Raw genomic sequence first — 57671 nt, 5'->3', positions numbered from 1 at the left:
TCTCCGCTGGCCTGGCTGTTGCTTGCGGGTGCGGTGATGCCCTGGGCATGGGCCCGTCGTCGGCGCCAGCGCTGGCAGTTGATCGCGAGCGTTTCGCTGGCGGTCGTTGCGCTCGCGGCCATGACGCCGCTGGTGGCCAATCTGCTCGGAAAGCCGCTGCAACGTCCGATCGCCGCGCCGCTTACGTGCCGAGCCGCGCCGCCGTCGATCGCCGTCGTGTTGGGGGGCGGTACCGACGGGCGCCCGCGGAGCCATGCCGATTTCTCCGTGCTCAACCTGGCCTCCCGGCGACGAATGGATCGCGCAGTAGCCTGGTGGCATGCGCGCGAAGGGCGCGCGCTGGTGCTGGAGGGCGGTGGGCCGCAGGGAGGCATCGCTGTCGCCGAACTGATGGCAGCGTACGCGCGAATGCAGGATGTCCCGGTGGCGGCCCTGCGCGTGGAAAACCGATCCGACGATACCTGGGGCAATGCTCGTCATGCCGCAGGGATGACGCCGCCGCTGCCCCGACGCATCGTCCTGGTGACCTCGCTGATCCACATGCCGCGCGCTCGCGCGGCCTTTGCCAGCGCAGGCTTCGAAGTGTGTCCGCTGGGTGCGGATGCGCGCAGCCTGCCGTCGCGCCTGCCGTGGGCGCTCGTTCCGCGAACCAGTGCGCTCGTCAATACGGAGCTTGCCCTGCACGAATGGGTGGGGCTCGCGTATTACCGCTGGCGCGATCGTCGCGATGGGCTCGTGAATCGCTGAGGCTCGCGTCCTGGCCTGGGCTGCGGCCCATCCTCCGACGCACGAATCGTCAGGCATCGTGGAAAAAAAAAGAGCCCCGGATATCCGGGGCTCTTCGTTGGGGCGGTTAGGACTATTACTTGTAGACCGAGAAGGTCGTGGTCGCCGTCTTGGTCAGGCTGCCGGAGGTGGCCACCGCCGACAGCTTGTAGGTGCCGATCGAGCTGGGACCCACGCCGGAGGTGAAGGACACGCGGGCATAGCCGTTGGCGTCGGTGGTGGCGCTCAGGATCACGTGGTTGACGCCGTTCGGCTTGAGCGCGTCGAACGCGACCTTCGCACCCGAGACCGCCACGCCGTTCTTGAGGACACGGGCAGTGATGGACACGACTTCGCCGGCCTTGTAGGAGGCCTTGCTCGTGCTGACGGTTTCCGTCAGGCCGATGGCGGCGGGAGCGGCGACGGAGTAGGTGGCCGACGCATTGCCGGTATGGACCGAGCCGTTGGCGCTGCTGACGCCCAGGCCGATGCCGTAGCTGCCGGCGGCAGCCGTGGTGGTCGACATCACGGCAAGGGTCGCAGAGCCGCTGGCGCCAGGAGAAAGCGCGATCGCGGTCGTCGACAACTCGCCCGTCCAGCCGGTCGGAACACTACGAGCGAGAGCGAACGAGGTGTTGGCGCAGGCGCTGCTGTCGTTGTTCTTCAGGCTCACCGTGTACTTGTTCTCCGTGCCGGCGGCGACGGCGGCGGTCGGGCCCGTCATGGTCACGGTCGGCGCTGCGCGGGTGCAGGTCGGAGTCGGCGGCGGAGGCGTGGAGCCGGCCTGGATTTCGTAGGCGCCCACGTCGTTGGCGGCGCCCGAGGGGCGCGGCTGCAGGACGAAGTCGGTGGACATGCCGCTGATCATCGGGGCCTTGTCGGTCACCGGGCTACCGGCGAGCGGTTCGGCATCGAAGGCGGCCAGGGTCATGTTGGTCAGCTTCGGGTCCTGGGTGCAGGTGGTTCCCGTCTGGCAGGTACGCACCTTCCAGGCCATGTTGCCGGAGAAGGACTTGGCCGCCGGAGCGCTGCCGCCGCTGAACAGCGTCGCGGTGGAGCTGTTGGCGTAGTACGGGAAGCCGACCACCAGGTTGTTCTGGATGTTGATCTTGTCGGTGGAAGCGCCTTCGCCATAGGCGATCTGCGCATCGCCTTCGCCGGCGATGGTGTTGTGGCGCACGGTCGCGGTGTCGTTGCCGGTCAGGATCAGCAGCAGCGTGCTGCCGTAGGCGCGGCACAGATCGCCCTCGGCCATGTAGTACTTGCCGTGGAAATAGGTGCAGTTGCCGACCAGGACCGAGTTCTCGATCAGCGAGTTGCCCTTGATCTTGACCTGGTTGCCGGCGTTGGCGACCGAGTAGATGCGGCGCAGCGTCACGTTGGTCGTGTCCGCACCGTCCATGTAGCGCAGGTCGAGGCCGTCGGAGGTGTTGTGATGGATGAAGGCGTCTTCGATCAGCCATTGGCCGCCGGTGTCGACCGTGCCGAAACCGTCGCCGTAGCCGCCGGTGGTCTGCGCCCAGCACGCCCACGGCTCGCCGGTCGCGACGCGCTCGCCGCAGCCGTTCCAGCCGATTTCGATGTCGCGCATGATCATCTGGCCGGAGTTCGAACCGGTGCCGACGTTGCCGTCCCAACCGGCGCTGCCGTTCTTGTTCATCTTGACGCGTTCGAGGGTCCAGTTGGACAGGCCGCCGGCGTTGAAGCCGCGCGCCGCCATGCCGTGCACGTTCACGTCATGCATCCACACGTTGTTCGAAGCGGTGGCGTACACGCCCACGCGGGCCCAGGCCATCGCGCTGGTGCAGGTCGCCGCGGCATTGGAATGGTTGTAGACGCAATCGCTGTTGTCGGTGATTTCGAGATTGCCGACTTCGACGTTCGAGCTGCCGTCGAGGTTGAGCACGCGATGGGTGCCGGCGACGCCGACCAGCTTGGTGCCGGCCTTGCCGAGGATGCGGGTGCGCGAGGTCGCGCTCGGGCCGCTCGGGATCTTCTGCATGTAACCGCCGCTGCCGATCTGGAAGCTGCCGGCGCCGATCATCAGGGTGTCGCCGCCTGCAATGCGCGCGCTACCCGAAGAAGGCATGGCGATGTTGGGGTTCTTCCAGGCGCAGGCCTGGGAGGTTCCGCTACCGGGATAGGCTGCATCGGCGCGGCCGGTGCATTGGGCGGCATCGCCACCGTCGGTGCGGACATAGAAGGTTGCGGCTTGGGCGGATCCGATAGCGGCGAAGCCAAGCGACGGAAGCAGGAGCGAAAGGAAGGCTCTGGGCAGCTTGCGGCTGCGAAGGGTGGAAGGGGACATTTAGAAGTGCGACTCCGGTTTGTGATTGGTGATGTGGTGGCACCTCCTATGTGGCCGGGGGCGGATGCTAGGGACGGGGGAGGGGGTGTTTTGTGCGCTACGTCACAGTTCACAAGATCTTCACGGGTCACATGTCGACCAAGAGCGTCTTTTGTGACGCGCAACCTGACAAATCTGGTCATATTCAGCTGGGGTTCGAAGACATAAAGGCTGAACAGGGGAATTGCGGCCGTATTTGCGGCGTGGCGCAGCCTCGCCCGGCCGCTGAGTCCTTAAGCGCGTAATGGAGGGGTTGCGGAAGCGTCCATTCCGATAGACCCGGAATAGAGCGTGCCAAGCGACAGGTATGCCTTCACCCGTAGGCGACTCGGCTGACTGCGTCTGTGACAATTGCGTCGCAATATAAGATGAGACGAGAGCCTGAATCTGGTCTCGTCAGACCTCTGCGCATCCGGTGAGGACGGAAGGATACGCGCGGGGCGGCTCAGGCGACGCAGGCCGGTATGGGTCGCGGCCGGCGTGGTGTCGCCGCTCTCGGGCGGCGAAAAGGCGGCCCGGCGGTTAGCCGAGTTTTCCGTCGTAATCCGTCCTGTTGACGTAACCCGCCGAGCCTTCCTGGGAAATGATCCTGCCCGGTACGCCGACCACCACCGAGTCGTCGGGGATGTCCATCGTGACCACGCAGTTGGCGCCGATCGCCACGTTGTTGCCGATGCGGACGCTGCCGGCGATCACCGCTCCGGGGCCGATGTAGATGTTGTCCCCCAGGACCGGATAGCCCCGATTCCTGCCGCGGTTCGCCCGCCCGATCGTCACGCCCTGGGAGATGTTGCAGTTCCGGCCGATCGTGGCTTTCTGGCTGACGACGATGCCGCCGAAGTGGCCGATGTAGAACCCGCAGCCGATGGAGGTGCCGGCAGGGATGGAGATTCCCAGCTTGTAGACCAGATGCCCGAGCACCAGGCGCGCGAATGGATACAGCGTGTACCTGAGCAAGGGACGGCCCTTCGTGTATGCACAGGTGCGCATCCAGAAGTTGTAACGGTACGACTCGCCGTGGAAGACGTAACGAAGCAGCGAAGCACGCTTCGCGTTTCCGGTGATCCGGTACAGATCGGAAAGCACCAGGAATCTGTACTGCGCAAAGGTCATGGGCCTTCCCGCCTGCGAGCGTTGCGAGGACGCGTCGCCGATCCTTGATGCATCGTCCGATGGCCGCACGCTGTCGCCCATCAGTCGCTCGCCTTCATGAGCGAAACCACGGCCTTGAATTTTCCGTTCGCGGATCGTGGTATCGATTCGACGGCTTCGACGATCACGGCGACTTCTCCAAGGCGCTGGCGAACGCGCCTCTCTATGTCGGCGGCATCGGTTGGGCCGAAAGCCGCGGCCGGCACGACCTTCACGCGGATGCGGTCGAGCGCTTCCTGGATGATCTGCCCTTCGACGACGTTGTCCTGGCCGATAAAGATGCCGTGGAACCGGACCATCTGGCGTCCGTCCGGTCCGACCACCACATCTTCGATCCGCCCGACCACCTCCTTCAGTACCGGCATCGAGCGTCCGCAAGCGCACGGCTGCGGATCCCACGAGGCGAGGTCGCCGACCCGATACCTGATGAAGGGCTGGTACTGCCGCACGAATCCGGTGGCCACCACTTCTCCGGCCTCGCCGGGATCGCAGGCGCGGCCGTCCGGGCGCAGGATCTCGACGACGCCCGCATCCGGACTCAGGTGCAGGCGCTGGTGCGCGCATTCGCTGGCGAAGACGGCGTTCTCGACCGTGCCGTACTCCTCGAACACCCGGCATCCGTATGCCCGCTCCATGACCGAGCGCATGCTCGGCGTTAGCTTTTCGCTGGTCGTCACCACGGCTTTCAAGGCAGGAACGCTGAGGTTGCGATCCAGGATGTGGCGCGCGAGCAGGTAGTACGACATGGCGTACCCCGTCAGCCACTGCGTCCCGTGGCGCCACAGCGCTTCCACGTACTGATCGGCGTTCTCGCGGCTCAAATGGAAGGCCGAAAAGTAGATCTGGTTTTCCACCCGGTTGTAGCGATGGAAAGGGCCGCTGCTGTTCGCATCGGGAACGACGATGCGCCCGGAGAAGGTCGCGCGGCCCTCGCTGAAGGACGTGCCCGCCCAGTTCGCCGATCGCGCTTCGCGTAGCGCCCTGGCGTCGCGCGCTTCCCTGGCCGTCCATAGCGTCGATATCGGCGTGCCTGTCGAGCCGCTGGTGAGGAAGCGGTAACGCAGCAGCGGGCGAACGTCGTCGCGGGCAAAATCCTGCGGATCGCTACGGATCGGATCCTTCGACAGCAGCGGAAGCTCCGACAGGCGTCCCGCACGTGCCGCGGCTTTTTCCTTATCGCTCCAGGTCCGTCGATAGTAGGGAATGTGGTCCGCGGCATTGCCGAGCAGGATCTTCAGTTTTTCAGCTTGATAGGCGTTGAACCTGTCGAGCGGCCAAGAGTCGCGATCGCGGTAGCCATGGACCAGATCGCCGTATCCCGGTCCCGAGCGCAGCCAATGCCGATAGAGGCCGAACGCCGATGCGGCGACGTCCTGGCCCCGTTGCGGGAGATGCGCGTAGATCTTGTCCGTCAGGCCCATAGTGGATTCCGTGCCGCTAGCGGATCGGCGTCTTGCCGCACGGCACCGCGCCGGCTTTGCCGCTTGCGGGGCTGCCGGCGAGCGGTTGGGCATCGAAGGCGGCCAGCGTCATGTTGGCGAGGTGGGGGTTCTGGTCGCAAACCGTGTCGCCGGGACAGTCGCGCACGTGCCAGGCGATGTTGCCGGCGTAGCTGGTGATGGCCCAGGTCCTGCCGCCGCTGAACGCGGTCAAGTTGTCGGGCCGCAGGTAGTACGGCGATCCGATCACGAGATTGTTTCTGACCTGGATGCGGTCGGTCGGGTTGCCCTCGCTGTGGCCGATCTGTACCGCGCCTTCGCCGCTGATGGTGTTGTGGCGGACGATCGCCGTGTCGTGGCCGGTCATCACCAGTTGCAGGGTGCTGCCGTCGGCCCGGCACAGGTCGCGATCCGTCATGAAGAACTTGTGCCTGAAGTAGCTGCAGTTGCCGACCAGAACCGAGTTCTCGATCAGGGAGTTGCCCTTCACCTTGACCTGATTGCCCGCGTTCGCCACGGCGTGGATGCGACGCAGGGTCACCCGGGTCGCGTCGGCCCCGTCCATGTAGCGCAGGTCGAGTCCGTCGGAGGTGTTGTGGTGGACGAAGGCGTCCTGAATCAGCCACTGCCCGCCGGTATCGGTGGTGCCCAGGCCGTCGCCGTAGCCCCCGGTCTGCTGTGCCCAGCACGCCCACGGCGCGCCGGTGGCCACGCGTTCGCCGCAGCCGTTCCAGGCGATTTCGACCTCGCGCAGGACGATCCTGCCGGAGTTGGAGCCGCCGTCGCCGATGTTGCCGTCCCAGCCCGCGGTTCCGTTCCGGTTGAGCTTGACGCGCTCGACCGTCCAGTCGCGGAGACCGCCTGCGTTGATGCCGCGCGCCGCGAGTCCATGGATGTCGAGGTCGTGCAGCCACACGTTGCTCGAGGCACGGGCGTACAGCCCAACGCGGGCCCAGGGCATGGAGCCGGCGCAGGCCGCAGCGGGGTCGGGATGCTTGTAGACGCAGTCGCTGTTGTCGGTGACTTCGAGATTGCCGATTTCCACGTTGGAGCTGCCGTCCAGATTGAGTACGCGATGCGTGCCCGCGATGCCGACCAGTTTCGGAGTCGCGCCGGGTTTGCCCAACAGGCGTGTCGGATTCGCGCGGCTGGGCCCGCTGGGTATGGATTGCATAGGCCCGCCGTCGCCGATTTCGTAAGTACCGGCGCCGATCATCAGGGTGTCGCCACCGGCGATGCGCGCAGGGCCGGAGGCGGGCAGGGCGATGGCCGGATTGTTCCAGGCGCAGCCATCTGCGGCGCCGCTGCCGGAGTAGGCGGCGTCGACGCGGCCGTTGCACTGCCTGGCATCGCCGCCGTCGGCGCGAACGTAGTAGGTCGTTCCGCCTGCCGATGCCGTGGCCGCTACCGGAAGATCGGACTTGCCGGAATGGCCCGATGGACACAGTTCCGTTGCGGGTTCGGTTTCGTCCGCGCACGCGGCCAGCGACGCGAGCGCGAACGCCGCGAGCGCGAGTCGTGGCGTTCGGCGATGCGTGCTCCCGGTGCGACTGCAATGGTGGCGGCAGATGCTGATGCTGTTCCCCTGTCCACGCTCGAACATCAACGCAACAAACGCCGGGATCTCGCAACTCCGGCAAGGCGCGGCAGCGCCCGAGCCGCGAGCGGGAAGCGTTGACCGGCAGGAATCGGCGCCGGGATGGGCGCGCCGGAGGCCGCGGCCTCCCGGCCCGCGTAGGCCTTGAGGATGCCGTAGCGTTCCATCAGTCCGCAAAGGATCCAGAAGTTGGCCATGACGACGCTGTCGAAGAAGGGACTGCCATACATGTTGCCGAGCGCCATCGACAGGACCGCGAACGTGAAGCCGAGCTCCAAGGTGCGCGCCTGCGATGGCGCTACCGCCGCGGCGGAACGGCGCAGCGAAGCCGCCAGCCGCCATAGCCGCCAGAACACCCAAAGCAGTGCCAGCAGGCCGAGCGGCCCGCACTCGGCCAAGGTCAGCAGGAAACCGTTGTGCGCGTCCTTGCCGGCGTAGGTGGTGTAGTCGCCGATATGCTCGCTGAAGCGTCCCAGGCCGACGCCGGCGGGATGGTCGCGCAACATGTCGATCGTGCCGTTCCAGATCGAGAAGCGGCTGGTGGTGCTGACGTCGAAGGTCACCGAGCCGGTGCCGGAGACCTGCTGGGTCTGCTGGACGCGGTCGACGACGCTCCCGGGCAGCAAGGTCGCCGAGGTCGCCACGAGCAGCAGCGCGGCGAGCATCGCCGCGGGAATGCTGCGCGATACCAGCAGGATCATGATCGAGAACAGGCCGATCAGGTAGGACTGGCGCGAGTAGGTGAGCAGAATGGCCATGGCCAGGATCACACTGCCCGCGAACGCCGCCCAACGCACCCACCGGCGCTGCCGGTACTGCAAGGTCGGTGCGAACAGCATCGGCAGGAACATCGCAAAGAACACGCCCGCGCGATTGGCCATCTTGATCTGGCCGAACGGGCCGGTGGCGCGTTGGGTTTCGGAAAATTCGCCCAGGTTGAACGACAGCCCCTGCAGGACGGCTTCCAGGCCCGCTCCCACGGCGACCAGCAACACCAGCAGGATGAGCTGCCTGGTCTGCTTCATGTCCAGGCCGCACTTGCGGTAGGCGATGTACAGCAAGGGATACAGGACGGCGACTTTGGCTTCGCGCAGATCCTTCTCTGCATCGGCCAGGTCGTGCCAATGCGCGGCGATGAAACCGATCAGCATCGCCAGGAACAGGGCGAGCAGCGGCGGAATGAGGTAACCCGGACGTTTCAGGTACTCGGGCTCGCGCCCGCCCATGAGCATCGCGAGCACGAGCAAGGCGACCGAAGTGCCGACACTGACATCCGGCGGCAGGTGCGCCGTGTTCGGAAGCAGGATGATCGGAATGGCATAGAGCAGGCGCATCGGATCAGTTCGTCCCGCCGGCGATGCCGGTCGCATGTTTCGCAGATGCGGATTGAGTGTTCATTTCGCCTGGCCGCGGGCAGCGCGCACGAGCACGCCGTTGTCGGTGGAGGCGTCCGGCTGGAGGCAACGCTCGTAGACGGCCGATGTCGCGGCGCCGAGCGCCTGCTGACTATGGTGCTGGCTCACGTGTTGCATGGCCGCCTGTACGAGCCGCGAGCGCAGTAGCGGGTCGGCCATGCGCGACATCGCGACCGCCAGCGCCTTGGCATCGTCGGGGCGGAACAGCAGGCCCGTGCGCTCATCGTCGATCAGCTCGACATTGCCGCCCACGGCCGAAGCTATCACCGGACAGCCAGCGGCCATGCTTTCGAGCAGCGCGTTCGAGAGGCCTTCGAAATGGGAGGGCAACACCAGGAAATCCGCGGCCTGCATCAGTCCGGTCGCATCCGAGCGCTCGCCGAAGAAACACAGGTCCGCTTCCACGCGGTGGTCTGCCGCAAGTTCTTCGATGGCGACCCTCAGCGGCCCGTCGCCGGCAAGCGCGATCCACGGGCGCTCGCTCGGCCGCATCGTCGCCAGCGCCCGGACCAGGCAAGGCAGGTTCTTGGCCGATACCAGCCGTCCGACGAACAAGCCGAACTGGCGCCCCTCCGGTACGCCGAGCGAGCGCCGGATCGCTGCGCGTTCCTCGCGGGAGATGGCCGCCGGAATGCCGACGCCGTTGGCGATGGTTACGAACATCGCCTCGCGCGCGCCGGTACGGCGGGCGGTAGCGCGGGCGCCCGCGCTCGAGTTCGCTATGACGGCGGCGCTTTGGCCAACGATGAGGCGCTTGAGCCACCAGAACCAGGCCGGTCTGTCGAGCGCAAAGCTGCGCTCGGACGCGACGAGCGCCGGCCGCCGGCGCGACAGCAGGCGCGCGAGGACCGTCGACCATTCGGCGGTCAACGAGAAGGCGTGAACGATGGCGTAGTCTCGATCCCGCAACAGGCGCGCGTAGGCGCGCAGGAACGCAAGGTCGATCCGGCGGCGCTTCGGCAGGTAGTGCACCGGAACGCCATCGCGCCGGATCGCGTCGGCCAGGAAGGAGTCGCAACGGAAGAACGCCAGCTCGGGCTCCCATCGCTGGCGATCCAGGCCCATGAGCAAATGCTGGACCTGGCGTTGGCTACCGCCTACTTCCATGCCGTCGATCACCACCAGGAGCCGCTCACGCCGCATGGTTGATGGCCCCCGTCATCAGGCCATGCAGCTTGACGGCTTCCTTGCGGGCATCGAACTCTATTTCTATACGCTGCCGTGCCGCGACCGACAGCCGCCTGCGCAGCGCAGCGTCGTCCAGCAAGCGCTGGAGTGCCTGCGCGAGCGATGCGGCGTCGCGCTCGGCCGCCAGAAGTCCATGCACGTCGTTGCCGATCAGTTCCGGCACACCGGAAACAGGGCAGCTGACGACAGGGCAGCCCGCGGCCATCGCTTCCATCAGGGCCACCGGGATGCCGTCGCGGCTGCCATTGGCGGCGATCTGGCAAGGAAGGGCGAATACCGTGGCCTGTTCCAGCGCCGTGCGCACGTATTCCTGCGGTTGTGCTCCAGCCAACTCCACGTGTTGCCGCAGTTCGTGGCGATCGATCAGGCCCAGCAGTTCCTGGCGCGCCGGGCCCTCGCCGACCAGGGTGCATTGGAAGGGCGTGCCGTTGTCGCGCAGAATCGCCAAGGCTTCGATCAGCGTGTGGAATCCCTTTTCGGGAGACAGGCGGCCGACCCCGAGTATCCTGTTTCCGGAGGGATCTTCCGTGCGCAGGGGAATCTGCCGCAGGTCGACGCCGCAATGCACGACCTTCAGTTTGTGCGGCGCCAGCGCGGATATGTTGCGATCGAGCCAACCGACGTTGTGGCGCGAAATCGTGACCGCCAGCGCGGCATCGGCGATCTTGCGCGGCAGCAGCTGATGGTTCCTGAACACATCGTGGGCGTGGCAGGTGAAGCCGAATGGACGTTGCATGGCGCGCGCCAGTACCCAGGCTGCCGTGGTCGGATACGTCGACCAATGCGCGTGTATGAATTGCGGATCGAATGCCTGGAGCCAGGGAATCTGGCTCAGACTTCGGACCAGGGTCGCCAGCGATTTCGCCATGACGGCCGGAGTGCGCCAAGTGTCCGCGACGACTATGGCGACGCCGCTGCCGATGCGGACGGGATGTGCGAACAGGGCGCGCAGGGTATTCCACAAGGTCGGCAGCAGACCCAGCGGCTGGCGAACGCGATCCAGCAGCGCTGCGGCGTCCGCCTGGACCATGGTTTCTTCAGAGCGCTTCAGGGAAAGAATTCGTACGTCGACCCCTACCTCGATCAGGGTACGGATCTCGCGAACGATGAATGTCTCCGACCAGCTGGGAAACTGCGAGACCACGTACACGACCCGGCGCAATGGCTGGGGCGAAGTCGCCGCGAACTCGGCGCAGGCCGTGTCCTGCGGCATCGCGGCCGGAGCGCCTTCGGAGCTGGTGAACTCATGGATTGCCCGCGACTGCATTGTCGTTTGCCCGACCGCTGTTCAGTAAAAAACAACGTTGCGTGGCGCCACCGACGGCCAGTGGCCGGGCGGCGGTCGGCGGCCGGCAGGAAGGGCGCTCTAGCTCAGCGCTGGGGAGTCCAGGTCACGATGCGTTCGCCGCGCAGGAACCGGAACAGGCTGACGGCGGAGGCCAGGTTGGTCAGCAGGAAGTAGTATGGCTTCGTGAGAAAACGCGACTTCCCCGACAGGCGCAGCGAGGTGAATCCAAGCAGGCCCGAAAACAGCAACGCGAGTTGCAGCGCCAGCAGCCAGACGTAGCGTCCCTGCAGCGCGAGCGCCAGGTTGGCCAGCAGTGCCAGCATCCAGAACACCGGCGACAAATAGCGGAGCAGCTTGTGCGACCAGAGCTGCCAGGCGAACGCGCCGAATCTGAACGGGTTGAGAAAGCGCTTCTGGCTCGCCAGCGCCGACAGGCTGCGCATGCCGACGCGCACGCGCATGGCCAGTTCCCGATCGGGATGGTCCAGGGTCTGTTCGTAACACATCGCATCGGGTTCGAGTACGGTGCGCAGACCCTGTTCGCGGACCACCATCGCGACGACGAAGTCGCTGATCAGTTCCGGAGCGATCTCGCGGTAGGCGCTGCGGCGGACCGCATACAGACAGCCGGAAACGCCGATGAGCGAACCGAGATCGCTTTCCGCCATCCGCAGCATGATTTCGTAGTTCCAATAGGACGTCCCGCCCTGGCCGGTCGCATCGTCCTGCTGCGCGACATAGCTGAGGCGGCCGGCGACGCAGCCCACCGACGGGTCGTGGAAATTGCGGGTTATCGCCCGCAGGGCATGCGCTTCGATCCGGGTCGTGGCGTCGGTGAAGAGCAGGATGTCCCCGGATGCGGCGGCCGCGGCCGCGTTCTGGCAGGCCGTCTTGCCCTGGCGCCCTTCGATGCGGAGCAGACGTACATTGCGGGCGTCGAGGCCGCGCACGACGCGGTCGGTTCCGTCGCTGGAGGCGTCCGAAGCGACGATGACGTCGATCTGCTGCTGTGGGTAATCCAGAGCCAGTACGTTCCGGACCTTCTGCGCAATGTCCTTCTCTTCGTTGTACGCCGTGATGATCACGGTGACGGACGGCGTGATGGCTTGCTTGCGCGGCGCGCGCGGGCGGATGCGTGCAAGGGCGATCGCCAGGACCGGATAACCCGCGTAGACGTAAGCCAACAGGCAGACCGAACCCCAGAACAGAACTTCGAGCATGGCTCTGGGTCCTCCGTCAGCGCTGCCACCAGAGCGTCAGGAACACGGCGTTTTCCGTGTATTCCGGATCGGGAATATTGGACTTTCGCTCGTTCCGGATCGCTTCTGCGCGCCAGCCCCAGTGCTGAGTCATCTGATAGCTGATGCCCAGGCTGTACACGCGATCGCGGTCTTCCTCATTTCGGGCCAGGAACTCGCGGTTGCGCAGCGAACCGGTGAGGAACACGGTGACCAGGGGGCGCGGCCGATAGTCGACCTGGAAGAACGCGCCGCGCTCGGTGCGGTCCGCATCGGTGCGGTCTATGTAGCGCAACTCCCTGTACAGCGGACGGACCCGGAAGCCGAAGCGCTCGCCCCTGTAGCGGTAGTCGAGTTCGACGTCGCGCTGCCTGTACACGCCCGACGACACCAGCGAGGAGGACGAGTCCACCAGGTCCGGAACCAGGCTTTCATCGGGGTCGCGCAGGCGCACCACCAGATCCTGGACCTGGTCGGCGAACTGATGGCGGGCGCGGAAACGAACGCGGGTTCGCGAATCCGGTTCCCACTGCACCGTCGCCCGGGCGATCGTCGTCGTGGGATCTTGGCCGACGTCGCGGTTCAGACGCGAATGGCCCAGGTCCAATTCATACTGGATCTTGCGCAGCCTGCCTTCATAGCGGACGAAGCCGTCGTTTCGCGTGTAGTCGACGGCCGTCGTGGCGTCGTCGAACTCGGCTTTCGTGGATACCACGTTGAGCGAAGCTTTCGAGGTGGGGCTCAGGTCGCGTTGCAGGGAGGCGGCCGCGCTACGGCGCTTGCCGTCGAAGTCGGGCGCCACTTCTGCATGCGTGCGGACCCCTCTGAGGTCCAGTTGGAAGCGGGTCGCATCGCCCAGTCGCGCGAAGAAGCTGGGGCCGCCGAGGAAGACGTTCACCCGTTGCAGGTTGCCCGGGTATCGTCCGCCGCGGAAATTGATCGGCTCCTCGCTCAGATAGTCCTCGGCTACGAGGTTCAGCCGCTGCGGCAGCAGCGACCAGTTGAGCTGTCCAGCGAACTCGCTCCGGCTCTCGTCGTCGAACCGGCTGCCGAAATAGTGGCGGCGCTCGAGTTCGCCGCGTGCCTGCAGCTCGACCGATGCGCCTTCTTCCTTGAAGTTGAACTTGACGCGGGGGACCAGGACCGTTTCCTTCGCCTGGTTGTCTTCGCTTTGGTTGATGTTGTCGCTGTGCAGCGTTTCCAACTCGAAGCGGTAGTCGAGCTTTCCAGCGTGGGCGCTGCCTGCCAGTGCCGCCGCGGCAAGGATCGCCACGTGCAGCTTTGTCCGACGCGCGCGCGTCCGGGGGAGGGGAGGGCACGCCGAGCGGCGGTCAGGCGCTCTCATTGAAAATCACGCCGGCGAACTTAGCGGGATCGAAATTGGCGGCGGCTGCGGCGATTTCCGAAGGGGTGTTGCGGCCGTATCCCGCAACCAGGACCACCACGTCCGCCAGGTCCGACAGGATGCGCGCATCGGGCGCGCCGAGCGTCGGCGGGCTGTCCAGGACGATGTAACGGTCGGAATAACTGCTGCGCAGCGAATCGAGCAGAAGACGCATGCGGAACGAGGAGAAGTACTCGGTCTCCATTTCGCTGTAGGCCGACCGTCCTGCCGGGATCAGCTTGAGGCGCGGGATGACGGTGCTGTAGATCATATCTTCCACGTCCGCATCCGGGTCTTCCAGATAGTTGATCAGGCTGCCGCGTGAGTCGTTGACCTTCATCACGGAATGCTGAACGGGATGAAGCAGGTTGCAGTCGATCAGCAGCGCGCTCCTTTCCTGGTCGAGGGTGATCGTGAGCGCGAGATTGCGGGCCACGAAGCTGCCCCCGCACCCCGGCCCGACCGGCGCGACCAGGGTGATGAAGTTGTCCGTCGCGGTCGCCAGCAGGCGAGTGCGCAGTTCCCGGAAGGCGTTGACCAGTTGACGGTTGGCGCCGTCGGCGAAGGGAATGATCGAGCGTTCGACCAGTTGCTCTGGCGTCAGGGTCGTTCCCCCGTCGCGGCGCGCGACGCTTTTGTTCCCATGCTTGATATCAGTCATCTTGGCCGAGGCATCTGCTGCGTGGCGATTGAAATCGTTCATAGGACATCCGCCATTTTCAGGACGAACACGAGACCGTAGATAAGGGGCACGACTGCGAACAGGATCGTTCCGAGCTTCATCCGCTTGGCGTGCAGTTCGGTCTGGTCGTGCGTCAGGTGCAGCGGGATGACCCCGAGTACCGGCAGGCCCGCATCGCGTTCGATCTGCAGCGGCGAGCGCACGCGCGGGTCGTGCTTGACCAGCATCGACAGCATCACCAGCGGGATGACGACCGCCAGCAGCAGGCCGGCCACGGCGAAATGCATCAGGCGCAAGCCCGTGGCCTGCAGCGGGATCGAGGCGGGCTCGAGGATCTGGAAGCCCAGGCTGCGGCCGTCCGCGTCCAGGCTCATCGAAACGCGCGCATTTTCGCGGCGCTTGAGCAGGTCGTCGAACATTTCCTTGTTGACGTCATGCACACGGGTCAAGGCGGTGACGGTGCCCTCGTCGCTGATGATCTTGCGGCTGCGTTGGAGTTCCTCGCGAAGCAGCGCCTGCGCCGTGGCGAGGCGGGACGCCGAGGCCGCGCCCTGTCGGCGGACCTCCGCCAGCTGCGTGCGCAGCTGCTGGTAGACCGGATTCATCGACGCGGTCTCGCCGGGCAGCACCGCTATTCCGCTGGATCTCGCCCCCGGATTGTTGCGCAGCTCGCGAATCTGATTGCGGACCCGGACGACGTCCGGATGCTGGGCCGTGTAAGTCAACATCAGACGATCCTGCTCCGCCTGCAGCGTTGCGAGCTGGACATTGGTCTGCGTGGAACGCGAAATGGTATTGAGTTGGCTTTCGCGCGAGAGCTGGCTCATCACCTGGCGCTCCTGCGCACCGACGTCGGCCAGATCCATGCTGGCGTTGTCGGCCGCCCGGCGCAGCTCGGCGATGCGGGCGGAAACGTCGGTATCGACGCCCGGCATCGCATCCGGGTTCGAGCTGCGGTATTCGCGCAGCTTCCGGTCGGCGTCGGAGAACGCGCGCTGGTAATTGTCCACCTGCGCATCGATGAACTGATACGCGGAACGGCTGGCGCGCGCCCTGGAGTCCAGCACCTGCTCGATCAGCGCCTCCGAGAACCGCTTGGTCACGGCATAGGCGCGCTTCGGGTCGGAATCCGAATAGGTGATCTTCACCAGGCTGAGCTTCGGGTCCGACGAGCGCGTCTGAGCGCGATCGGTGACCGCGATGTCCGTGCTGTTGATGATGGAATTGATCAGCTCCTGCTTCCGCAGCGGGCTGGGGTGCCCTTCCAGCCATCCACCGGCCTTCAGCACATCTTCCATGACGCGACGCCCGAACAGCACTTCGCGCGAAATGACCGCGCGGGCGACCTCGTTGGGCGCATTGGTGCGTCCCTCCATGAGCGGTGCGATCGGGGTGTTGTCCTGGACCAGTACCATCGCCGACGACTTGTACGTGGACGGGTTGAACAGTCCCCAGGCCAGGAAGAGCAGCGCGATCACCGCGAAAATGGTGGCGAGCGGCAGCAGATAGCGCCGGAATTCCCTGCGGGCGAGCGACAGCATGGTCAGCGCCGGCAGGCGCTCGGCCGATGGACCTGGCAACAGCGGTTGCCCATACGGGTTGTTCACAAGACGCGCTCCGGCACTGTGATCACGTCGCCAGGGGCGACCTTGTAGTTGGTGCTGAGATCACCGGCATTGAGGATGTTGTCGAGCTGGACGCCGTAGGCCTGCGCGCCGTCGCCGTTCCTGCGGTGCAGGCTGGAGCGGTCGGCTGCGGCGAACTCGGTGACGCCGCCGGCCGCAAGGACCGCATCCAGCACGGTCATGCCCTGGCGGTAGGGAATCGACACCGGCGTACGTACCGCGCCGGTGACCCGCACGCGCGACAGGTATTCGTGGCTGCGCAGTTCGGTGATGATCACCGTCACCTGCGGCTCGATCACGTAGGTCGCGAGCTTACCCTGCAGTTCTTTGGCGACGGCATCGGGTGTCCGGCCGCCGGCCATGACGTCGCCGACCAGGGGAACCGAGATCTTGCCGTCCGGACGGACCGGGGCGGTGATGCCCAGTTCGGGATTCCGCCACACCGAAACCTGGACGATGTCGTCGACGCCGATCTGGTACTCGTCCACGACCGGGGCGGCGGCCGGTGGGGCGCCCGAGGTGAGGTTCCCCGAACTGACGCAACCGGCTAGCAGTAGGGGCAGACCCAAAGCCCGAAGGGAGGCTGCAAGGCGCATGGCGATTCTCCGATTGACCCCACTTGAACAACGCCGAGCACTGTTGCGCCCGGCCAAAATCCAGCGCTGGCAGGAGCTCGTTCCTTCAGGCCCCGTAGTAATCGCGGTACCAGTCGACGAACCGCGCGACCCCGACCTCCACCGGAGTCGACGGCGAGTACCCCACGTCCCGGCGCAGCGCCTCGACATCGGCGCAGGTGTCGGGCACGTCGCCCGGCTGCATGGGCAGCAGGCGTCGTTCAGATTTGCGACCCAGGCAGCCCTCGAGTACCTCGATGTAGCGCAACAGTTCGACGGGCTGGTGGTTGCCGATGTTGTAGAGCCGGTAGGGCGCGCTGGAGCTGGCGGGCGAGGGCGCCGCCGACGGCTCGTCCAGGTCGGGGGCCGGGATCCGGTCCAGCGTGCGGACGATGCCCTCGACGATGTCGTCGATGTAGGTGAAGTCGCGGCGGTGGTGGCCGTGATTGAAGATGTCGATTGGCTCGCCGGCGAGGATCTTGCGCGTGAAGAGGAACAGCGCCATGTCCGGCCGTCCCCAGGGGCCGTAGACGGTGAAGAAGCGCAGCCCCGTCGTCGGCAGGCCGAACAGGTGGCTGTAGGTGTGCGCCATCAGCTCGTTGGCCTTCTTGGTCGCGGCGTACATGCTCAGCGGATGGTCGACGTTGTCGTCGACCGAGAACGGTAGCTTGCGATTGGCGCCGTATACCGAACTGGACGAGGCGTACACCAGGTGTTCGACGGTGCGATGGCGACAGGCTTCCAGGATGTTCAGAAACCCGACGACATTGCTGTCGACATAGGCGCGGGGGTTTTCCAGCGAGTAGCGCACGCCGGCCTGCGCCGCCAGGTTCACGACCCGCTGCGGTCCGAACGAGGCGAAGGCAGCGTCCACCGCCGCGCGGTCTTCGAGCGAGCCGAGCACGAAGCGGAAATTCGCCTGCGGCAGCAGGCGTGCCAGGCGCGCCTGTTTCAGGGTCGGGTCGTAGTACGCGTTGAGGTCGTCGAAGCCCAGGACTTCGTCGCCTCGTGCAAGCAGCACCTCGCTCAGCTTTGCGCCGATGAAGCCTGCCGCGCCCGTGACCAGGATGCGCATGGCCGTCACAGGCAACCGTCGACGCTGGCGCGCGGCAAGGCGCGCTTGACGTCGAAGAGCACGGCCCCGGGTACGCCCAGGCTGCGGATCCGCTCCGCGCCCATGGCGACGAACTCCCGATGCGCCACCGCCAGCACGATCGCGTCGTAGCGGCCGGGCTCGGGCTCGGCGACCAGGTTCACGCCGTACTCCTCGTGCGCGTGTCCGGCGTCGACCCAGGGGTCGTGCACGTCGACCCGGGCGTTGTAGCAGCGCAGTTCGCGAACGATGTCGACCACCTTGGTGTTGCGCAGGTCCGGGCAGTTCTCCTTGAACGCCAGGCCCAGAACCAGCACCCGTGCCTGGGTCATGTCCTGGTTGCGCTGGCGCATCAGCTTCACCACCCGGCGCGCCACATGGCTGCCCATGCCGTCGTTGATGCGGCGTCCCGCCAGGATCATGTCCGGGTGGTAGCCGATCTGCTGCGCCTTGTGGGTGAGGTAATAGGGATCCACGCCGATGCAGTGGCCGCCGACCAGGCCGGGCCGGAACGGCAGGAAATTCCACTTGGTGCCGGCGGCTTCGAGCACCTCGTGGGTGTCGATGTCGAGGCGATGGAAGAGCAGGGCCAGTTCGTTGATCAGGGCGATGTTGACGTCGCGCTGGATGTTCTCGATGACCTTCGCTGCCTCGGCCACGCGGATGCTGGAGGCCTTGTGGGTGCCCGCCTTGATGATCCGCCCATACAGCGCGTCGACTAGCGCGGCCGCCTCCGGCGTCGAGCCTGAGGTGACCTTCATGATGGTTTCCAGGCGGTGCTGCGGGTCGCCCGGGTTGATGCGCTCCGGGCTGTAGCCGGCATAGAAGTCCTGGTTGAACGCCAGCTTCGATTCGCGTTCCACGATCGGGACGCAGATCTCCTCCGTCGCGCCGGGATAGACCGTCGACTCGTAGATCACGATGCCGCCGCGGCCGATCGCCCGGCCCACCGTCCGGCTGGCCGACTCCAGCGGGCGCAGGTCGGGGCGCTTGTACTCGTCGATGGGCGTGGGCACGGTCACGATGAACACGTTGCAGCCGGCCAGCGACGACGGATCGCTGCTGAACGACAGCAGCGCGGCCTCGCGCAGCTCTCCCGCCGTCATCTCGCGGGTGTGGTCGCGGTGGGCTTTGAGCTCGGCCACGCGCGCGGCGTCGATGTCGAATCCGACGGTCGGAAAGCGCTTTCCGAAGGCCACGGCGAGCGGCAGGCCTACATAGCCCAAGCCCAGAACCGCGATACGGGCCTCGTCCAGCGAGGCTAACGGGGCATAGCTTGACAAGCAGACCTCCCCTGGTGGTCGACTTCCGAGCCCGTGGTGCGGCCTCCGGTCTAGTGGTTAACGCCAGTCGAGCGCCATCGCGGACACGGTGCGACCGGCGGAGGGCGAGAGGGGGGGGGGGGCGCGGGCAGACGGCCGCAAGACTGGACGCTCGGACCTCCATCCCACGTTGTTCCGGAAATAGGGGCAGCAGTGGCGAACCCAGATGGCCGGCCAGAAAACGAGGTGCGTCCTGGTATGCGGTGGCGCCGGCTACATCGGCAGCCATGCCTGCGTTGCGCTGGCGGAGCGGGGGCATCGCGTCGTCATCGCCGACAATTTCTCCAACAGTTCGCCGCGTGTCCTGTTGCGCCTGCAGCGCATCATGGGCGCACCGGTGGAGTGCGAGCGCCTGGACTTCCGCAGCAAATCGGCCGTGACCCGATTGTTCAAGCGTCACCGGTTCGATGCCGTGATTCACTTCGCCGCGCTCAAGGCCGTCGGCGAATCGTTCGTCCGGCCATTGGCGTACTTCGAAAACAATATCTCCGGCACGATCAACCTGCTGATGGCGATGCAGGAAGCGGGTGTGGCGCGGTTGGTGTTCAGCTCGTCGGCTACCGTCTACGGCGATCCGCAGAGCGTTCCGATCGACGAGCAGGCCCGGCTGGACGTGACTAACCCCTACGGCCGCACCAAGCTGGTGATGGAGCAGCTGATCAACGATCTGTGCCACGCGGATACCTCCTTCCGCGCCGCCAATCTGCGCTACTTCAACCCCGTGGGTGCGCACCCTTCCGGTCTGATCGGCGAAGATCCGTCGGGCATTCCCAACAATCTGATGCCTTACATCTGTCAGGTCGCCGCGGGACGACGCAGCAAGCTGAGCATCTTCGGCGACGACTACCCGACCCCCGACGGCACCGGAATCCGCGACTACATACACGTCATGGACCTGGCGCAGGCGCATGTGGTCGCGCTGGATTACATCATGCGCGGCGACGGCAATCTGACCGTCAACCTGGGCACCGGTCGCGGGATCAGCGTGCTGGAGCTGGTGCATGCCTTCGAACAGGCATCCGGCTGCAGCATCCCCTACGAGATCGTGGAGCGCCGGCGGGGCGATGTCGCGCAGGTCTATGCGGATCCGTCGCTCGCGCATCGTCTGCTCGGATGGCGGACGCGGCTGGACCTGCACGCCATGTGCCGCGACGCGTGGCGGTGGCAGTCGATCAATCCCGATGGCTATCAACGGCCGCTGGGAAAGCTCAAGTCGTTGCCACTGGACGCCCAAAGAAGCGAAGGCTCCGGGCGTTCGGAGTGACGATGCGACGGCGCGCTCGCGCTGTCCGATTCCCGGTGCACGTTCAGGCTAGCGAGGCGCCGGCCTGCGCACCGCCACGGGCCTGCCCGTCGCGGCGGTGAGGTTGGCCGCCGGCGATCGGCTGATACCGATGCCGAAGGTCAGGGGCTCCCCGCTCTCGAACACAGGGGCAGTGCGACCTCTTCTATAACAGCGGCACCCACTTGACGCCGGATCCTTTCCACGGCCGAGGCGTGCAACCAGGGCGCTCAATCGCCGCCCGTCCGGGTCACGACGAGACGAACGGTCGTGCGATTGCTGCTGCGCCGCATGACGCACGCGACGGGCGTGCTAGCTTCGGCTATCTTTTTTGTGCGCAGCGTCAATTATCCTGACCGTCGTCCCGGTCGGCACACGTTGACGCTGGTGGTTTGCACGGGGGCGCGTCTAGGGGGCGCGCCGGCGCGGTTCGCGTCGCGGTCTGCAGGTCGTCAATTCGCAGGGCCAGGTCTCCGCCGGCAGATGCCGGCGGTATAACAATGTCAGGGGAGGTCGCGATGAGTGCTCGCAAGTCGGCTAGCCAGGGAACAAGGAAGCATGGGCGTCTCGCTTTTGCGGTGGCGGCAGCGTTGGCGGCGATCACCGCCGCACCGTTGCACGCGCAGCAGGCGTCGCCGGATGCAACCGCTAAGGACGAGGAGGAAGCGACCACGCTCGCCGGTCTGACCGTGACCGCGCAGAAGCGCGAGGAAGCCCTGCAGGACGTGCCGATCGCGATCACCGCCTTGCCCCAGCAATTGCTGCAGGACACCGGCGTACGCGATGTCAAGGATCTGCAGGTGCTGGTGCCCGGCCTGACCGTCACCAGTACCCAGAGCGAAGCCCAGACCACCGCGCGCATCCGCGGCATCGGCACGGTCGGCGACAACGCCGGTCTGGAATCGTCGGTGGGCGTGGTGATCGACGGCGTGTACCGGCCACGCAACGGCGTCGGCTTCGGCGACCTGGGTGAGATCGAGCGCATCGAAGTGCTCAAGGGGCCGCAGGGCACGGTGTTCGGCAAGAACACCTCGGCCGGTGTGATCAACGTCATCAGCCGCCGCCCCGACTACAACACGTCGGTCGAGGGCGAGTTCACCGTCGGCAACTACGGCGCGCTCGGCCTGGCCGGTGCGTTCAATACGCCGATCGGCGACAACGCTGCGTTCCGCATCTACGGCGCCCAGCGCAAGCGCGACGGCTTCCTCGACGTGCGCACCGGCGTAGGCCCGCGCCAGGACAAGGAAGACACCGACCAGAACTTCCACACCCTGCGCGCGCAGTTGCTGCTGGAGCCGACCGAAAACCTCGATATCAACCTGATCGGCGACTTCACCAGCCGCGAAGAGAACTGCTGCGCCGCCGTAACCACAAAGCGCGGCGCCACCGGTGCGATCATCGATGCGCTGTCGCCGGATTCCGGCGTGGCTCCGGTCGCCGACCCGTTCGCGCGCGTGGCCTACAGCAACCGCAGCACCGAGCAGGACATGAAGGACAAGGGCGTCTCGGCCGAGGTCAACTGGATCACGCCCTGGTTCAACAACGCCACCCTGACCTCGATCACCGCCAAGCGCGAGTGGCGCTCGATCAACGGCCTGGATTTCGACTTCACCAGCGCCGACCTGCTGTATCGCAACGCCGACGAAGACGAGTCGCTGACCGAGTTCAAGACCTTCAGCCAGGAGTTCCGCCTGACCGGTTCGACCGCCAAGGTCGATTGGATGTTCGGCCTGTTCTTCTCCGACGAGGACCTCAACCGCAACGAGACCTACCGTATCGGTGCGGCCTACGAGCCCTATCTGTCGACCGCGCTGCTGGCCCTGATCAACCCGGCGCTGGCGCAGTCGCCGACCGCGGCGACCTTCCTGTCGCAGACCACCGGGCGTCCGTTCGGCACCGCTTTCATCGGCTTCGGCGCCGACGACAAGTACCGCCAGAACGCCAAGAGCAAGGCCTTCTTCACCAACAACACCTGGCATGCGACCGACGCGCTCGACGTCACCATGGGCGTGCGCTACACCCAGGAGAACAAGGAACTGGATTCGCGCTACAGCAATCCCAACGGCAGCGCCGGCTGCGCTTCGTACTTCGGTCCCAACGGCCAGGTCAGCCCGGCCGCGCAGGGCCGCATCGCCGCGGCCTTGACCGGGCGCGGATTGCCGTTCGCTTCGCTGCCGCCGGCGCAGCAGGCCGCGATCATCAGCAACATCGTCGGCTTCAGCTGCCTGCCCTGGGCCAATCCGCTGCACAACGGCCGCGCGACCCATCAGGAGAGCGACGAGAAAGAATGGTCGGGCACGCTGAAAGTGGCGTACCGCTGGAACGAGCACGTCATGACCTATGTCTCCGGCGCGCGCGGCTACAAGGCCGGCGGTTTCAACCTCGACCGCGTGCAGTCGGCCAACGGCCTGTCCAGCGCGGGGCAGGGCATCCGGCCGGTCGACGACACCTCGTTCCCGGGCGAGTTCGTCAACAGCTTCGAGCTCGGCGCCAAGACCACCTGGGCCGACGGCAACCTGCTGCTCAACGCGACCTTGTTCCATCAGACCTATTCGGACTTCCAGCTCAACAGCTTCCTCGGCACCAGCTTCGTGGTGCGCTCGATCCCGGAAGTGATCTCCCAGGGCATCGACACCGAAGTGCTGTGGCAGCCGCAGAAGGGACTGATGGTCCAGGCCGGCCTGACCTACGCCGACACCCGCTACGGCGACGAGCGTCCCGGCGGCGACTTCATCGCGCCCGGCGGCACCGCGCCGGCCGGCGCGCTATACAAGCTGCCGGGCAGCCAGGTCAGCTTCGCGCCGTACTGGTCGGGCTCGGCCTCGATCACCTACGACTGGAACTTCGCCAGCGACCTGGTGGCGCGCTTCAACCTCGGCGCCAAGTACATGTCCGACTACAACACCGGCTCCGACCTGGATCCGGAGAAGGAGCAGGGCGCCTTCACCGTGGTCAATGCGCGCGTCGCCATCGGCCGTCGCGACCGCCGCTGGATGGTCGAGCTGTGGGGTCAGAACCTGTTCGACGAGGAGTACGCGCAGGTCGGTTTCGACGCGCCGCTGCAGAACGTGTCGCCGTTGCCGAACAACGCCTTCAACTCGTTCAACGCCTTCCTGGGCGCGCCGCGTACCTACGGCGTGACCTTCCGGGTGGCGTACTGAGGCCGTAGAACGCTGCGGCCGGCATCTTGCTGGCTGGGGCATCAGACACGACGCGCGGGCCGCAAGGTCCGCGCGTCGTCGTTTTCGGGATGGTGCGCCGCTTCGGGGTAGGAGCGACGCTTTGGGGTAGGAGCGACGTAAGTCGCGACTGCGCTGCCGCGCTGGCGCTCGCAGGTCGCGGCTGACGCCGCTCCTACCCCAAGGCCGAGCAACGCTCAATGTGGGAGCGGCGTAAGCCGCGATCGCACGACTTCGACAACGCCGGAATCGCGACTCACCTGCTCCAGCGGACGGCGACGATTCGGCGCCTGGAGACAAAACCTATCTGGAAGCCGAACCCCTCGGGGCGAACCCGCTTTGGGGTAGGAGCGACGTAAGTCGCGACTGCGCTGCCGCGCTGGCGCTCGCAGGTCGCGGCTGACGCCGCTCCTACCCCAAGGCCAAGCGACGCTCACTGTGGGAGCGGCGTAAGCCGCGATCGCACGACTTCGGCAACGCCGGAATCGCGACTCACATGCTCCTGCGGACGGCGACGATTCGGCGCCCGAAGGCAAAACCTATCTGGAAACCGAACCCCTCGGGGCAAATCCGCTTTGGGGTAGGAGCGACGTAAGTCGCGACCGCGTCGCCGCACTGGCTCTAGCAGGTCGCGGCTGACGCCGCTCCTACCCCAAGGCAGAACGACGCTCACTGTGGGAGCGGCGTAAGCCGCGATCGCGGGCCCGGCTGCATCGCAGTTGCGGCTTACGCCGCTCCCACAGGAAGCGGCACCTGGCTTCGATCCGACGGTTCGGTCGGGCCGAACCTGGTCCGCCCGCCGTTCCACCGGCGTCACCCCAGCGTTGCCCGATCCCGCAAAGCGCAAGCGCGGCGGGCCGTTATAGTGCGCGCATGACCGACGTCTCCGATGCCGCCCTGCAACGCCTTGCCGAACAGGTCGGCGAGGCCGCCCGCAGCCACCACCACATGCTGGTCACCGCCGAAAGCTGCACCGGCGGCTGGATCGCCAAGACCCTGACCGACATCGCCGGCTCCTCCGGCTGGTTCGAATGCGGCATGGCCGCCTACAGCTACGAAGCCAAGCAGTCGCTGCTGAGCGTGCGCCCGCAGACCCTGGAGCAGTTCGGCGCCGTCAGCCGCGAGACCGTCATCGAAATGGTCTCCGGCGCCTTGGCCAACACCGGCGCCACCTTGGCGGTCGCGGTCACCGGCATCGCCGGTCCCGGCGGCGGCACCGAGGACAAGCCGGTCGGCACGGTCTGGATCGCCTGGAAACGCCGCGGCGGTTACCCCCAGGCCGAGGTCTTCCATTTCGCCGGCGACCGCGAGGCGGTGCGCCGGCAGACCGTCGCGGCGGCCTTGCAGGGCATGCTGGCGCTGGCGGTCTGAGCTTCGCAGTCGCGCAGGGACGCTCGCCCGCCCCGGCGCGGGGATTCAATCCAGCTCGAGCTTCCACACCTGTCCGACCAGGTCGTGGCCGAAACTGTGGTGGCGCTCCTCCTCGGTCAGTACGAAGCCGCAGCGCTCGTAGATGTGCCGCGCCGAACTCAGGATGTCGTTGGTCCACAACAGCATGCGCCGGTAGCCGGCCTCGCGCGCGAACGCCAGGCAGGCTTCGACCAGGCGCCGGCCCACGCCGAGGCCGCGCGCGCGCGGATCGACCAAGAGGCAACGCAGCTGCGCCGCGTCGGGATCGTCGGCGTTGCGGATCACGAACACGCAGCCGATGCGCTCGCCGTCGAGCTCGGCGATCCAGCAACGCTCGCGCCACGGATCGTGGCTGCTGGCGAAGCGCGCGAACAGGGTCGCGACCAGGGCCTCGAAATCCCCGTTCCAGCCGTATTCGTCGGCGTAGAGCCGGCCGTGGCGTTCGATCGCCCAGCCGATGTCGCCGATCCGGTGCCCACGCAGCACGACCCGCTGCGCTTCCGGCACGGTTTGCGGCGACAGCGCCAGCTCGGCCTCGCCGATCGCGCGCAACAGGCGCTCGCGTTGCAGCGGCGACAGCGCCGCGAGCATCGCCGCGGTGGCCTGGTGCGAGCTGCGGTCGAGCCCGCCGAAAGCCTCGCGGCCTTGCGCCGACAGGGTCAGCACGAAGCTGCGCGCGTCTTCCTCCGAGCGCGTCCTCTCGATCAGCCCGGCGTCGGCGAAGCCCTGCAGGATCCGGCTCAGATAGCCCGGATCCAATCCCAGCGCATCGCCGATCGCGCGCGCCGCGACCGGCTCGCGCTGCGCCAGTTCGAACAGCACCCGCGCCTGGGTCAGTGGGAACTTGCTGTCGAGCAGGTCTTCCTGCAGCACGCCGATGCGGCGGGTATAGAAGCGGTTGAAGGCGCGGACGGCATCGACTTCGGCGGTCGCGATATCGGCGGTCATGGCGGGCGCTCCAGCGGGCAGGGCACCAGCCTCGGATGGTTAGTTGACTAAGTCAAATAAAATCCGGGGAGACGGTGTTGCTGCGGCCGTTTGTTAGTGGTAATACTACTAACCATGGACCTGACCGATACCCAGCAAGCCATCCTCGAGTTGATCGCGGAACGGATCGAAGCCGAGGGACTGCCGCCGTCGCAGGCCGAGATCGCCAAGGCCTTCGGCTTCAAGGGCGTGCGCGCGGCCCAGTACCACCTGGAGGCGCTCGAGGCCGCCGGGGCGATCGAACGCACTCCGGGGCGCGCGCGCGGCATCCGCGTGCTGCAGCCGCCGCCGTCGCAGCAGGGCCGGCTGGCCTTGCCCGCTGCCGCCAACGACGACGCCCTGCGCCTGCCGGTGCTGGGCCGGGTCGCGGCCGGCCTGCCGATCGGCTCCGGCGCCCAGATCGAGGCCGACGATTACGTGCTGCTCGACCGCAACATGTTCTTCCCGTCGCCGGACTACATGCTCAAGGTCAAGGGCGACTCGATGCGCGACGAAGGCATCTTCGACGGCGACCTGATCGGCGTACACCGTACCGGCGACGCGCGCTCGGGCCAGATCGTGGTCGCGCGCATCGACGACGAGATCACCGTCAAGCTGCTGAAGATCGGCAAGGACCGCATCCGCCTGCTGCCGCGCAACCCCGATTTCGCCCCGATCGAGGTCCAGCCCGATCAGGACTTCGCGATCGAAGGCCTGTACTGCGGCCTGGTCCGGCCGAACCGCTGAGCGCCGCGCAATGAACGACCGCCGCCGCCGCGCCGCCGCTTCCGACCGCCGCGCGGGGGAAAATCCGACAGCCCGGCCGGCGTTCTCCCGACTGCGCCGGCCCGGCCCGCCGGAATAAATTTTCATCGAAGGCGCGCCGGTCTCAGTCCGTGCGATCCGCGTCCTCTAGATTGCCTACCAACACGACACGACTTACTTAAGGACATCACGATGGACGAGAACAAGAAGCGCGCCCTTTCGGCGGCCCTGGGCCAGATCGAAAAGCAGTTCGGCAAAGGCTCGGTGATGCGCATGGGCGACCGCGCGGTCGAAGCCACGGAAGTCATCGGCACCGGTTCGCTGATGCTCGACATCGCCCTGGGTATCGGCGGCCTGCCCAAGGGCCGCGTGGTCGAGATCTACGGCCCGGAATCCTCGGGCAAGACCACCCTGACCCTGCAGGCCATCGCCGAATGCCAGAAGAACGGCGGCACCGCCGCCTTCATCGACGCCGAGCACGCCCTGGATCCGATCTATGCCGCCAAGCTCGGCGTCAAGGTCGACGATCTGCTGCTGTCGCAGCCCGACACCGGCGAGCAGGCGCTGGAAATCGCCGACATGCTGGTGCGTTCGGCCGCGGTCGACATCGTGGTGATCGACTCGGTCGCCGCCCTGACCCCCAAGGCCGAAATCGAAGGCGAGATGGGCGACCAGCTGCCGGGCCTGCAGGCCCGCCTGATGAGCCAGGCGCTGCGCAAGCTGACCGGCAACATCAAGCGCTCCGGCACCCTGGTGGTGTTCATCAACCAGCTGCGCATGAAGATCGGCGTGATGATGCCCGGCCAGAGCCCGGAAGTGACCACCGGCGGCAACGCGCTCAAGTTCTACGCCTCGGTGCGCTTGGACATCCGCCGCATCGGCGCGATCAAGAAGGGCGACGAGATCATCGGCAACCAGACCAAGATCAAGGTCGTCAAGAACAAGCTGGCCCCGCCGTTCAAGCAGATCGTCACCGAAATCCTCTACGGCGAAGGCATCTCGCGCGAAGGCGAACTGATCGACATGGGCGTGGAGGCCAAGCTGGTCGAGAAGTCGGGCGCCTGGTACAGCTGCGGCGACGAGCGTATCGGCCAGGGCAAGGAGAACGCTCGCCAGTACCTCAAGGAGAACCCCGAGGTCGCGACCCGTCTGGAGGCCGCGCTGCGCGAGAAGTTCGTGCCGACCGACGTCAAGCGCGACGAAGTCGACACGGAAGGCCTGGACGACTGAGGCCACGCGTCGGCGGTTGCCGTCGACGCAAGGCGCTAGCGAGGGCAGCCGGGCATGCGTGAGGCAAAGCCGCAGGGTTTGGAGCTGGATTCCGGCTCCATCGAAGCCGGCCGGACCGATGGCGGCCGCCCTGAGGGCGACCTTCCTGAGGGCGACCGTCCCAACGACGGCAGTCCCGAAGAAGCCAGCCCCCAAGACGCCAGCCCCGAAAACGGCCGTGGCGGACGCCGCCGCCGCGGCATGCGCGAACAAAGCGCCACCCAACGCGCACTGGGTCTGCTGACCCGGCGCGAGCACTCCAGGAAGGAGTTGCAGCGAAAACTCACCTCGCGCGGCATGGATGCCGCCGAGGTCGAGACCGCCGTCGAGACCTTGTCCGGTCTGGGCTGGCAGGACGATGCCCGTTTCGCCGAAAGCCTGGTCCGCAGCCGCGCCGGCAGCGGCTACGGCCCGATCCGGCTGCGTGCCGAACTCGCCACCCACGGCCTGGACTCCGAGGCCATCGCCCGGGCGCTGGACAGCTACCAAGGCGACTGGCTGGAGAACGCCCGCGACCTGGTCCGGCGTAGGTTCGCAGGGCTGTCCGGCGAGGCCGGAAGCGAGGATTTGGCCCTGCGCCGCAAGGCCGCCGACTTCCTGATACGCCGCGGTTTCGACGGCGAGCGGGTGCGAAAAGCGACTCGTTTCGATCCGGACGACTGAACGCAAGCCCAAATAGGCTGCGGACCCCGCGCAACCGGGCCCGGAGCCTGTTAGGCTACGCGGCTTTCGGGTTTTGGGTTGCCTGTTCCAGTCGACGCCCCCATCGTGAGGGCAGAGGCCCTGGACCGCTCAGTCCGGCCCGGTCCTATCGAGTTCGCGCGTCAGGCATGAAAACCACCAACGAAATCCGCAGCGATTTCCTCGAGTTCTTCCGCAGCAAGGGGCACACCATCGTGCCGTCGGCGCCTTTGGTGCCGGCCAACGATCCGACCCTGCTGTTCACCAACTCGGGCATGGTCCAGTTCAAGAACGTGTTTCTCGGCAGCGAGAAGCTCGGCTTCGTGCGCGCGGCCGACGTTCAGCGCTGCCTGCGCGCCGGCGGCAAGCACAACGACCTCGACCAGGTCGGCTATACCGCGCGCCACCATACTTTCTTCGAGATGCTCGGCAACTGGTCGTTCGGCGATTACTTCAAGGAAGACGCCATCGCCTGGGCCTGGGAGCTGCTGACCCGGGTCTGGAAGCTGCCGGCCGAGCGCCTGCTGGTCACGGTCTATCACACCGATGACGAGGCCTTCGACCTGTGGCACAAGAAGATCGGCGTGCCGGTCGAGCGCATCGTCCGCATCGGCGACAACAAGGGCGCGCCGTACGCCTCGGACAATTTCTGGCAGATGGCCGACACCGGCCCCTGCGGTCCCTGCACCGAGATTTTCTACGACCACGGCGAGCACATCGCCGGCGGCCCGCCGGGCTCGCCCGACGAGGACGGCGACCGCTACATCGAGATCTGGAACCTGGTGTTCATGCAGTTCGACCGCCAGCCCGACGGCAGCCTGATGCCGCTGCCGGCGCCCTGCGTCGATACCGGCATGGGCCTGGAGCGCCTGGCCGCAGTGCTGCAGCACGCTCACAGCAACTACGAGATCGACCTGTTCCGGCGCCTGATCCAGGCCGCGGCCGAGTTCACCTCGACCCCGGACCTCGACAACAAGTCGCTGCGGGTGATCGCCGACCACATCCGCGCCTGCTCGTTCCTGATCGTCGACGGCGTGCTGCCCTCCAACGAAGGCCGCGGCTACGTGCTGCGCCGGATCATCCGCCGCGCCCTGCGCCACGGCTGGATGCTGGGCCAGAAGCAGCCGTTCTTCCACCGCATGGTCGCCGCGCTGGTCGAGGTCATGGGCGAGGCCTATCCCGAGCTGGCCGCCAAGCGCGACCTGGTCGAGCGCGCCCTGCAGGCCGAAGAGGAGCGTTTCGCCGAAACGCTGGACTCGGGCATGCGCATTTTCGACGAAGTCGCCGCGCGCTCCCAGGACGCGATCCCGGGCGCCGACGCCTTCCGCCTGTACGACACCTACGGCTTCCCGGTCGACCTGACCGCCGACATCGCGCGCGAGCGCGGCCTGTCGGTGGACATGGCCGGCTTCGATGCCGCCATGGAAGAACAAAAGCGCCGCGCGCGCGAAGCCGGCAAGTTCGGCAACGCCACGACCATGCCGGCCGAACTGGCCGCGCAGCTCGCGCCGACCCAGTTCCTGGGTTACGAGCGCCTGACCGAGGGCGGCCTGGAAGTCGTGGCCCTGCTCAAGGACGGCCGCCCGGTCGAGAGCATCGAAGCCGGCGACGAGGCGGTGGTCATTCTCGACCGCACCCCGTTCTACGCCGAAAGCGGCGGCCAGGTCGGCGATGCCGGCGAACTGGACGAGGCCGGCACTCGTTTCGTGGTCCGCGACACCCAGAAGTTCGCCGGCCAGTTCCACGGCCATATCGGCACCCTCAGCGCCGGCGTCCTGCGCCGCGGCGAGCGGGTTCTGGGCGCCGTCGACGCCCCGCGTCGCGCCGCCACGGTGCTCAACCATTCCGCCACCCACCTGCTGCACGCCGCGCTGCGCCAGGTGCTGGGCGACCACGTGGTGCAGAAGGGCTCGCTGGTCGCGCCCGACCGCCTGCGTTTCGATTTCGCCCACTTCCAGCCGCTGACCGACACCGAGCTCGCGCAGATCGAGCGCCGGGTCAACGCCGAAGTGCGCGGCAACCACGAGGCCGAAGTCCATCAGATGGGTATGCAGGAAGCCCTGGATTTCGGCGCCCTGGCGCTGTTCGGCGAGAAGTACGGCGACCGCGTGCGCGTGCTGCGCATGGGCGAGACCTCGACCGAGCTGTGCGGCGGCACCCACGTCTCGCGCACCGGCGATATCGGTCTGTTCAAGATCCTCGCCGAGGGCGGCGTCTCGGCCGGCGTGCGCCGGATCGAGGCCGTGACCGGGCAGGGCGCTCTGGACCACGTCTCCGAGGAGGAGCAGCGCCTGGAAGAGGCCGCGCGCCTGCTCGGCGGCAACCCGTCGGACTTGTCCGACAAACTGCGGTCGCTGTTGGATCGGCAGAAGAAACTCGAGCGCGAACTCGAAGCCATCAAGGCGAAGGCGGCCTCCGGGGCGACCTCCGACCTGGCCGCCTCGGCGGCCGAAATCCAGGGGGTCAAGGTCATCGCGACCCGCCTGGAAGGCTTCGATGCCAAGGCCCTGCGCGAGGCGGTAGACCGTCTCAAGCAGCAGCTGGGCGACGCGGTGATCCTGCTGGCGGGTGCCAGTGAGGGGAAGGCGGCTTTGGTCGCCGGAGTGAATGGAAGCGCGACCGGCAAGGTCAAGGCGGGGGAACTGCTCGCCCACGTTGCCGGTCAGATCAACGGCAAGGGCGGCGGCCGCGCCGACATGGCGCAGGGCGGCGGAGACGACGGCCCGGCTTTGTCGCAGGCCCTGGCCGGTGTCGCAGGCTGGGTCGAGAGTAGGTTAATCTGAACGGCGAACAGTGACTTCTATCGCTTGCGGCCGATTTTGGCCGCTGGCTAATATGGTTCACGTTTGTGTACAAAACTGTAAGCGCTTTCCGTGACCTTTTTTTGCGGATCGTCGCCAACGCCGGCAAACGAATTGCCGGCACGAGGAGGTTTTCCAATGCTGATCCTGACGCGTCGCGTCGGTGAGACCCTGATGATCGGCGACTCGGTGACCGTCACCGTGCTCGGCGTCAAGGGCAACCAGGTGCGTATCGGTATTACCGCACCGAAAGATGTCGCTGTGCATCGCGAAGAGATCTACCAGCGCATCCAGCGCGGCGAAGAACCGGCCGACGACTCCGGCAAAAACGCGGCAGGCTGATAAAAAGGTTTGCCGCGCGCGGGACGAGCCGTTATGCTTCCCGCCCGCGAACGCTGTACGTGTTTCCGCGGAGACTTGCCCGAGAGGCCGAAGGGGCTCCCCTGCTAAGGGAGTATGGGGTCAAAAGCTCCATCGAGGGTTCGAATCCCTCAGTCTCCGCCAGTTGTAACGAAGGCCGCCTTGGGGCGGTTTTTGTCTGCGGAAGGTTTCGTACGCGAGTGGTCATGCGAACGAAATCCGACGCAGAAACGGCATCGAAAGGTTTGACGATTTCATGCGGTTCCGTCATAATTCTTCGACTGCGCGCCCGTAGCTCAGCTGGATAGAGCACCAGGCTACGAACTTGGGGGTCGGGAGTTCGAATCTCTCCGGGCGCACCATATAAAGCGAAAGGCCGACAAGGAAACTTGTCGGCCTTTTTGCTTTTCTTGGTCTTCGCAACGCCCACGCGATCCAGGCCGGCGATGCGGCCCCGCACATGTGCCGACGTCGTTCCATTGTGGGAGCGGCGTAAGCCGCGATCCGCTGGCTTACCGAAACAGGCAGCCCGCCGGCGACGCGCTGGGCCGAAGCCGCGCGACCGGCGGCGTCGCAGCCGATCGGGCTTGCGCGATCGCGGCTTACGCCGCTCCTACAGGAAGCAGCGACGTGTTTCGTGCGGGGCGACTCCAACAGGAAATAGCGACGCGTTTCGCGCCATGCGACTCCCACAGGAAGCGACGACGTGTTTCGCGCCAGGCGACTCCCACAGGAAGCGGCGACGTGTTTCGTGCGGGGCGACCCGGGGGGCGCGATACGGTGAGCCCGTACTTCTCTGCTAGGGCTGTGTCGAGACGCTCCTGCTGCCTTCTGTGGGAGCGGCGTAAGCCGCGATCGCGGCACCGCATCCATTGCGTCGGCCACGGCCGATGTCGCTCCTGCCTCAAATCGGCACCTACGCTGAAGCCACGTCCGAGCTGCGCCGTTCGAGTGCCGTCTCGCCGAATCAGCGCTCGATAAAGCGCAGCCCCACGCCCGGTTCGGTGACGATGTAGCGCGGCGCGGCCGCGTCGTCGCCGAGCTTGTGGCGCAGTTTGCCGACCAGGATGCGCAGGTAGTGGGTATCGTGCTGGTGGGTCGGGCCCCAGAGTTCGCGCAGTAGCTGCGGCTGGGTGACCACGCGGCCGGCATGCTGAACCAGCAGCGCCAGCAGCGCGTATTCCTTGCGCGCCAGGGCGACGCTTTCGCCGTCCAGGCGCACCTCGCGCCGGGCCAGGTCGATGCGCAGGCGGCCGTCGTCGAACACCGGCAGGGCCTCGCCCTGGGTCGCGTGCGAGCGCAGCAGCGCGCGCACGCGCGCCATCAGCTCCTGTACGCCGAAAGGCTTGGTCACGTAGTCGTTGGCGCCGGCGTCGAGCGCGTCGACTTTCTCGGCTTCGCCGGCGCGCACGGTCAGCAGGATCACCGGCACCGACGACCACTGGCGCAGCTCGCGCAGCACTTCGTGGCCGTCGCGGTCGGGCAGGCCGAGGTCGAGGATCACCAGATCGGCGCCATGCGTCGCCAGCGCCTCCAGGCCGCCGGCGCCGGTGTCGGCGGTTTCCACGGCGTAGCCCTGCGCGCGCAGGCTGATATCGAGGAACTTGCGGATCTGCGGCTCGTCGTCGACCACCAGCACGCGTGCGGTCTGGGTGGCGGCGCCGGCGGCGGTGTCCTCGGTCATGCGGTTGCGGGCGCGGCGGGTTCGATGAGTGGCAGGGTAATGCGGATCGTGGTGCCGCGGCGATCATGCTCATCCGGGGCGCCCGGCAGCGCCTCGACGCTGCCGCCGTGGGCGCCGATCATGCCCTGGCAGATCGCCAGGCCCAGGCCGGTGCCTTGGCGGCCGCGGTCGCCTCGCTCGACGCTGTAGAACATGTCGAAGATGCGCTTGCGCTCGTCCTCGGGAATGCCGGGGCCGCGGTCGCGCACGTCGATGCGCAACTGGCCGTCGACGTGGCGCGCTTCGACGGTGACGGCTTCGCCCGCGGGCGAGAACTTGGCGGCGTTCTCCAGCACGTTGAACAAGGCCTGCTCGACCAGGGCCGGGTGGACCCAGATCGGACCCAGCTCCGGTTCCAGCCGGATCTCGAAGCGCGCGCCCGGTTCGTAGCGCTGCAGGCGCGTCACCGCCGAGCCGATCAGTTCGTCGACGCCGATCCAGTCGCGGTTGAGGGTGAGCCCACCGTGGCCGAGCCGGGTCATGTCGAGCAGGTTCTGGATGTAGCGGTCCAGGCGCTCGCCTTCGATGCGCACCGTTTCCAGCAGGCTGTGGCGGTCCTCGCGACTCATCGCCTCGGCGTAGTTGTCCAGGCTGCTGGCCGCGCCGATGATCGCCGCCAACGGCGAGCGCAGGTCGTGCGAGACCGACGACAGCAGCGCCGAGCGCAGGCGTTCGGTCTCGCCGCTGACGCGGGCGTTTTCCAGGTCGGCGACCAGGCGCGTGCGCACCGCCGCCTGGGCGATGTCCTCGGCCATGGCTTCGGCCAGTCGCTGTTGCTCCGGGCCGAGCCGGCCGCCGCGTTGCGGGAAGCGCAGGCCGATCACGCCGCCGTCGCCGCCGGCCAACGGCAGGAACCACCAGTCCGAGCCGGCGAGGGTGTCGGTGTAGCGCCCGGCCGGCCGGCGGTGGCGCAGGCTCCAATCGGCGGCGGCGCGGTCCTTGTCGGTCAGTTCGGGCAGGTCGGCGCCGTGCAGGCCGGTGTCGCCGAAGCGCACGATGGCGTCGGCGCCCAGCGAGCGCCGCAAGGCGTCGCGCGCGGCCTGGGTCACTTGGCCCAGGTCGGCGGCGGCGGCGAGTTGGCGCCCCAGGGTCTGCAGCGCGATCGCGTGCGCATTGGCCGCGCGCAGCGCCAGCACCTGCATGCGCAGCTTCGACGCCAGGCGGCCGGCGACCAGGGCCGCGACCAGGAACAGCACCACCGTGGTCACGCCCTGGCTGGCGCCGATCAGCAAGGTGTAGCGCGGTTCGATGAAGAAGAAGTTGTAGGCGAAGAAGCACAGCACCGCCGCGATCACCGCCGCGGTCATGCGCGTGCGCGCGGCGACCACGACCACAGCGACGATGAAGATCAGCGACAGATCGTCCAGGCCGATCCAGCGTTCGGCGATCCAGGCCAGCGCGGTCGCCAACGCCGCCGCGATCACCGCCAGGCCGGCGTCGGAGCGGGTCAGCAGGCCGCCGAGCGGACGCAGCGCGCGGCGCGCCTTGGCGCGCGCCTCCGGAGTGCTGACGATGGTCAGTTCGTAGTGCGCGCCGCGCTGGATCAGCTGCTGGGTCAGGGTGCGGTTGAACATGCGCGCGACCGGGCGCTCGCGGGTGCGGCCGAGCACGATCGCGCTGATGCCGGCGCGCGCGGCGTGATCGAGCAGCGCGTCGACGATGCTGGCGCCATGCAGCACCGCGGTGTCGCCGCCGAGCCGGCGCGCGAGCGCGAAGGCGCGGTCGAGTTCGACCTGCTGCGCATCCGCCGGCGCGGCGGCGGTCTGCACCGTGACCACGGTCCAGGGCGCGTCGCGGCGTTCGGCCAGGCGGCGCGCGATCCGCACCAGGTATTCGGACTGGCCGCGCCCGTCGATCGCCACCAGCACGCCACGGCGCAGCGGCACACCGGGTAGGCCGCGCGCGGTCTGGGCCTCGCGCAGATCGCTGTCGACGCGGTCGGCGGCGGTCTGCATCGCCAGTTCGCGCAGCGCGGTCAGGTTGCTGGGCGAGAAGAACGCCTGCAGCGCATGCGCGGCCTGATCGGGCACGTAGACCTTGCCCTGTTGCAGGCGCTCGATCAGTTCGCGCGGCGGTAGGTCGACCAGCACGATGTCGCGCAGGCGGTCGAACAGCGCATCGGGCACGGTCTCGCCGACGCGCACACCGGTGATGCGGTGGACGACGTCGTTGAGGCTTTCCAGGTGTTGGATGTTGACCGTGCTGTAGACGTCGATGCCGGCGTCCAGCAGTTCGGCCACGTCCTGCCAGCGTCGCTCATGGCGGCTGCCGGGCGCGTTGCGGTGCGCCAGCTCGTCGACCAGGGCCAGCTTGGGCCGGCGCGCGAGCAGGGCGTCGAGATCCATCTCCTCGATCGTGCGGCCCTGGTACTCGATGCGCTTGCGCGGCAGCAGCTCCAGGCCGTCGACCAGGGCGCCGGTTTCGGCGCGGCCGTGGGTTTCGACGATGCCGATCACGACATCGGCGCCGCGGCGCTGCAGTTCGCGCGCGCGGCTGAGCATGGCGTAGGTCTTGCCCACTCCGGGCGCGGCGCCGAGAAAAACGGTCAGGCGGCCGGCGCCCTGGCGTTGGAGTTCGCCGATCAGGGCGTCTGCCTGAGCGCTGCGGGCATCGGTCATGGGCGGCATTGTGCGCTCTGTTTCGTGGGCGGCGTAGTGAAAACCGCGGCGACGCCCTGCTCGCCGCGATCGCTCCCTCTCCCGCGGTCGGCGGGAGAGGGTCTTGTGACGGACTTAGCGGCGGGCATCCAGCGCTAGGTTGAGTTCGAGCACGTTGACGCGCGGTTCGCCGAGCAGGCCGAACTGACGCGGCAGGGTGTGCGCGACGACCATCGCGTCGACATCGGCGGCGGACAGGCCGCGCGCCTTGGCCACGCGCGCGACCTGGACCTGCGCCGCGCGCGGCGACAGGTGCGGGTCGAGGCCACCGCCGGACTGGGTGATGAGCTCGGCCGGAACGTCGCTCACCGCGATGCCGTCGCGCTCGGCCACCGCGATCGCGGTCTCGGCCATGCGCTTGCGCAGGTCCGGATTGGTGCGCGCCAGGTTGCTGCCGGCGGCGGCCATCGGATCGTAGTTGGCCGCCGACGGACGCGGCTGGAAGTAGCGCGCGTCGGCGAAGGGCTGAGCGACCAGGGTCGAGCCGCGCGCCTTGCCGTCCTGCAGCGCGAGGCTGCCGGTGGCCTGCCAGGGGAAGGCGAGCCGGCCCAGCGCGGTGCCGGCCAGGCAGTACAGCAGGCCGAAGCCGAGCAGGACGACCAGGGCGAACAGCAGGGGCGCGCGCAGCGGGGTGCGGTCGTCGATGGTGCGGGTTTGGGAAAGGCTGGTGGTGTTCATCGCAGTTCCTGGAAAACGTAGGGGCGCGGCGGTTTCAGGCGATCGCAGCCAAGGCCATGTCGATCAACTTGATGCCCACGAACGGCAGCAGCACGCCGCCGAGGCCGTAGATCAGCATGTTCCGGCGCAGCAGCACGACCGCGCTGGCGGGCTTGAAGCGCACGCCCGCCAGGGCGAGCGGAATCAAGGCCGGGATGATGATCGCGTTGAAGATCAGCGCCGCCAGCACCGCATTGCCCGGGCTGGACAGCCGCATCACGTTGAGCGCGGCCATCTGCGGAATCGCCGCGGCGAACAGCGCCGGCAGGATCGCGAAGTACTTGGACACGTCGTTGGCGAGCGAGAACGTGGTCAGCGCGCCGCGCGTGATCAGCTGCTGCTTGCCGACCTCGACCACCGCCAGCAGCTTGGCCGGATCCGAGTCCAGATCGACCATGTTGCCGGCTTCCTTGGCCGCCTGGGTGCCCGAGTTCATGGCCAAGCCGACGTCGGCCTGGGCCAGCGCCGGGGCATCGTTGGTGCCGTCGCCGACCATCGCGACCAGGCGGCCGCCGGCCTGCTCGGCGCGGATGCGCGCGAGCTTGTCCTCCGGACGCGCCTCGGCGATGTAGTCGTCGACGCCGGCCTCGGCCGCGATCGCCGCGGCGGTCAGCGGGTTGTCGCCGGTGATCATCACCGTGCGCACGCCCATCGCCCGCAGCCGCGCGAAACGTTCCTTGACCCCGTGCTTGACCACGTCCGACAGCTCGACCACGCCGAGCACGTGGCGGCCCTCGGCGACCACCAGCGGGGTGGCGCCGCCGCGCGCGACCTGCTCGATGCGCGCGGTCAGCTCCGGCGCCACGTCGCCGCCGAGAGCGCGCACGTACTGGCCGATCGTGTCGCCGGCGCCCTTGCGGATCGCGCGGCCGTCGTCGAGATCGACGCCGGACATGCGTGTCTGTGCGGTGAACTGCAGGTAGCGGGCATGGTCGGGTTCGGCCACGGCGCTGTGCTGCTCGCGCGCCAGGCGCACGATCGACTTGCCTTCGGGCGTGGGATCGGCGAGCGAGGCGAGCAGGGCCGCATCGCGCAACTGCGAGCGGTCGACGCCGGCCAGCGGGTGGAATTCGGTCGCCTGGCGGTCGCCGTGGGTAATGGTGCCGGTCTTGTCGAGCAGCAGTACGTCGACATCGCCGGCGATCTCGACCGCCTTGCCGGATTTCGCCAGTACGTTGGCCGACAGCGCGCGGTTCATGCCGGCGATGCCGATCGCCGGCAGCAGGCCGCCGATGGTGGTCGGGATCAGGCACACCAGCAGCGCGATCAGCAGCAGCGGATCGAGCTTGGCGCCGACGAAGCCGGCCAGCAGGGGCAGGGTCGCGACCACGATCAGGAAGGTCAGCGTCATCGCCGCCAGCAGCATGGTCAGGGCGATTTCGTTCGGCGTCTTCTGGCGGTTGGCGCCTTCGACCAGGGCGATCATGCGGTCGAGGAAACTGCCGCCCGGCTCGGCGCTGACCCGCACTACGATTTCGTCCGACAGCACCTTGGTTCCGCCGATCACGCCGGAGCGGTCGGTGCCGGCCTCGCGCAGCACCGGTGCGGATTCGCCGGTGACCGCCGATTCGTTGATCGTGGCCACGCCTTCGACGATTTCGCCGTCGGCCGGAATCAACTCGTTCTCCGAGACGATCACGCGATCGCCGCGCTTGAGTTGGGTGGCCGCCACGCGCGTTTCCACGCCGTTGTCGTCGATGCGGCGCGCGACCAGATCGCGGCGCGCGGCACGCAGCGACGCGGCCTGGCCGCGGCCGCGCGCTTCGGCCACGGCCTCGGCGAAGTTCGCGAACAGTACGGTCACGAACAGGACCAGAGTGACAGCGATACCGAAGCCGACGTTGCCCGGCACGGCCGCGGTGATCAGCGCCGACAGGATCGTGCCCAGCAGCACGACCGCCATCACCGGACTGCGCAGGGCCTGGCGCGGCGACAGCTTGCGGAAGGATTCGAGCAGGGCGATGCGGAAAGCCGCGCCGTCCAGCCCGGCCGCGGCATGGCGGCGTTGGGTACCCAGATGTTGTTGTTCGCTCACGGTCATTACCTCAGAGAGCCGGCGACGGCGTAGCGGCGGTCGACACGGCGGCCAGCGACAGGTGATCGGCCACCGGGCCCAGCACCAGCGCAGGCATGAATTGCAGTACGGTCAGGATCACGATCACCGCGATCAGGGTCAGGGCGAAGGTCGGCGTTTCCACGTGCAGGGTTCCGCTGCCTTCCGGCGCGACGCGCTTGCGCGCGAGCAGGCCGGCGACGGCCAGCGGCACGATCAGGGCCGGATAGCGGCCCAGCGCCAGCACCGCCGAGCAGCTCAGGTTCCACCAATAGGTGGCGTCGCCCAGGCCCTCGAAACCGGAACCGTTGTTGGCGAAGGCCGAGGTGTACTCGTAGAACACCTGAGCGATGCCGTGGAAGCCCGGATTGGAATTGCCGGTGATCGACGGCAGCGCCACGGTGATCGCGGTGAAGCCCAGCACCACCAGCGGCTGCAGCAGGATCAGCAAGGCCAGCAGGCGCACCTCGGGCGCTTCGATCTTGCGTCCGAACAATTCCGGCGTGCGTCCGGTCATCAGGCCGGCCAGGAACACCGCCAGCAGCAGATACACCAGGAACTGCTGCAAGCCGCAGCCGATGCCGCCCCAGATCGCGTTGACCAGCATGTTGACCAGGGCCACGCCGCCGGTCAGCGGCGCCAGCGAGTCGTGCATGGCGTTGACCGAGCCGTTGCTGGTCTGGGTGGTGACCGCGGCCCACAGCGCCGAAGTGGTGGCGCCGAAGCGGACTTCCTTGCCTTCCATCAACGCTGCGTCGGTGCTGGTCGGCGAGTACGCCTCCGACACCACCGCGGCGCCGGTCGAGATCACCGACATCAGCAGCATGCTGCCGAACACCATCGCGGTGAGGCGGCGGCGTCCGGTGAACGGTCCGACCATGAAGGTCACCGCGATCGGGATTAAGATGATCGCGAGGATTTCCAGCAGGTTGGAGAACGGGGTCGGGTTTTCCAGCGGCACCGAGCTATTGGGGCCGTACCAGCCGCCGCCGTTGGTGCCCAACTGCTTGGCTGCGACCATGGGCGCGACCGGACCCAGCGGAATCTTCTGCCCCTTCATCTCCACGCTGGCGTCGACCGGCTGCACGCTGGGGCCGGCGCTCAAGGTCGAGGGCACGCCCTGTGCGGTCAGCAGCAGCGCCCACAGCAGGCACAGCGGCAGCATGAAGCGCAGGGTGGCGCGGGTCACGTCGACCCAGTAGTTGCCCAGGTCGCGGGCTTCGCCCTCGGCCGGAAGCTTGGCCTTGGCGGCGCTGCGCGCGCCGTACACCGGGCCGGATGCGGGCACCTGGTCTGCGGGCGCTTCGCAAGCCGCCTCGCAGGCCTCGCGGCCGGCGTCCATCGCCTGGCGGCCGCCGAACAATCCGCGCAGCGTGGCCACCACCATCGCCAGCCCCATCATCGGCGTCGCCACCTGCAGGCCGACGATGCCGACCATCTGCGAGAGATAGCTCAGCTGCGCCTGGCCGGAGTAGTGCTGCTGGTTGGTGTTGGTCAGAAACGACACCATGGTGTGCAGGGCCGTGTCCCAACGCAGGTTGGGGATGCCGTCAGGATTCAGGGGCAGCCAGGCCTGGGTCATGAACTGCAGCCACACCAGCACCGCAAGAACCAGATTGCTCAGCACGAAGGCGCGGGCGTAGCCGCGCCAGCTCATGCCGCGCGCCGGGTCGGTGCCCAGCGCGCGATAGATCGCGCGCTCGAACGGCCCGAACACGCGGTCGAGCTTGGAGGGCGCGCCGCGCATCACGCGCGCCAAATACAAGCCCAGGGGCCAGCCCAGGCCGATCGCGAGCGCGAATACCAGAAAGATGTCGATCATCGTCGTCAACCAAACAGAAAGTGATCAGCGCCGCCCCTCCAGGGACGGCGCCGATGGGGCGCGAGGCGGCGTGACCGGCCTCGCACCATGAGGGTCGCGGCGAGGCCGTCCCGGCCTCGCGCGTCGCCGCTACGCCTAGAAGTCTTCAGGGCGCAGCACGACGTAGAGGAGGTAGGCGGCGACCACCAGTACCGATACCGCGCAAACCATGGCTAGCCAACCGGGCATGCTCGTGTCTCCTTAGAAGGACGCCTGCAGCGCCGCTTCGATGCGGTTGCCGGCATAGTCGTCGCCGAAGATCCGCTTGGCGCCGGAATCGGTCGCGTGCGCGGTCAGGCGCAGTTCCAGCGGCGCCTTGGCCGCCCACACCGCGCTGAGCTGCGCATGCGCGTAGCTCTCGTCGTAGACCTCGTCGAGGTAGTAGTAGCCGGCGGCGGCTTCGAAGCGGAAACGGTCGTTGATCGGGAACTTGGCGCCGAGCTGCGTATAGACGCCGCTGTCGCGGCTGCCCAGCGCCTCGTTCGAGTAACCCAGCGACAGCCAGTAGTTGTCGGCGTAGGTCAGGGTGCCGTTGAGTTCGGTCCAGTTGAGATCGACCGTGGTCGAGGGGTAGCGGTAGTGCAGGACGTTGACGTCCAGCGCCCAGTCCTGCGACAGCTTGCCGGCCCAGCCGACGGTGAAGTCGAGCTCGCTGCTGGCGTGGGTCGCCGGCGCGAACTCGACGTTGGAGCCCCACACCGAGCCGTAGAAGCCGGAATCGCCGGCAAACTTGAAGCCCGCCTGCGCGGCGGGATCGCCCTGGGTCTGGGTACTGCCGCGCCAGACGTAGTCGCTGGTCAGCGCGGCGTTGCCGGTGAGCGTGGCGGCATCGGCGCGTGCGCCCAACGCCAGCAGGCCGGCGCCGGTGCAGACGGCGAAAACCAAGGGAATGGACGCCTCACGCAGGCGCAGCGGTTGCATCGACATTTCGGGTTCCGAGTTGCGAACGAAGCCGGATCGGCCACGTCGCCATTCTCGAAACCGCTGCCGTAAAACCTCTATTCCACCCGCGCCGGCGGGCGTAAATTCAGCGTAAAACCCGCGCAACGGCCGCATGACGGCGCGTTGCGGCGCCGGCGCGGTTCAGCGCATCAGCACTGCGGCGACCGCGCCGGGCTGCTTCATCCAGGCGAAGTGATCGGCGCGCGTGCCGAGCATGCGGCCGTCGAGCGTGTCGATGCGGCTCTGCGCGCGCGGCAGCTTGGTCAGCAGGAAATGCAGCGAGGATTCCGGCGCCAGCCAGTCGCTGTCCAGCGTCAGCGCACGCGCCTCGACTTCGACCTGCGCCATCGCGGCCTCCAGATCGATATCGACGCCGGCCGCGGCGTAGCGGCCGCTGAGCGCGCTGCGCGCCCAGTCGCGGATCAGTCCGCGCGCCTCGTCGCCGCCGAAACCGACGCGGCGGCCGGGCAGGGCGCCGCGACGATCCGCGAGCCAGGGCAGGAAGCGGTAGGCGAACGGCAGCCACCAGCGCGAACGCGGCGGAAACGCGCGCCAGTACGGTGCGCCGCTGGCGACCAGCCACAGGCGCGTCGGCCGTTCGGCCGCGCCGTCGCGGGCGAGCAGGCCGAGCCGACAAGCCGCCAGCTGCCCACCCAGGCTGTGGCCGCCGAGGATGCGCGGCAGGTTCAGTAGCTGCGCGGTCACCGCGGCCTCGCTGTGCGGCAGATCGTGCAGCAGCAGTTCGCGATACCCCCAATTGTTGGCTCGATTCGCGCGCAGGCTGCTGCCGCCGTTGCCGCGCCACTCGTGCACGAACACCGCGATGCCGCGCGCGGCCATGGCTTCGGCGAACGGCAGATAGTGCCTGGCGGCGACGCCGAGCGCGGGCAGCCACAGCAGGCTCGCCTGCGGCGCGCGCGGCAGACGCGCGAGCAAGGCCCAGCGGTGGCCGTCTTCGGCTTGCAGCGGCAGTTCCAGGGTCTGGACTTGCGGCGGTTGGGTTTCCAGCGTCGGGGTTTCCTGAGGAGGAGTCGGGTCAGTCATGCGGCGCGGCACCGTAGTGGTCGAGGACGACGACATCGCCGCGTCCGGGGCGGTAGCCGCCGCGCAGCGCGGCGTGCACGTAGTCGGCGGCGGCGACGCAGCTCTCGCGCAGGTCGCGTCCGCGCGCGAGGTTGGCGGCGACCGCCGAGGCCAGGGTGCAGCCGGTGCCGTGCGCTTCCAGGCGCAGGCGCGGATGCGCGATCGCGTGCACGCCCTGATCGTCGCCCAGGTAATCGACCACGTCGCCGTCGTCGCGCAGGTGGCCGCCCTTGAGCAGCACCGCGTTCGCGCCCATCGCGCGCAATCCGGCGATGGCCTCGCGCATCGCGGTCTGGTCGGGGATCGGCCGGCCCAGCAGCAGCTCGGCTTCGGGCAGATTGGGGGTGATCACCCCGGCCAGCGGCAGCAGGCGCGCGCGCAGCGCGGCCAGCGCTTCGGGTTCGAGCAGGCGCGCGCCGGAGGTGGCGACCATCACCGGGTCCAGCACCACCTGCGGCGGCCGGTAACGCTCCAGCGCATCGGCCACGGTTTCGATCACCGCGGCGTTGGCGAGCATGCCCAGCTTGACCGCGCCGATAGCGAAATCGTCGAAGCAGGCGTCGATCTGGGCGCGCAGGAAGCCCAGGTCGGGCACGTGCACCGCGGTCACCCCGCGGGTGTGCTGGGCGGTCAGGGCGGCGATCGCGCTGAGCCCGTGCACGCGGTGCGCGGCGAAGGTCTTGAGGTCGGCCTGGATGCCGGCGCCGCCGCCGGAGTCGGAACCGGCGATGGTGAGGGCGGAAATCGGGGGAGGCGTCATTGCGAGGGCGGGGCGGCCGGGCGTCGGTACGGGTCGGGAGACGATATCGCATCGCCCGGGGCGGGTCGCGGCGGGCGCTTCGCGCAGAATCGGCCTTGCGGCGCCCGGCGACCCGGTTTCGCCGCGCCGATATTATTCTGCGGACCGCGATTTCTTATTCGCACCGGCCATGGGGGTTTTTGCCCATGCCGGGCGGCTAATAATTGCGCGATACCAGGGAAATGATTCCGACCAGCTGTTTCCTGATCTGGAAGGGGATTTTTCGGAGCGAATCCAGGCATTCGGACTCGATATCGTCCTGGGCGTAGTCGTCGGTGCGCATCGCCGGGGTCCAGGCGTCCTCGCCCGGCTTGACCGGGCCGCGCCCGGTGCCCAGCCATTCGAGGCAGACGCCGGTGGCCAGGGCGATCGCGATCAAATGGTGCATCGAGGGATGGCTGCCGTCCTTGCGCTCCCACTGCGCCACCGCGCTGCGCTGCACCCCCACCATGTTGGCCAGCGCCAGCTGGGAAATACGGGACAAAGTACGGGCGCGCCGTATGCGCTCCGGTAGTGCCGCCATGAGTGATCTCCCCTAGTACCCAGGGATCATGCCTCAGTGTTTCGGTAACGCGATAGCGGTACGCGACGCGATTGGTGCGGATTGGGTAACGCGTCACAGGCACGGCCCTGTGCAGGTTGCTCATGCCGGAAACCGCCGGCTCGCCGGCTATTCATGTTAGCGGGATCGGACGTTGCAGCATTATCGGACGGTAGATGAGCATTCTCGCCGCCGATGCATGCGCCCGCACTCGGTGTTTCTGGTGAATATGTCCGCTGGTCAAACGCAACCTGGCGCCCTCTCAAAATTACGGATACGGGGGTTATATGCGTAGGAAAGGCAAAATACTGATCGCACTGCTGGCTGTGGCACTGCCGGCAGCGGCCGTGGGTGTCGGGCTGTTCGGCACCAACACGACCGGGCTGGCGCCTGAAGCGATGCGCGGAGAGCTGGCGCAGGATATCGTCGACCGATGGTCGCCTTATGTGGAACGCAGTTACGGGGCGATGGGAGCCGGCTGGGGCGAGCGTATGGAAGGCACGCTGCAGTCCGCCGACATCAGCAACCTCGAACTCGCTGCCAGCGCGACCAGCTTCGAACAAATGAACGCGGCGCTGTTGGGCGCAGGCGGCGGATCGGGCATGGTCACGGCCAAGGGCGCGCCCGACGTGCAGCCGACGAGCCTGGGTGCGCCGGGCGAGGACCTGGTCTACACGCCCTTGAACCCCTGCCGCATCGTCGACACCCGCGTGGTCGGCGGGCCGATCGCGGCCAACGGCACGCGCAGCTTCAAGTCCTACACCACCACCGACTTCACCTCGCAAGGTGGCGAGACCTCCAACTGCAACCTGCCGCAGAACGTCTCGGCCCTCACGGTCAAGATCACCTCGGTGTACCCGGCCAACGACGGCTACTTCACTGCGTATCCGTTCAACGAGGCCAAGCCGCTGGCGTCGTCGTTGAACTACAGCGCGGGTTTGATCCTCTCGGACGAGTCGCATATCCGTCTGTGCCGTCCGGCCTGCCCGAGCGAGTTCAACGTCTACAGCTACGCTCAGTCCGAGGTCGTGATCGACGTGACCGGCTACTTCATCGAACCCGAAGCGACCGCGCTCGACTGCACCATCGCCCAGGAGAGCGGAAGCCTGGCTTTGCTCAGCGGCATCCAGACCAAGGACGTGCAATGCCCGACCGGTTACGCGGCCACCGGCGGCGGCTGCGGCGGCGTGCTCGGCATCGGGGTCAGCAACTCCGAGCCGATGGTGGTCAGCGGCCAGCCGGTGGGCTGGCAGTGCGACCTGGTGGGTTCATTGCTCAGTGTGCTCGGCTATCAGGTCAACGCGACCTGCTGCCGCGTGCCCGGACGCTGACGGAACGAGCGAGCGCAAGGATGCGGGTACCCGGAAGCCGGCCGCGAGGCCGGCTTCCTTTTTTGGGCTTGTTTCAGGGCTTACAGCACTTCCGAAGCATAGTCGGCCAGGCGCGAACGCTCGCCGCGGCGCAGGGTCACGTGCGCGCTGTGCGCCCAGCCCTTGAAGCGGTCGACGGCATAGGTGAGGCCGGACGTGGTCTCGGTCAGGTAGGGCGTGTCGATCTGTTCGACATTGCCCAGGCAGACGATCTTGGTGCCGGGGCCGGCACGCGTGATCAGGGTCTTCATCTGCTTGGGCGTCAGGTTCTGCGCCTCGTCCAGGATCAGCCAGCGGCTGAGGAAGGTACGGCCGCGCATGAAGTTCATCGAACGGATCTTGATCCGCGAGGCCAGCAGGTCGTTGGTCGCCGCGCGGCCCCAGGCGCCGCCGTCCTGATTGTGGGTCAGCACTTCCAGGTTGTCGGTGAGCGCGCCCATCCACGGGGTCATCTTTTCCTCCTCGGTGCCGGGCAGGAAGCCGATGTCCTCGCCGACGCTGACCGTGGCGCGGGTCATGATGATCTCGCGGTAACGCTGCTGGTCCATGGTCTGGGCCAGGCCCGCCGCCAACGCCAACAGCGTCTTGCCGGTGCCGGCGGTGCCGAGCAGGGTGACGAAGTCGATCTCCGGGTCCATCAGCGCGTTGAGCGCGAAGTTCTGTTCGCGGTTGCGCGCGATGATGCCCCACACCGCATGCTGGTTGTGGCGGTAGTCGTCGACGATCTGCAGGGTCACGCGGTCGTCGCCGACCTTGCTGACCTTGAGTTCGGATTCTTCGTCGCCGGGCAGGAACAGGAACTGGTTCGGATACCAGTCGTCGTCCTTGGTGCGGGCGATCTCGTAGTAGGTGCGGCCCTTCTCGGTCCAGGACTTGAGGTCCTTGCCGTGGCGCTGCCAGAAATCTTCCGGCAATGCGGTCGCGCCGGTGTAGAGCAGGCTGAAATCGTCGAGCGCGCGGTCGTTCTCGTAGTCTTCCGACGCGATCCCGGCGATCGCCGCCTTGATCCGCAGGTTGATGTCCTTGGACACGAACACCACCGGCGCGCCGGGCTCGCTCTCCTTGAGGGCGAGGATCGCGCCGAGGATGTGGTTGTCCGGGATCACAGCGCCGAAGCGCTTGCCGCTGTCGAAGGCCTCGGTCTGGAAACGCAGCTTGCCGATGCTCTGCTCGCCGCGCAGTTGCAGGCCCTGCGGGCGCTTCAGGGTGAGGCCGACGGCGATCTTGTCGGTGCCCTCGGCTTCGATCAGTTCGTTGAGGAAACGGCTGACCTGGCGCGCGTTGCGGCTGGCTTCGGAGGTGCCTTTCTTGCCGTTGTCGAGCTCTTCGATGACCTGCATCGGCAGGTAGACGTCGTGCTCTTGGAACTTGAACAGCGCGGTGGGGTCGTGCATCAGCACGTTGGTGTCGAGGACGTAGATGCGCTTGCTTCGGGTCATTCCGATGCCTCGTGGCAGGTGGGTACGGCGCTGTGCGGATACGACGGGTGGAACTCGGGGACGCCGCCGTGCGGGCAGGGCGGCGCCGCCGTGGCCCGCGGGGCGGGACGGCGGAGAACGGGTGACGGGGCGACGGTCACTGGGTTTGTGCAGCCTTCAGCGCGTCGAGCACGGCCTGTGCATGGCCGGGCACTTTCACCGGGCGCCATGACTGGGCGATGACGCCCTTGGGGTCGATCAGGAAGGTGCTGCGTTCGATGCCGATGTACTTGCGGCCGTACAGGCTCTTTTCCTTGATCACGCCGAAGGCCTGGCATAGGGCTTCGTCCTTGTCGCTGATCAGGTCGAACTTGAAGCCCTGCTTGGCGCAGAAGTTCTGGTGCGACTTGACCGAATCGCGCGACACGCCGAGCACGCTGGCGCCGAGCTTCTTGAACTTGGCCAGCAGGGCGTTGAAGTCCAGGCCCTCGGTGGTGCAGCCCGGGGTGCTGTCCTTGGGGTAGAAGTACAGCACCAGCCATTGGCCGGCGTAGTCCTTCAGTTTCGCGGTCTCGCCGCTGGACAGCGCCAGGGGCAGGGAGGAAACGGTCTTGTCGAGGCGGTCGCCGGTGTCGAGCATGCGTGCTGTCTGATCCTCAGAACTTCATCGGGTCCATGATGGCATCGAGATTCAAGTGATCGCAGAACTCCAGGAAATCGTCGCGCAATGCGGCGATGTGCATGCTCGACGGTACGCCGATGGTCACCTGCGCGGAGAACATGTCGGCGCCGGTCTGCATGGCGCGATAGCGCGAGCAGTGCAGGCTCTCGATGGTGATGCCCTGGCGGTCGAAGAAGTCGGCGAGCTGGAACAGGATCCCCGGCTTGTCGGCGGCGACCACTTCGACGATGTAGGGCAACAGGTTGGATTGCACCTGTTTCGGGCCGGTGCGGTACCAGACCAGCTTCAGGCCTTCCTCGCGCTCCAGGCGCGTGAGCATGGCTTCGAGCTTGGCGACCGCGTCCCAGGAGCCGACCGCGAGCGCGGTCACGGACACGTCGCGGCCCACCGTGGACAGGCGCGCGTCGACCAGGTTGCAGCCGGAATCGGCGATCCGCCGCGTCACCGACAGCAGCGGCGACTCCGGATGCGTCGTATAGGCGTTGATCAGGAGGTGGTTTTCGTTCGGCGACGGCCGGGCAGCGGAATCGGTCAAGGCGGCGCCTGCAAGGGGAGCGGGTGGCTCGGATACTGAACGGCGGCCCGCGCACGGGCTGCGGCTTGAAGCCAGCATACTTGCCCGCGCTTTCGGCCCGCAAGTAACATCGCTAGGCGGTAACATGCGTTATTGGCGGCGTATCGTGCCGCCGCTCACACAGCGCTTTGCGCGAAGGCCTCCCTTGCGACTTTCCGGCAGCATCACCGCGCTGGCCACGCCGTTCGACGCGGCCGGCGAACTCGACCTCGACGCCTGGCGCGCCCTGCTGGCCGCGCAGCTCGACGGCGGCACCCAGGCCATCGTGGTCGCCGGCTCCACCGGCGAGGCGGCGGCCCTGCACGATCCCGAATACGACACCCTGCTGCGCACCGCCGTGGAGCAGGTCGGCGGCCGGATTCCGGTGCTCGCCGGCACCGGCCTGTCCAACACCGCCAAAACCATCGAGCTGACCCGCCGCGTCGCTGCGCTCGGCGCCGACGCCGCGCTGGTGGTCGCGCCGCCCTACGTGCGCCCGACCCAGGCCGGTCTGGTCGCCCACTACCGCGCGATCGCCGACGACGGCGCCTTGCCGGTGGTGCTGTACAACGTGCCTGGCCGCACCGGCTGCGACCTGCTGCCCGAGACCGTGGCCCAGCTCGCCGGTCATCCGCGCATCGTCGGCATCAAGGAAGCGGTGAGCGAGCCCGAGCGCATGAGTGCGCTGCTCGCGTTCCAGGATTCCGGCTTCGCCGTGCTCAGCGGCGACGATCCGACCGCCTGCCGGGCCATGCTGGCCGGTGCCGACGGCATCGTCTCGGTCGCCTCCAACGTGCTGCCGGCGGCGTTCCGCCGTCTCGCCGACCTGGCCCGCGCCGGCCGCCGCGACGAGGCCCTGGCCTGGGACGCGCGCCTGGCGCCGGTCTACGCTTTCATGGGCATCGAGTCCAACCCGATCCCGGTCAAGGCCATACTCGCCCGCCAGGGCATCGGCCACGGCCTGCGCCTGCCGCTGACGACCCTGTCGGCTGCCCACCACGATGCCGCCGCCAGCGTCCATGCGCTGGCAAGCGAACTCGAACACGACTGCCGCGCTACGCTCGCGGCCTGAACCCCGCAGGAGATTTGCCCATGCGTTCCAACGTTTCCCTGTCCCGCGTCGCTGTCGGCGCGCTGCTGATCGGCCTGGTCGCCACCGCCGGCTGCAGCTGGTTCCGCAAGGGCACCAATCCGCTGTACTCCGAAACGCCCGAGCAGCGTCCGCTGGAAGTGCCGCCGGACCTCGACCGTCCGCGCACCGACGGTGCCATGGCGGTGCCGAACGGTTCGGTGAGCGCGTCCGAACGTGCGCCGGTCGCGGCCCCGACCGCCGCCTCGCCGATCGGCTTCACCACCGCCGGCAGCCGCGACGACGCCTACGCCAAGGTCGGTACCGCCCTGGCCAAGGTCGACGGCCTGACCATCGCCAGCCGCGCCCAGCTGCTGGGCGCCTACGACGTCAACTACGAAGGCGCCAACTTTCTGGTCCGGGTGAGCGCGGTCGAAGCCGGCGCCTACGTGTCCGCGGTCGACCCGCGCGGCCTGCCGGCCACCGGCGAGCAGCCGGTCAAGCTGATCGCGGCGCTGAAGGAAGCGATCGGCAGCAAGTAATCCGCTGCCATGCCGCAAAGAAAACGGGCGCCCTGGGCGCCCGTTTTCGTATGCGGTTTCGGCGTCGGTGACTGCCGGGGCGCAGCGCGCCTGGGCTCAGCGTTCGAGCAGGTCGAGCTTGTCCGGCTTGCCTTCCCAGTCCTTGGCGTCGGCCAGGCCGTCCTTGCGCGTGGTGATCACCGGCCAGGCCTTGGCGAGTTCGGCGTTGAGCGCCACGAACGCCTCCTGTCCGGCCGGCACGTCGTCCTCGGGATAGATCGCATTGATCGGGCATTCCGGCTCGCACAAGGTGCAGTCGATGCACTCGTCCGGATCGATCACCAGGAAATTCGGGCCTTCGTGAAAACAGTCGACCGGGCACACCTCGACGCAGTCGGTGTACTTGCACTTGATGCAGTTCTCGGTGACGACGAAGGGCATGGAACGGTCTTCCGTGGATGGTCGGCGTGGCTAGTTTAGCGACAGGCGAGGGCGCAAACCTAGCGTTTCGCGGCCGCCCGGCGTTGTTGCGAGCGACTCTCATCGCCGCGCCTGCAGCGCCCGTAAAGCCGCCCGTACTAAAGAAAAAGCCCGCGCATCGCTGCGCGGGCTTTCAAGATTTGGCGCTCCCTACGAGATTCGAACTCGTGTTTTAGCCTTGAGAGGGCCACGTCCTAGGCCTCTAGACGAAGGGAGCTGAGGTAAACCCGCATCCGACTCTCAATCGTATGCGGCCTGCTAGTATATGGGGCTGAATAGCGCTCGGCAACCGGTTCCGACCGGCCGCCGTTCACCTCCCCACAGCGATCGGCTGCCCCGCAGCAACGATCCCAACCGCGGCGACGACCGCTCGATGCAGCCCGAAAATCCCAACGGTCATGACCACGTCCATCCCATGCTGCGGGTGATCCCGCGCGAACAGCACAACGTCTCGCGCAAGGAGATCAGCCCCAACGCGCTGCGGGTGCTGTACCGACTTCGCGACGCCGGCTTCGGCGGCTACCTGGTCGGCGGCGCCGTGCGCGACATCCTGGTCGGCGGCCACCCCAAGGACTTCGACGTCGCCACCGACGCCACCCCGGAGCAGGTCAAGGGCCTGTTCCGCAACTGCCGCCTGATCGGCCGCCGCTTCCGTCTGGCGCACGTGGTCTACGGCCGCGAGATCATCGAGGTCGCGACCTTCCGCGCCAACATCGACGACGGCAGCGGCGATCGCGAGACCGACAACGGCGGCCGCCTGGTCCGCGACAACGTCTACGGCAGCATCGAGGACGACGCGGTCCGCCGCGACTTCACCGCCAACGCGCTGTACTACGCGGTCGAGGATTTCTCGGTGCGCGACTACGTCGGCGGCTTCGAGGATGTGCAGAACCGCCTGATGCGCCTGATCGGCGATCCGGAAACGCGTTACCGCGAAGACCCGGTGCGGATGCTGCGCGCGGTGCGCCTGGCGGCCAAACTCGGCTTCGAGATCGAGGCCGCGACCGCGGCGCCGATCCCGGCCCTGGCTTCGCTGCTCAGCGAAGCCGCGCCGGCGCGTTTGTTCGAGGAATGCCTGAAGCTGTTCCTGTCCGGGCACGCGGTGCAGAGCTTCCTCGGCCTGGAGCGTTACGGCCTGTTGCCGGCGCTGCTGCCGGAGACCGCGGCCGCGCTCAAGTCCAATCGCAGCGGCGCGCTGCGGCGCATGCTGCTGGAAGGCCTGCAGGGCACCGATACCCGCGTCGCCAACGACGAGCCGGTGTCGCCGGCGTTCCTGTTCGCGATGCTGCTGTGGCCAGCCTATTGCCGCGCGCTGATGGCGCTGCAGGCGCAGGGCATGCATGCGGTCGAAGCCCAGCGCCGCGCCGCCGACCGGGTCACCGTGCACCAGTTGGAAACGATCGCGCTGCCGCGGCGTTTCTCCCTGCCGATGCAGGAGATCTGGCTGCTGCAGACGCGTTTCTCGCAGCGCCAGCGCAAGCGCGTGTTCCGGCTGCTGTCGCATCCGCGTTTCCGCGCCGCCTACGACTTCCTCAACCTGCGCCTGGCCGCGTCCGACGAGCACGCGGCCGATGTCGCGTTCTGGAGCGAAGCCCAGGGCAAACCCGGCGACGAACTGGCCGCGCAGCTGGACGCGCAGCCGCCGTCCGACGCAGAGCCTGGCGCCGCGCCGCGCAAGCGCCGCCGCCGTCGCCGTAACGGCGGCGGAGCCGAGGCCGGTGCGGTCGGCCACGACGGCGAATGAACCCGGCCGAGGTCGCGTTCGTCGGCCTGGGCAGCAACCTGGGCGATAGCGCCGCGATCCTGCGCGGCGCGTTCGCGGCCCTGGCCGAGTTGCCGGACACGCGCCTGCTGCGCGCGTCCTCGCTGTACCGCACGCCGGCCTGGGGCGTGACCGCGCAGCCGGATTTCGTCAACGCCGCGGCGATGCTGGAGACCGGACTGTCGCCGCAGGCCCTGCTGGCGGCGATGCTGGCGATCGAGCGCGAGGCCGGTCGCGACCGCCGCGACGACGGCAGCGACCGTTGGGGCCCGCGCACGCTGGACCTGGATCTGCTGCTGTACGGGCAGCGCTGTCTCGACGAACCCGGTCTGCGCGTGCCGCATCCGCACCTGCATGAGCGCGCGTTCGCGCTGCTGCCGCTGCTCGAAATCGCGCCCGACGCGTACATTCCCGGCATCGGGCCGGCGCGCGAGGCCTTGGCCGGACTCGAACCGGGCGACATACAAACGCTGGCTTAGGCGTTAAGTTATAGGGCTACCCCCGCGAGCGTCCGGCGATCGGCCGGGCGAGACCCACCGACCATGTACACCTCGGCCCCCACCGACACCCCGCGCAAGACCGCCTGGACCGTGCCCATGCTCGCCGAGGCCAAGCGCGACGGCCGCCCGCTGGTCATGCTGACCTGCTACGACGCCGGCTTCGCGCGCAGCATGGACGCGGTCGGCATCGACCTGGTGCTGATCGGCGATTCCCTGGGCATGGTGGTGCAGGGCCACAACAGCACCTTGCCGGTGCGCGTGGCCGACATCGCCTACCACACCGCCTGCGTCGCGCGCGGCCTGTCCAAGGCCTTGCTGATCGCCGACCTGCCGTTCCAGTCCGACGCCACGCCCGAGCGCGCGCTGGAGGCTTCGACCGCGCTGCTGCAGGCCGGCGCGGCGATGGTCAAGCTCGAAGGCGCGGGCCACAAGCTCGAGGTGATCCGTTTCCTGGTCGAGCGCGAGATTCCGGTCTGCGCGCATCTGGGCCTGACCCCGCAGTCGGTGTTGCGCCTGGGCGGCTACAAGGTCCAGGGCCGCGACGAAGCCGCCGCGGCGCGCCTGCGCGAGGATGCGCGCGCGGTCCAGGACGCCGGCGCCACGCTGCTGGTGCTGGAATGCGTGCCCAACCCGGTCGCCGCCGCGATCACCGCCGATCTCGCGATCCCGACCATCGGCATCGGCGCGGGCCTGCAATGCGACGGCCAGGTGCTGGTGCTGCACGATCTGCTGGGCGTGAATTCCGGCCACCGCAGGCCCAAGTTCGTCAAGGATTTCCTCTCCGAAGGCGGTTCGATCGAGGGCGCGTTCCGGGCCTACGCCGACGCCGTACGCGAGCGCCGCTTCCCGGACGAGGCGCATTCCTACGCCGGTTGAAGCCAGCCGGTTGAAGCCAGCCGGTCGAACCCAGCGTTGCGCGCGCGGCCGTTGTGATCGCCGCCGTATCGGCGTGTAATCCGCAGCCTGCGGTGGCGGCGCCACCGGATGTCGCCGCCTCCACCTTATCCACGAGCAAGACATGCTGACCGTCGACGATCTGGCCGTACTGCGTTCCACCATCGACGCCTGGCGTCGCGAGGGCCTGCGCGTGGCCTTCGTGCCGACCATGGGCAATCTGCACGCCGGCCACCATTCGCTGGTGAAACTGGCGCGCGAACGCGCCGACCGGGTCGTGGTCAGCGTGTTCGTCAATCCGACCCAGTTCGGCCCCAACGAGGACTACGGCCGTTACCCGCGCACGCCGGAGGCCGACGCCGCCGGCCTGGCCGCGGCCGGCGCCGACCTGATGTGGCTGCCGTCGGTCGAAACCATGTACCCCTACGGCCCGCAGGCCACCGTCCAGGTGCAGGTGCCGCACGTCACCGATGGCCTGGAGGGCGCGCACCGCCCCGGCCATTTCGACGGCGTCGCCACCGTGGTCGCGCGCCTGTTCAACCAGGTGCGACCGGACGTGGCGGTGTTCGGGCGCAAGGACTACCAGCAGCTGGCGGTGATCCGCTATCTGGTGCGCGACCTGGCGTTTCCGATCGAGATCGTCGCCGGCGACACCCTGCGCGAGGCCGACGGCCTGGCGATGAGCTCGCGCAACCAATACCTGGCCGCCGAGGAGCGCCCGCGCGCGGCCGAGATCCACCGCTGCCTGCAATGGATGCGGCAGGCGCTGCAGGCCGGCACCCCGCGCGAGGCGGTCGAGGCCGAAGCCGCGCTGCGCCTGGAAACCGCCGGCTTCGTCGTCGACTATGCAGCGATCCGGCGCCAGGACCTGGGCCTGCCGGAGACCGGCGCGGCCGACGCGCCACGGGTCGCCCTGATCGCGGCCCGGCTCGGCCGCACCCGCCTGATCGACAACCTCGAATTCGCCGCCTGAACGCGGATACACCGTTCCAGGGCCGGTCGGTCCCGCCGATGTTGCAGCGCGCCATGCGCTGCTAGACTTCGGTTTTTCGCGCCCGCACGTCCGCGGACGGAGTTAAGAACATGCAACTCAACCTGCTCAAGGCCAAGATCCACCGCGCCACGGTCACCCACGCCGAGCTCCACTACGAAGGGTCCTGCGCGATCGACGGCCGCCTGCTCGATATTTCCGGCATCCGCGAGTACGAACAGGTCCACATCTACAACGTCAACAACGGCCAGCGCTTCGTCACCTACGCCATCCGCGGCGAAGAGGGCAGCGGCGTGATCTCGGTCAACGGCGCGGCCGCGCACCGGGCCCAGCCGGGCGATCTGGTCATCATCTGCGCCTATGGCGTCTGCGACGAGGCCGAGGCGGCGAAGTACAAGCCGACCCTGGTCTATGTCGACCGCCACAACCAGCTGACCCACACCAACACTTCCATGCCGGCCCAGGCGGCCTGAGAGAACGCATGAGCGACGAATCCCGACTGAGCCCACTGAGCGCCCAGGCGGGGCGCGTCGCCCGCACCGGGCTGCCGCAGCTGATCGCCGCCGACCCGGCCCGCGCGCAGGATTTCGCGCTGCGGGTCGGCCCGGTCTACGCCAGCTTCGCGCGCCAGCACTACGACCGCGAGGCCCTGGCCGCGCTGTTCGCGGCGGCCGAAGGCGCCGGCTTCGGCCCGCGCCTGCGCGCGCTGTTCGACGGCCAGACCGTCAATATCACCGAAGGCAGGCCGGCGCTGCACACCGCGCTGCGCGGCGATTTCTCCCAGGCGCAGGTCGCGCGCGACGCCCACGCCCAGGCGCTGCAGGCGCGCAAGCGCATGCGCGCGATCGTCGACGAACTGTCCGCCAGCGACGTCACCGACATCGTCAGCGTCGGCATCGGCGGCTCCGATCTGGGGCCGCGCCTGGCCGCCGACGCGCTCAGCGGCGCCGTCCCGGGCCGTTTCCGGGTCCACTTCCTGTCCAACGTCGACGGCCACGCCGCCCAGCGCACCCTGGCCGGCCTCGATCCGGCGCGCACCGCCGCGCTGCTGATCTCCAAGACCTTCGGCACCCAGGAAACCCTGCTCAACGGCGGCGTGGTCCGCGACTGGCTGGGCGCGCACGCCGGCAATCGCCTGTACGCGATCAGCGCCAACGTCGAGCGTCCCGCGGCCGCGTTCGCGATTCCGCCCGAACGCATCCTGCCGATGTGGGACTGGGTCGGCGGGCGTTATTCGCTGTGGTCGGCGGTCGGCCTGCCGATCGCGCTGGCGATCGGCATGGACGCGTTCGAGGCCTTCCTCGACGGCGCCGCCGAAATGGACGCGCACGTGCTCGACACGCCGCCGCCGCGCAACCTGGCGGCCTGGCACGCGCTGACCTCGGTCTGGAACCGCAACGGTCTGGGTTACGCGACCCAGGCCGTGCTGGCCTACGACGACCGCCTCAAGCTGCTTTCGAACTACCTGCAGCAGCTGGTGATGGAGAGCCTGGGCAAGTCGACGCGGCTGGACGGCAGCGCCATCGTCGGCGACACCGTGCCGGTGTGGTGGGGCGGCGTCGGCACCGACACCCAGCACAGCTTCTTCCAGGCCCTGCACCAGGGCAGCTCGATCGTGCCGGGCGATTTCATCGGCGTGATCCGCGCCGATGCGCCGTATCCCGAAAATCATCGTGCGCTGCAGGCCAACCTGCTGGCGCAGACCGAGGCCTTCGCCAACGGCCAGGCCAGCGACGACCCGCACCGCGCCTATGCCGGCGGCCGGCCGAGCACCACCATCCTGCTCGACGCGCTTAGCCCGCGTTCGCTGGGCGCGCTGCTGGCGCTGTACGAGCACAGCGTCTACCTGCAGTCGGTGTTCTGGGACATCAACGCCTTCGACCAGTTCGGCGTCGAGCTCGGCAAGCAGGTCGCCAGCCGTCTGCTGCCGGCGCTGTCCGGTGAGGCCGAGGCCGAGGATCCGGTTACGCGCGAGTTGATTCTGCAGCTGCGCGGTTGAGGCGGCCGCCATAGCGCGGCCCACAGATGATCGTCCGGTCGCCAAAGCATGGCGCGCAGGTTGGCGTAGGGTGCGGTAAGCCAACGGCGCATCGCAGCGTCCCGCGATCCATCCCCCGGTCGCGGCATCGCAACGGTGCGGTTATCACCGCACCCTACGCTCCACAGCTCGTCATTTCGGAAGGCGGGCATCCCTACCCGCGGGGTGCGGTAAGCCAAAGGCGCACCGCAGCGTCCCGCGATCGACCTGCGTAGCGACGCTCGATAGCTGGTCATCCCCGCGAAGGCGGGGGTCAAGTGACTTCGCGGCGCTGCGAGCGCAGTCGAATGGCGACTGACGTCGGGAGCGCCTGGTAATAGGGACGCTTGCGGCGCCTCGCGAATCTTCGGTCGCGGCTTACGCCGCTCCTACCCCAAAGCGCCTGCGGCAATCTCAATCGACGCCATGCCGCGCCAGCGCCCACTCCACATGCTCGCGCACCACCGCGCTGTCGGCGTCGCGGCGCGAGCGCAATGCATCGATCACTTCCGGCGTGCCCGGCGCATTGCCCAGCGCGACGGCGATGTTGCGCAGCCAGCGCTCGTGGCCGCTGCGGCGGATCGCCGAGCCTTCGGTGCGCTGCAGGAACTCGGCTTCGCTCCAGGCGAACAGCTGCGCCAGACTGGCGCGGTCGAGATCGTTGCGGGCGCGGAAGTCGGGCTCGTCGGTGCGCTTGGCGAACTTGTTCCAGGGGCAGACCAGCTGGCAGTCGTCGCAGCCGAAAATGCGGTTGCCGATCGCCGGCCGCAGTTCCTCGGGGATCGCGCCTTCGTGCTCGATGGTCAGGTAGGCGATGCAGCGGCGCGCATCGAGCCGATGCGGGGCGACGATGGCCTGGGTCGGGCACACCTCGATGCAGCGCACGCAGGTGCCGCAATGCGCGCTGGCCGGCGCGTCGACCGGCAGCGGCAGGTCGACGTAGATCTCGCCCAGGAAAAACCAGGAGCCGCCGTCTTTGTCGATCAGGCAGGTGTGCTTGCCGATCCAGCCCAGGCCGGCGTTGCGCGCCAGGGCGCGTTCCAGCACCGGCGCCGAATCGACGAATACGCGATGCCCGAACGGGCCCACGGTCTCGCCGATGCGGTCGGCCAGACGCTGCAGGCGCTGGCGCATCAGCTTGTGATAGTCGCGGCCCAGCGCGTAGCGGGCGACGTA

At 67.8% G+C, this 57671-nt stretch carries 47 protein-coding genes and 3 tRNA genes (2 of these 50 cut by a window edge); 20 read left to right on the top strand and 30 right to left on the bottom strand.

The window, feature by feature from the left end:
- A protein-coding gene (locus tag ASD78_RS12450; protein WP_082575602.1) for a YdcF family protein crosses the window boundary here: on the top strand, positions 1-747 show its 3' portion. The gene continues 18 nt to the left of window position 1, outside the view; the window shows 747 of its 765 coding nt (coding positions 19-765); its start codon lies off the left edge, out of view; its stop codon occupies positions 745-747.
- 115 nt (positions 748-862) lie between these two features.
- Here the strand turns inward: ASD78_RS12450 and ASD78_RS12445 are convergent, their stop codons facing one another.
- The 13 genes from ASD78_RS12445 to ASD78_RS12380 form a co-directional block, all read right to left on the bottom strand.
- Positions 863-2854, bottom strand: coding sequence for a choice-of-anchor Q domain-containing protein (locus tag ASD78_RS12445; protein ID WP_082575601.1), 1992 nt, complete (start codon positions 2852-2854; stop codon positions 863-865).
- A gap of 780 nt (positions 2855-3634) precedes the next feature.
- The gene (locus ASD78_RS12440; protein WP_200944171.1) at positions 3635-4306 is read right to left on the bottom strand and encodes a serine acetyltransferase; all 672 of its coding nucleotides are present in this window, start codon (positions 4304-4306) and stop codon (positions 3635-3637) included.
- Positions 4306-5685 carry a phenylacetate--CoA ligase family protein gene (locus ASD78_RS12435; RefSeq protein ID WP_056101784.1) on the bottom strand — a complete coding sequence of 460 codons (1380 nt, stop codon included), beginning with the start codon at positions 5683-5685 and terminating at the stop codon, positions 4306-4308. Before ASD78_RS12435 ends, ASD78_RS12440 begins: the two co-directional genes overlap by 1 nt.
- Before the next feature lie 1620 nt (positions 5686-7305).
- Entirely contained in the window at positions 7306-8634 is a 1329-nt protein-coding gene (locus ASD78_RS12425) for an O-antigen ligase family protein (RefSeq protein ID WP_056101778.1), read from the bottom strand.
- A 60-nt stretch (positions 8635-8694) separates the two neighbouring features.
- Complete coding sequence (locus ASD78_RS12420) at positions 8695-9834, bottom strand: glycosyltransferase (protein WP_162250171.1); 1140 nt, start codon at positions 9832-9834, stop codon at positions 8695-8697.
- 13 nt (positions 9835-9847) lie between these two features.
- Positions 9848-11170, bottom strand: a complete 1323-nt coding sequence (locus ASD78_RS12415; protein ID WP_056101773.1) for a glycosyltransferase — start codon at positions 11168-11170, stop codon at positions 9848-9850.
- Positions 11171-11274: 104 nt separating this feature from the next.
- On the bottom strand, positions 11275-12411 hold the full coding sequence (locus ASD78_RS12410) for a glycosyltransferase family 2 protein (RefSeq protein WP_056101771.1): 1137 nt from the start codon (positions 12409-12411) through the stop codon (positions 11275-11277).
- A gap of 16 nt (positions 12412-12427) precedes the next feature.
- The gene (locus ASD78_RS12405; protein ID WP_156087730.1) at positions 12428-13702 is read right to left on the bottom strand and encodes a hypothetical protein; all 1275 of its coding nucleotides are present in this window, start codon (positions 13700-13702) and stop codon (positions 12428-12430) included.
- A gap of 58 nt (positions 13703-13760) precedes the next feature.
- On the bottom strand, positions 13761-14516 hold the full coding sequence (locus tag ASD78_RS12400) for a CpsD/CapB family tyrosine-protein kinase (protein ID WP_055900000.1): 756 nt from the start codon (positions 14514-14516) through the stop codon (positions 13761-13763).
- Positions 14513-16102 (bottom strand): hypothetical protein, encoded by a 1590-nt coding sequence (locus tag ASD78_RS12395; RefSeq protein ID WP_156087729.1) that lies wholly within the window; start codon positions 16100-16102, stop codon positions 14513-14515. The genes ASD78_RS12400 and ASD78_RS12395 overlap by 4 nt, the downstream gene beginning before the upstream one ends.
- Positions 16099-16608, bottom strand: coding sequence for an XrtA/PEP-CTERM system exopolysaccharide export protein (locus ASD78_RS12390; RefSeq protein ID WP_235565762.1), 510 nt, complete (start codon positions 16606-16608; stop codon positions 16099-16101). Before ASD78_RS12390 ends, ASD78_RS12395 begins: the two co-directional genes overlap by 4 nt.
- A 193-nt stretch (positions 16609-16801) precedes the next feature.
- The gene (locus tag ASD78_RS12385) at positions 16802-17809 is read right to left on the bottom strand and encodes an NAD-dependent epimerase (protein WP_056101764.1); all 1008 of its coding nucleotides are present in this window, start codon (positions 17807-17809) and stop codon (positions 16802-16804) included.
- Positions 17810-17814: 5 nt separating this feature from the next.
- On the bottom strand, positions 17815-19110 hold the full coding sequence (locus tag ASD78_RS12380; RefSeq protein ID WP_056101763.1) for a nucleotide sugar dehydrogenase: 1296 nt from the start codon (positions 19108-19110) through the stop codon (positions 17815-17817).
- 205 nt (positions 19111-19315) lie between these two features.
- Between ASD78_RS12380 and galE the strand changes: the two genes are divergently transcribed.
- From galE to ASD78_RS12365, 3 genes are all read left to right on the top strand, one after another.
- The gene (gene galE / locus ASD78_RS12375; protein WP_056101760.1) at positions 19316-20413 is read left to right on the top strand and encodes a UDP-glucose 4-epimerase GalE; all 1098 of its coding nucleotides are present in this window, start codon (positions 19316-19318) and stop codon (positions 20411-20413) included.
- Positions 20414-21009: 596 nt separating this feature from the next.
- The gene (locus tag ASD78_RS12370; protein WP_235565761.1) at positions 21010-23592 is read left to right on the top strand and encodes a TonB-dependent receptor; all 2583 of its coding nucleotides are present in this window, start codon (positions 21010-21012) and stop codon (positions 23590-23592) included.
- Positions 23593-24483: 891 nt separating this feature from the next.
- Positions 24484-24981 (top strand): CinA family protein, encoded by a 498-nt coding sequence (locus tag ASD78_RS12365; RefSeq protein WP_055899979.1) that lies wholly within the window; start codon positions 24484-24486, stop codon positions 24979-24981.
- 45 nt (positions 24982-25026) lie between these two features.
- On the opposite strand, the gene ASD78_RS12360 is transcribed toward ASD78_RS12365, so the two are convergent.
- Positions 25027-25968, bottom strand: coding sequence for a helix-turn-helix domain-containing GNAT family N-acetyltransferase (locus ASD78_RS12360; RefSeq protein WP_055899976.1), 942 nt, complete (start codon positions 25966-25968; stop codon positions 25027-25029).
- 114 nt (positions 25969-26082) lie between these two features.
- Between ASD78_RS12360 and lexA the strand changes: the two genes are divergently transcribed.
- From lexA to ASD78_RS12325, 7 genes are all read left to right on the top strand, one after another.
- The gene (gene lexA / locus ASD78_RS12355; protein ID WP_055899973.1) at positions 26083-26733 is read left to right on the top strand and encodes a transcriptional repressor LexA; all 651 of its coding nucleotides are present in this window, start codon (positions 26083-26085) and stop codon (positions 26731-26733) included.
- A gap of 210 nt (positions 26734-26943) precedes the next feature.
- Positions 26944-27981: a recombinase RecA gene (gene recA / locus ASD78_RS12350; protein ID WP_055899970.1), complete on the top strand. Its 1038-nt coding sequence runs from the start codon at positions 26944-26946 to the stop codon at positions 27979-27981.
- Between the two features lie 240 nt (positions 27982-28221).
- Positions 28222-28683, top strand: a complete 462-nt coding sequence (gene recX, locus ASD78_RS12345) for a recombination regulator RecX (protein ID WP_056101921.1) — start codon at positions 28222-28224, stop codon at positions 28681-28683.
- Between the two features lie 167 nt (positions 28684-28850).
- Positions 28851-31484, top strand: a complete 2634-nt coding sequence (gene alaS, locus ASD78_RS12340) for an alanine--tRNA ligase (protein ID WP_056101758.1) — start codon at positions 28851-28853, stop codon at positions 31482-31484.
- 156 nt (positions 31485-31640) lie between these two features.
- Positions 31641-31844 carry a carbon storage regulator CsrA gene (gene csrA, locus ASD78_RS12335; protein WP_055899964.1) on the top strand — a complete coding sequence of 68 codons (204 nt, stop codon included), beginning with the start codon at positions 31641-31643 and terminating at the stop codon, positions 31842-31844.
- A 69-nt stretch (positions 31845-31913) separates the two neighbouring features.
- A tRNA-Ser gene (locus ASD78_RS12330) sits at positions 31914-32006 on the top strand.
- 141 nt (positions 32007-32147) lie between these two features.
- Positions 32148-32224: transfer RNA gene (locus ASD78_RS12325), tRNA-Arg, on the top strand.
- A 605-nt stretch (positions 32225-32829) separates the two neighbouring features.
- On the opposite strand, the gene ASD78_RS12320 is transcribed toward ASD78_RS12325, so the two are convergent.
- The 10 genes from ASD78_RS12320 to ASD78_RS12280 form a co-directional block, all read right to left on the bottom strand.
- On the bottom strand, positions 32830-33546 hold the full coding sequence (locus ASD78_RS12320; protein WP_056101754.1) for a response regulator: 717 nt from the start codon (positions 33544-33546) through the stop codon (positions 32830-32832).
- Positions 33543-36203 (bottom strand): sensor histidine kinase KdpD, encoded by a 2661-nt coding sequence (locus ASD78_RS12315; protein WP_056101752.1) that lies wholly within the window; start codon positions 36201-36203, stop codon positions 33543-33545. Before ASD78_RS12315 ends, ASD78_RS12320 begins: the two co-directional genes overlap by 4 nt.
- Positions 36204-36317: 114 nt before the next feature.
- Complete coding sequence (kdpC, locus tag ASD78_RS12310; RefSeq protein ID WP_056101749.1) at positions 36318-36920, bottom strand: potassium-transporting ATPase subunit KdpC; 603 nt, start codon at positions 36918-36920, stop codon at positions 36318-36320.
- A gap of 34 nt (positions 36921-36954) precedes the next feature.
- A complete protein-coding gene (gene kdpB / locus ASD78_RS12305; RefSeq protein WP_235566494.1) occupies positions 36955-38976 on the bottom strand; it encodes a potassium-transporting ATPase subunit KdpB in 2022 nt (673 codons plus the stop codon).
- Between the two features lie 28 nt (positions 38977-39004).
- Complete coding sequence (kdpA, locus tag ASD78_RS12300) at positions 39005-40834, bottom strand: potassium-transporting ATPase subunit KdpA (RefSeq protein WP_056101732.1); 1830 nt, start codon at positions 40832-40834, stop codon at positions 39005-39007.
- Positions 40835-40969: 135 nt separating this feature from the next.
- Positions 40970-41062, bottom strand: a complete 93-nt coding sequence (locus ASD78_RS20075) for a potassium-transporting ATPase subunit F (RefSeq protein WP_082559519.1) — start codon at positions 41060-41062, stop codon at positions 40970-40972.
- A 12-nt stretch (positions 41063-41074) separates the two neighbouring features.
- Positions 41075-41800 carry a TorF family putative porin gene (locus ASD78_RS12295; protein WP_235566491.1) on the bottom strand — a complete coding sequence of 242 codons (726 nt, stop codon included), beginning with the start codon at positions 41798-41800 and terminating at the stop codon, positions 41075-41077.
- A gap of 156 nt (positions 41801-41956) precedes the next feature.
- Positions 41957-42859: an alpha/beta hydrolase gene (locus ASD78_RS12290; RefSeq protein ID WP_082575599.1), complete on the bottom strand. Its 903-nt coding sequence runs from the start codon at positions 42857-42859 to the stop codon at positions 41957-41959.
- Positions 42852-43658: a bifunctional hydroxymethylpyrimidine kinase/phosphomethylpyrimidine kinase gene (thiD, locus tag ASD78_RS12285; protein WP_055899946.1), complete on the bottom strand. Its 807-nt coding sequence runs from the start codon at positions 43656-43658 to the stop codon at positions 42852-42854. Before thiD ends, ASD78_RS12290 begins: the two co-directional genes overlap by 8 nt.
- 196 nt (positions 43659-43854) lie before the next feature.
- On the bottom strand, positions 43855-44220 hold the full coding sequence (locus ASD78_RS12280; protein ID WP_082559518.1) for a helix-turn-helix transcriptional regulator: 366 nt from the start codon (positions 44218-44220) through the stop codon (positions 43855-43857).
- Between the two features lie 305 nt (positions 44221-44525).
- On the opposite strand from ASD78_RS12280, the gene ASD78_RS12275 reads away from it, so the two are divergent.
- On the top strand, positions 44526-45569 hold the full coding sequence (locus tag ASD78_RS12275; RefSeq protein ID WP_156087728.1) for a hypothetical protein: 1044 nt from the start codon (positions 44526-44528) through the stop codon (positions 45567-45569).
- A gap of 80 nt (positions 45570-45649) precedes the next feature.
- Here the strand turns inward: ASD78_RS12275 and ASD78_RS12270 are convergent, their stop codons facing one another.
- The 3 genes from ASD78_RS12270 to ASD78_RS12260 form a co-directional block, all read right to left on the bottom strand.
- Complete coding sequence (locus tag ASD78_RS12270; RefSeq protein WP_055899937.1) at positions 45650-47047, bottom strand: PhoH family protein; 1398 nt, start codon at positions 47045-47047, stop codon at positions 45650-45652.
- Positions 47048-47183: 136 nt separating this feature from the next.
- On the bottom strand, positions 47184-47666 hold the full coding sequence (locus tag ASD78_RS12265) for a peroxiredoxin (protein WP_055899934.1): 483 nt from the start codon (positions 47664-47666) through the stop codon (positions 47184-47186).
- 16 nt (positions 47667-47682) lie between these two features.
- Positions 47683-48321, bottom strand: coding sequence for a glycine cleavage system protein R (locus ASD78_RS12260; RefSeq protein ID WP_156087727.1), 639 nt, complete (start codon positions 48319-48321; stop codon positions 47683-47685).
- Positions 48322-48427: 106 nt separating this feature from the next.
- On the opposite strand from ASD78_RS12260, the gene dapA reads away from it, so the two are divergent.
- Together dapA and ASD78_RS12250 are read left to right on the top strand one after the other, a co-directional pair.
- Positions 48428-49333: a 4-hydroxy-tetrahydrodipicolinate synthase gene (dapA, locus tag ASD78_RS12255; RefSeq protein ID WP_056101723.1), complete on the top strand. Its 906-nt coding sequence runs from the start codon at positions 48428-48430 to the stop codon at positions 49331-49333.
- Between the two features lie 20 nt (positions 49334-49353).
- The gene (locus ASD78_RS12250; protein WP_056101720.1) at positions 49354-49872 is read left to right on the top strand and encodes a hypothetical protein; all 519 of its coding nucleotides are present in this window, start codon (positions 49354-49356) and stop codon (positions 49870-49872) included.
- A gap of 96 nt (positions 49873-49968) precedes the next feature.
- Here the strand turns inward: ASD78_RS12250 and fdxA are convergent, their stop codons facing one another.
- A complete protein-coding gene (gene fdxA, locus ASD78_RS12245) occupies positions 49969-50292 on the bottom strand; it encodes a ferredoxin FdxA (RefSeq protein WP_055899923.1) in 324 nt (107 codons plus the stop codon).
- Positions 50293-50472: 180 nt separating this feature from the next.
- Positions 50473-50548: transfer RNA gene (locus ASD78_RS12240), tRNA-Glu, on the bottom strand.
- Positions 50549-50704: 156 nt separating this feature from the next.
- Here ASD78_RS12240 and pcnB point away from each other — a divergent pair.
- From pcnB to pgi, 6 genes are all read left to right on the top strand, one after another.
- Positions 50705-52075, top strand: coding sequence for a polynucleotide adenylyltransferase PcnB (gene pcnB / locus ASD78_RS12235; RefSeq protein ID WP_056101717.1), 1371 nt, complete (start codon positions 50705-50707; stop codon positions 52073-52075).
- A complete protein-coding gene (folK, locus tag ASD78_RS12230; RefSeq protein ID WP_056101714.1) occupies positions 52072-52572 on the top strand; it encodes a 2-amino-4-hydroxy-6-hydroxymethyldihydropteridine diphosphokinase in 501 nt (166 codons plus the stop codon). The genes pcnB and folK overlap by 4 nt, the downstream gene beginning before the upstream one ends.
- 63 nt (positions 52573-52635) lie before the next feature.
- Entirely contained in the window at positions 52636-53469 is an 834-nt protein-coding gene (panB, locus tag ASD78_RS12225; RefSeq protein WP_056101711.1) for a 3-methyl-2-oxobutanoate hydroxymethyltransferase, read from the top strand.
- A gap of 142 nt (positions 53470-53611) precedes the next feature.
- Positions 53612-54460: a pantoate--beta-alanine ligase gene (panC, locus tag ASD78_RS12220; RefSeq protein WP_056101708.1), complete on the top strand. Its 849-nt coding sequence runs from the start codon at positions 53612-53614 to the stop codon at positions 54458-54460.
- Positions 54461-54570: 110 nt separating this feature from the next.
- Positions 54571-54951: an aspartate 1-decarboxylase gene (gene panD / locus ASD78_RS12215; protein ID WP_055899911.1), complete on the top strand. Its 381-nt coding sequence runs from the start codon at positions 54571-54573 to the stop codon at positions 54949-54951.
- Between the two features lie 8 nt (positions 54952-54959).
- Complete coding sequence (pgi, locus tag ASD78_RS12210; RefSeq protein WP_056101705.1) at positions 54960-56477, top strand: glucose-6-phosphate isomerase; 1518 nt, start codon at positions 54960-54962, stop codon at positions 56475-56477.
- A 432-nt stretch (positions 56478-56909) separates the two neighbouring features.
- On the opposite strand, the gene queG is transcribed toward pgi, so the two are convergent.
- Positions 56910-57671 carry the 3' portion of a tRNA epoxyqueuosine(34) reductase QueG gene (gene queG, locus ASD78_RS12205; protein WP_056101701.1) on the bottom strand. The gene runs 333 nt beyond the window's last position, so only the last 762 of its 1095 coding nucleotides appear in the window; its start codon lies beyond the right edge, outside the window; the stop codon is at positions 56910-56912.

It is taken from the genome of Lysobacter sp. Root667 (genome assembly GCF_001427715.1).
GTDB lineage: Bacteria > Pseudomonadota > Gammaproteobacteria > Xanthomonadales > Xanthomonadaceae > Lysobacter.
This window is presented reverse-complemented; position numbering and strand designations above follow the sequence as displayed.

What these genes read in the sequence shown, in the direction of transcription:
- kdpA (WP_056101732.1), bottom strand. Translation starts at nt 40,834, where the DNA reads ATGATCGACATCTTTCTGGTATTCGCGCTCGCGATCGGCCTGGGCTGG.
- panC (WP_056101708.1), top strand. Translation starts at nt 53,612, where the DNA reads ATGCTGACCGTCGACGATCTGGCCGTACTGCGTTCCACCATCGACGCC.
- kdpC (WP_056101749.1), bottom strand. Translation starts at nt 36,920, where the DNA reads ATGAACACCACCAGCCTTTCCCAAACCCGCACCATCGACGACCGCACC.
- ASD78_RS12415 (WP_056101773.1), bottom strand. Translation starts at nt 11,170, where the DNA reads ATGCAGTCGCGGGCAATCCATGAGTTCACCAGCTCCGAAGGCGCTCCG.
- ASD78_RS12435 (WP_056101784.1), bottom strand. Translation starts at nt 5,685, where the DNA reads ATGGGCCTGACGGACAAGATCTACGCGCATCTCCCGCAACGGGGCCAG.
- ASD78_RS12445 (WP_082575601.1), bottom strand. Translation starts at nt 2,854, where the DNA reads ATGCCTTCTTCGGGTAGCGCGCGCATTGCAGGCGGCGACACCCTGATG.
- folK (WP_056101714.1), top strand. Translation starts at nt 52,072, where the DNA reads ATGAACCCGGCCGAGGTCGCGTTCGTCGGCCTGGGCAGCAACCTGGGC.
- ASD78_RS12265 (WP_055899934.1), bottom strand. Translation starts at nt 47,666, where the DNA reads ATGCTCGACACCGGCGACCGCCTCGACAAGACCGTTTCCTCCCTGCCC.
- ASD78_RS12410 (WP_056101771.1), bottom strand. Translation starts at nt 12,411, where the DNA reads ATGCTCGAAGTTCTGTTCTGGGGTTCGGTCTGCCTGTTGGCTTACGTC.
- thiD (WP_055899946.1), bottom strand. Translation starts at nt 43,658, where the DNA reads ATGACGCCTCCCCCGATTTCCGCCCTCACCATCGCCGGTTCCGACTCC.
- ASD78_RS12275 (WP_156087728.1), top strand. Translation starts at nt 44,526, where the DNA reads ATGCGTAGGAAAGGCAAAATACTGATCGCACTGCTGGCTGTGGCACTG.
- ASD78_RS12360 (WP_055899976.1), bottom strand. Translation starts at nt 25,968, where the DNA reads ATGACCGCCGATATCGCGACCGCCGAAGTCGATGCCGTCCGCGCCTTC.
- fdxA (WP_055899923.1), bottom strand. Translation starts at nt 50,292, where the DNA reads ATGCCCTTCGTCGTCACCGAGAACTGCATCAAGTGCAAGTACACCGAC.
- ASD78_RS12385 (WP_056101764.1), bottom strand. Translation starts at nt 17,809, where the DNA reads ATGCGCATCCTGGTCACGGGCGCGGCAGGCTTCATCGGCGCAAAGCTG.
- ASD78_RS12295 (WP_235566491.1), bottom strand. Translation starts at nt 41,800, where the DNA reads ATGTCGATGCAACCGCTGCGCCTGCGTGAGGCGTCCATTCCCTTGGTT.
- ASD78_RS12365 (WP_055899979.1), top strand. Translation starts at nt 24,484, where the DNA reads ATGACCGACGTCTCCGATGCCGCCCTGCAACGCCTTGCCGAACAGGTC.
- alaS (WP_056101758.1), top strand. Translation starts at nt 28,851, where the DNA reads ATGAAAACCACCAACGAAATCCGCAGCGATTTCCTCGAGTTCTTCCGC.
- pcnB (WP_056101717.1), top strand. Translation starts at nt 50,705, where the DNA reads ATGCAGCCCGAAAATCCCAACGGTCATGACCACGTCCATCCCATGCTG.
- ASD78_RS12270 (WP_055899937.1), bottom strand. Translation starts at nt 47,047, where the DNA reads ATGACCCGAAGCAAGCGCATCTACGTCCTCGACACCAACGTGCTGATG.
- pgi (WP_056101705.1), top strand. Translation starts at nt 54,960, where the DNA reads ATGAGCGACGAATCCCGACTGAGCCCACTGAGCGCCCAGGCGGGGCGC.
- recX (WP_056101921.1), top strand. Translation starts at nt 28,222, where the DNA reads ATGCGCGAACAAAGCGCCACCCAACGCGCACTGGGTCTGCTGACCCGG.
- ASD78_RS12250 (WP_056101720.1), top strand. Translation starts at nt 49,354, where the DNA reads ATGCGTTCCAACGTTTCCCTGTCCCGCGTCGCTGTCGGCGCGCTGCTG.
- panB (WP_056101711.1), top strand. Translation starts at nt 52,636, where the DNA reads ATGTACACCTCGGCCCCCACCGACACCCCGCGCAAGACCGCCTGGACC.
- ASD78_RS12425 (WP_056101778.1), bottom strand. Translation starts at nt 8,634, where the DNA reads ATGCGCCTGCTCTATGCCATTCCGATCATCCTGCTTCCGAACACGGCG.
- ASD78_RS12290 (WP_082575599.1), bottom strand. Translation starts at nt 42,859, where the DNA reads ATGACTGACCCGACTCCTCCTCAGGAAACCCCGACGCTGGAAACCCAA.
- ASD78_RS12320 (WP_056101754.1), bottom strand. Translation starts at nt 33,546, where the DNA reads ATGACCGAGGACACCGCCGCCGGCGCCGCCACCCAGACCGCACGCGTG.
- ASD78_RS12280 (WP_082559518.1), bottom strand. Translation starts at nt 44,220, where the DNA reads ATGGCGGCACTACCGGAGCGCATACGGCGCGCCCGTACTTTGTCCCGT.
- ASD78_RS12400 (WP_055900000.1), bottom strand. Translation starts at nt 14,516, where the DNA reads ATGAACGATTTCAATCGCCACGCAGCAGATGCCTCGGCCAAGATGACT.
- ASD78_RS12440 (WP_200944171.1), bottom strand. Translation starts at nt 4,306, where the DNA reads ATGGGCGACAGCGTGCGGCCATCGGACGATGCATCAAGGATCGGCGAC.
- lexA (WP_055899973.1), top strand. Translation starts at nt 26,083, where the DNA reads ATGGACCTGACCGATACCCAGCAAGCCATCCTCGAGTTGATCGCGGAA.
- csrA (WP_055899964.1), top strand. Translation starts at nt 31,641, where the DNA reads ATGCTGATCCTGACGCGTCGCGTCGGTGAGACCCTGATGATCGGCGAC.
- recA (WP_055899970.1), top strand. Translation starts at nt 26,944, where the DNA reads ATGGACGAGAACAAGAAGCGCGCCCTTTCGGCGGCCCTGGGCCAGATC.
- ASD78_RS20075 (WP_082559519.1), bottom strand. Translation starts at nt 41,062, where the DNA reads ATGCCCGGTTGGCTAGCCATGGTTTGCGCGGTATCGGTACTGGTGGTC.
- ASD78_RS12315 (WP_056101752.1), bottom strand. Translation starts at nt 36,203, where the DNA reads ATGACCGATGCCCGCAGCGCTCAGGCAGACGCCCTGATCGGCGAACTC.
- ASD78_RS12260 (WP_156087727.1), bottom strand. Translation starts at nt 48,321, where the DNA reads ATGCTGGCTTCAAGCCGCAGCCCGTGCGCGGGCCGCCGTTCAGTATCC.
- galE (WP_056101760.1), top strand. Translation starts at nt 19,316, where the DNA reads ATGGCCGGCCAGAAAACGAGGTGCGTCCTGGTATGCGGTGGCGCCGGC.
- panD (WP_055899911.1), top strand. Translation starts at nt 54,571, where the DNA reads ATGCAACTCAACCTGCTCAAGGCCAAGATCCACCGCGCCACGGTCACC.